Source organism: Kocuria sp. CNJ-770 (assembly GCF_001942375.1).
GTDB classification, from domain to species: domain Bacteria; phylum Actinomycetota; class Actinomycetes; order Actinomycetales; family Micrococcaceae; genus Kocuria; species Kocuria oceani.
On sequence record NZ_MKJW01000079.1, the window covers coordinates 1 to 57,671 of the forward strand.

45 protein-coding genes, 5 tRNA genes and 4 pseudogenes (1 of these 54 running past the window's edge) are annotated in these 57,671 nt (G+C 73.3%); 34 read left to right on the forward strand and 20 right to left on the reverse strand.

Translation table 11 applies throughout. From position 1 onward, the window contains the following. The first annotated feature begins 100 nt into the window (after positions 1-100). Positions 101-286 carry a hypothetical protein gene (locus tag BJF77_RS05415; protein WP_255396151.1) on the forward strand — a complete coding sequence of 62 codons (186 nt, stop codon included), beginning with the start codon at positions 101-103 and terminating at the stop codon, positions 284-286. Here BJF77_RS05415 and BJF77_RS05420 read toward each other — a convergent pair. The 3 genes and pseudogenes from BJF77_RS05420 to BJF77_RS05430 all read right to left on the reverse strand — a co-directional run bounded on the left by BJF77_RS05420 (position 243) and on the right by BJF77_RS05430 (position 4,808). Next, positions 243-2,760 (reverse strand): annotated as a pseudogene (locus BJF77_RS05420) (molybdopterin oxidoreductase family protein). The gene BJF77_RS05415 and the pseudogene BJF77_RS05420 sit on opposite strands and share 44 nt — an antisense overlap. 197 nt (positions 2,761-2,957) lie before the next feature. Further along, the gene (locus BJF77_RS05425; RefSeq protein WP_075871548.1) at positions 2,958-3,518 is read right to left on the reverse strand and encodes a DUF421 domain-containing protein; all 561 of its coding nucleotides are present in this window, start codon (positions 3,516-3,518) and stop codon (positions 2,958-2,960) included. Between the two features lie 45 nt (positions 3,519-3,563). Further along, complete coding sequence (locus tag BJF77_RS05430) at positions 3,564-4,808, reverse strand: sodium:proton antiporter (protein ID WP_075871522.1); 1,245 nt, start codon at positions 4,806-4,808, stop codon at positions 3,564-3,566. A gap of 269 nt (positions 4,809-5,077) precedes the next feature. On the opposite strand from BJF77_RS05430, the gene BJF77_RS05435 reads away from it, so the two are divergent. Genes BJF77_RS05435 through BJF77_RS05450 form a run of 4 tightly spaced genes read left to right on the forward strand, consistent with a single transcriptional unit; the run spans position 5,078 to position 10,418 of the window. Continuing rightward, positions 5,078-5,953: a potassium channel family protein gene (locus tag BJF77_RS05435; RefSeq protein WP_053004694.1), complete on the forward strand. Its 876-nt coding sequence runs from the start codon at positions 5,078-5,080 to the stop codon at positions 5,951-5,953. A 45-nt stretch (positions 5,954-5,998) separates the two neighbouring features. Continuing rightward, entirely contained in the window at positions 5,999-6,919 is a 921-nt protein-coding gene (locus BJF77_RS05440) for an NADP-dependent oxidoreductase (protein ID WP_075871523.1), read from the forward strand. A gap of 50 nt (positions 6,920-6,969) precedes the next feature. Then, entirely contained in the window at positions 6,970-8,733 is a 1,764-nt protein-coding gene (locus BJF77_RS05445) for a dynamin family protein (RefSeq protein WP_075871524.1), read from the forward strand. Beyond that, positions 8,730-10,418, forward strand: coding sequence for a GTPase (locus BJF77_RS05450; protein WP_075871525.1), 1,689 nt, complete (start codon positions 8,730-8,732; stop codon positions 10,416-10,418). The genes BJF77_RS05445 and BJF77_RS05450 overlap by 4 nt, the downstream gene beginning before the upstream one ends. A 118-nt stretch (positions 10,419-10,536) precedes the next feature. On the opposite strand, the gene BJF77_RS05455 is transcribed toward BJF77_RS05450, so the two are convergent. From BJF77_RS05455 to BJF77_RS05465, 3 genes are all read right to left on the reverse strand, one after another. Continuing rightward, entirely contained in the window at positions 10,537-11,388 is an 852-nt protein-coding gene (locus BJF77_RS05455; RefSeq protein ID WP_075871526.1) for a hypothetical protein, read from the reverse strand. After that, positions 11,372-13,282 carry an FAD-dependent oxidoreductase gene (locus tag BJF77_RS05460; RefSeq protein WP_083664984.1) on the reverse strand — a complete coding sequence of 637 codons (1,911 nt, stop codon included), beginning with the start codon at positions 13,280-13,282 and terminating at the stop codon, positions 11,372-11,374. Before BJF77_RS05460 ends, BJF77_RS05455 begins: the two co-directional genes overlap by 17 nt. A gap of 242 nt (positions 13,283-13,524) precedes the next feature. Continuing rightward, positions 13,525-14,337, reverse strand: a complete 813-nt coding sequence (locus tag BJF77_RS05465) for an IclR family transcriptional regulator (RefSeq protein ID WP_255396145.1) — start codon at positions 14,335-14,337, stop codon at positions 13,525-13,527. Between the two features lie 143 nt (positions 14,338-14,480). Between BJF77_RS05465 and leuC the strand changes: the two genes are divergently transcribed. From leuC to BJF77_RS05495, 6 genes are all read left to right on the forward strand, one after another. Continuing rightward, positions 14,481-15,983, forward strand: a complete 1,503-nt coding sequence (gene leuC, locus BJF77_RS05470; protein ID WP_255396146.1) for a 3-isopropylmalate dehydratase large subunit — start codon at positions 14,481-14,483, stop codon at positions 15,981-15,983. Between the two features lie 32 nt (positions 15,984-16,015). Then, complete coding sequence (gene leuD / locus BJF77_RS05475; RefSeq protein WP_075871527.1) at positions 16,016-16,615, forward strand: 3-isopropylmalate dehydratase small subunit; 600 nt, start codon at positions 16,016-16,018, stop codon at positions 16,613-16,615. Between the two features lie 167 nt (positions 16,616-16,782). Continuing rightward, positions 16,783-18,099 (forward strand): UDP-N-acetylglucosamine 1-carboxyvinyltransferase, encoded by a 1,317-nt coding sequence (murA, locus tag BJF77_RS05480; RefSeq protein ID WP_047801838.1) that lies wholly within the window; start codon positions 16,783-16,785, stop codon positions 18,097-18,099. A 13-nt stretch (positions 18,100-18,112) separates the two neighbouring features. Beyond that, complete coding sequence (locus BJF77_RS05485) at positions 18,113-18,862, forward strand: 1-acyl-sn-glycerol-3-phosphate acyltransferase (RefSeq protein WP_075871528.1); 750 nt, start codon at positions 18,113-18,115, stop codon at positions 18,860-18,862. A gap of 50 nt (positions 18,863-18,912) precedes the next feature. Beyond that, entirely contained in the window at positions 18,913-20,001 is a 1,089-nt protein-coding gene (locus BJF77_RS05490; protein ID WP_083664991.1) for an NAD(P)H-dependent glycerol-3-phosphate dehydrogenase, read from the forward strand. Next, positions 19,998-21,116: a D-alanine--D-alanine ligase family protein gene (locus BJF77_RS05495; protein WP_075871529.1), complete on the forward strand. Its 1,119-nt coding sequence runs from the start codon at positions 19,998-20,000 to the stop codon at positions 21,114-21,116. Before BJF77_RS05490 ends, BJF77_RS05495 begins: the two co-directional genes overlap by 4 nt. A gap of 52 nt (positions 21,117-21,168) precedes the next feature. Here BJF77_RS05495 and BJF77_RS05500 read toward each other — a convergent pair whose 3' ends face one another. The 3 genes and pseudogenes from BJF77_RS05500 to BJF77_RS05510 form a co-directional block, all read right to left on the reverse strand. Beyond that, positions 21,169-21,777 carry a class F sortase gene (locus BJF77_RS05500; protein WP_083664985.1) on the reverse strand — a complete coding sequence of 203 codons (609 nt, stop codon included), beginning with the start codon at positions 21,775-21,777 and terminating at the stop codon, positions 21,169-21,171. Between the two features lie 132 nt (positions 21,778-21,909). After that, a pseudogene (locus BJF77_RS05505) lies at positions 21,910-22,218 on the reverse strand (alcohol dehydrogenase catalytic domain-containing protein); the annotation flags it as partial. Positions 22,219-22,410: 192 nt separating this feature from the next. Next, a complete protein-coding gene (locus BJF77_RS05510; RefSeq protein WP_075871530.1) occupies positions 22,411-23,538 on the reverse strand; it encodes a YihY/virulence factor BrkB family protein in 1,128 nt (375 codons plus the stop codon). A 173-nt stretch (positions 23,539-23,711) separates the two neighbouring features. On the opposite strand from BJF77_RS05510, the gene BJF77_RS05515 reads away from it, so the two are divergent. Then, on the forward strand, positions 23,712-24,542 hold the full coding sequence (locus BJF77_RS05515; RefSeq protein ID WP_158041190.1) for a transglutaminase family protein: 831 nt from the start codon (positions 23,712-23,714) through the stop codon (positions 24,540-24,542). Positions 24,543-24,555: 13 nt separating this feature from the next. On the opposite strand, the gene BJF77_RS05520 is transcribed toward BJF77_RS05515, so the two are convergent. From BJF77_RS05520 to bcp, 6 genes and pseudogenes are all read right to left on the reverse strand, one after another. After that, a complete protein-coding gene (locus BJF77_RS05520) occupies positions 24,556-24,936 on the reverse strand; it encodes a MarR family winged helix-turn-helix transcriptional regulator (protein ID WP_238986095.1) in 381 nt (126 codons plus the stop codon). 295 nt (positions 24,937-25,231) lie between these two features. After that, a pseudogene (locus tag BJF77_RS05525) lies at positions 25,232-28,392 on the reverse strand (efflux RND transporter permease subunit). Between the two features lie 182 nt (positions 28,393-28,574). Next, on the reverse strand, positions 28,575-30,059 hold the full coding sequence (locus tag BJF77_RS05535; RefSeq protein WP_075871532.1) for a malate:quinone oxidoreductase: 1,485 nt from the start codon (positions 30,057-30,059) through the stop codon (positions 28,575-28,577). Between the two features lie 116 nt (positions 30,060-30,175). After that, positions 30,176-31,774 (reverse strand): ABC transporter substrate-binding protein, encoded by a 1,599-nt coding sequence (locus tag BJF77_RS05540; RefSeq protein WP_047804516.1) that lies wholly within the window; start codon positions 31,772-31,774, stop codon positions 30,176-30,178. Positions 31,775-31,885: 111 nt separating this feature from the next. Continuing rightward, positions 31,886-31,969: transfer RNA gene (locus tag BJF77_RS05545), tRNA-Leu, on the reverse strand. 35 nt (positions 31,970-32,004) lie between these two features. Then, positions 32,005-32,478: a thioredoxin-dependent thiol peroxidase gene (bcp, locus tag BJF77_RS05550; RefSeq protein ID WP_047804517.1), complete on the reverse strand. Its 474-nt coding sequence runs from the start codon at positions 32,476-32,478 to the stop codon at positions 32,005-32,007. A gap of 218 nt (positions 32,479-32,696) precedes the next feature. On the opposite strand from bcp, the gene BJF77_RS05555 reads away from it, so the two are divergent. Then, positions 32,697-33,248 carry a MarR family winged helix-turn-helix transcriptional regulator gene (locus BJF77_RS05555; RefSeq protein ID WP_075871533.1) on the forward strand — a complete coding sequence of 184 codons (552 nt, stop codon included), beginning with the start codon at positions 32,697-32,699 and terminating at the stop codon, positions 33,246-33,248. Positions 33,249-33,506: 258 nt separating this feature from the next. Here BJF77_RS05555 and BJF77_RS05560 read toward each other — a convergent pair. Continuing rightward, positions 33,507-33,582: transfer RNA gene (locus tag BJF77_RS05560), tRNA-Lys, on the reverse strand. A 572-nt stretch (positions 33,583-34,154) separates the two neighbouring features. Between BJF77_RS05560 and BJF77_RS05565 the strand changes: the two genes are divergently transcribed. The 4 genes from BJF77_RS05565 (at position 34,155) to BJF77_RS05580 (ending at position 38,700) form a co-directional block, all read left to right on the forward strand. Next, positions 34,155-36,047, forward strand: coding sequence for an acetolactate synthase large subunit (locus tag BJF77_RS05565; RefSeq protein WP_047804518.1), 1,893 nt, complete (start codon positions 34,155-34,157; stop codon positions 36,045-36,047). Positions 36,048-36,049: 2 nt separating this feature from the next. Further along, positions 36,050-36,559 (forward strand): acetolactate synthase small subunit, encoded by a 510-nt coding sequence (ilvN, locus tag BJF77_RS05570; protein WP_047804519.1) that lies wholly within the window; start codon positions 36,050-36,052, stop codon positions 36,557-36,559. Positions 36,560-36,659: 100 nt separating this feature from the next. Further along, the gene (gene ilvC / locus BJF77_RS05575; protein WP_075871534.1) at positions 36,660-37,685 is read left to right on the forward strand and encodes a ketol-acid reductoisomerase; all 1,026 of its coding nucleotides are present in this window, start codon (positions 36,660-36,662) and stop codon (positions 37,683-37,685) included. Positions 37,686-37,845: 160 nt separating this feature from the next. Beyond that, positions 37,846-38,700 (forward strand): CPBP family intramembrane glutamic endopeptidase, encoded by an 855-nt coding sequence (locus tag BJF77_RS05580; protein WP_083664992.1) that lies wholly within the window; start codon positions 37,846-37,848, stop codon positions 38,698-38,700. On the opposite strand, the gene BJF77_RS05585 is transcribed toward BJF77_RS05580, so the two are convergent. Further along, positions 38,654-39,322, reverse strand: coding sequence for an AIM24 family protein (locus BJF77_RS05585; RefSeq protein ID WP_047804521.1), 669 nt, complete (start codon positions 39,320-39,322; stop codon positions 38,654-38,656). The genes BJF77_RS05580 and BJF77_RS05585 overlap by 47 nt on opposite strands. A gap of 95 nt (positions 39,323-39,417) precedes the next feature. Between BJF77_RS05585 and metG the strand changes: the two genes are divergently transcribed. From metG to BJF77_RS05635, 10 genes are all read left to right on the forward strand, one after another. Further along, positions 39,418-40,980 carry a methionine--tRNA ligase gene (gene metG, locus BJF77_RS05590; RefSeq protein WP_075871535.1) on the forward strand — a complete coding sequence of 521 codons (1,563 nt, stop codon included), beginning with the start codon at positions 39,418-39,420 and terminating at the stop codon, positions 40,978-40,980. Between the two features lie 78 nt (positions 40,981-41,058). Then, positions 41,059-42,135 (forward strand): 3-isopropylmalate dehydrogenase, encoded by a 1,077-nt coding sequence (locus BJF77_RS05595; protein WP_075871536.1) that lies wholly within the window; start codon positions 41,059-41,061, stop codon positions 42,133-42,135. Positions 42,136-42,233: 98 nt separating this feature from the next. Then, entirely contained in the window at positions 42,234-43,343 is a 1,110-nt protein-coding gene (locus BJF77_RS05600; RefSeq protein WP_075871537.1) for a branched-chain amino acid aminotransferase, read from the forward strand. Positions 43,344-43,416: 73 nt separating this feature from the next. Beyond that, entirely contained in the window at positions 43,417-44,253 is an 837-nt protein-coding gene (locus BJF77_RS05605) for a fumarylacetoacetate hydrolase family protein (protein WP_255396148.1), read from the forward strand. Further along, positions 44,250-45,761: a glutamate--tRNA ligase gene (gltX, locus tag BJF77_RS05610; protein ID WP_075871538.1), complete on the forward strand. Its 1,512-nt coding sequence runs from the start codon at positions 44,250-44,252 to the stop codon at positions 45,759-45,761. Before BJF77_RS05605 ends, gltX begins: the two co-directional genes overlap by 4 nt. 279 nt (positions 45,762-46,040) lie before the next feature. Further along, positions 46,041-46,463, forward strand: a complete 423-nt coding sequence (locus BJF77_RS19915; protein WP_075871539.1) for a hypothetical protein — start codon at positions 46,041-46,043, stop codon at positions 46,461-46,463. An 89-nt stretch (positions 46,464-46,552) separates the two neighbouring features. Next, positions 46,553-46,624: transfer RNA gene (locus BJF77_RS05620), tRNA-Gln, on the forward strand. A 21-nt stretch (positions 46,625-46,645) separates the two neighbouring features. Continuing rightward, positions 46,646-46,718 (forward strand) — tRNA-Glu (locus BJF77_RS05625). Positions 46,719-46,880: 162 nt separating this feature from the next. After that, a tRNA-Glu gene (locus tag BJF77_RS05630) sits at positions 46,881-46,956 on the forward strand. Between the two features lie 184 nt (positions 46,957-47,140). Continuing rightward, positions 47,141-47,479, forward strand: coding sequence for a hypothetical protein (locus BJF77_RS05635; RefSeq protein WP_075871540.1), 339 nt, complete (start codon positions 47,141-47,143; stop codon positions 47,477-47,479). A 206-nt stretch (positions 47,480-47,685) separates the two neighbouring features. Here BJF77_RS05635 and BJF77_RS05640 read toward each other — a convergent pair whose 3' ends face one another. The 3 genes from BJF77_RS05640 to BJF77_RS05650 form a co-directional block, all read right to left on the reverse strand. Then, the gene (locus tag BJF77_RS05640) at positions 47,686-48,117 is read right to left on the reverse strand and encodes an OsmC family peroxiredoxin (RefSeq protein WP_075871541.1); all 432 of its coding nucleotides are present in this window, start codon (positions 48,115-48,117) and stop codon (positions 47,686-47,688) included. Between the two features lie 162 nt (positions 48,118-48,279). Next, the gene (locus BJF77_RS05645; RefSeq protein ID WP_075871542.1) at positions 48,280-49,536 is read right to left on the reverse strand and encodes a heparan-alpha-glucosaminide N-acetyltransferase domain-containing protein; all 1,257 of its coding nucleotides are present in this window, start codon (positions 49,534-49,536) and stop codon (positions 48,280-48,282) included. Between the two features lie 137 nt (positions 49,537-49,673). Beyond that, a complete protein-coding gene (locus BJF77_RS05650; protein ID WP_075871543.1) occupies positions 49,674-50,066 on the reverse strand; it encodes a hypothetical protein in 393 nt (130 codons plus the stop codon). Positions 50,067-50,292: 226 nt separating this feature from the next. Here BJF77_RS05650 and BJF77_RS05655 point away from each other — a divergent pair, with 226 nt between their 5' ends. From BJF77_RS05655 to BJF77_RS05685, 7 genes and pseudogenes are all read left to right on the forward strand, one after another. Beyond that, positions 50,293-51,015: a response regulator transcription factor gene (locus tag BJF77_RS05655; RefSeq protein WP_047803536.1), complete on the forward strand. Its 723-nt coding sequence runs from the start codon at positions 50,293-50,295 to the stop codon at positions 51,013-51,015. Beyond that, positions 51,012-52,277, forward strand: coding sequence for a cell wall metabolism sensor histidine kinase WalK (locus BJF77_RS05660; protein ID WP_075871544.1), 1,266 nt, complete (start codon positions 51,012-51,014; stop codon positions 52,275-52,277). The genes BJF77_RS05655 and BJF77_RS05660 overlap by 4 nt, the downstream gene beginning before the upstream one ends. After that, positions 52,274-54,464 (forward strand): annotated as a pseudogene (locus BJF77_RS05665) (heavy metal translocating P-type ATPase). The gene BJF77_RS05660 and the pseudogene BJF77_RS05665 overlap by 4 nt, the downstream one beginning before the upstream one ends. A gap of 38 nt (positions 54,465-54,502) precedes the next feature. Then, complete coding sequence (locus BJF77_RS05670; protein WP_047803534.1) at positions 54,503-55,186, forward strand: DUF305 domain-containing protein; 684 nt, start codon at positions 54,503-54,505, stop codon at positions 55,184-55,186. After that, positions 55,183-55,455, forward strand: a complete 273-nt coding sequence (locus BJF77_RS05675; protein WP_047803533.1) for an SHOCT domain-containing protein — start codon at positions 55,183-55,185, stop codon at positions 55,453-55,455. Before BJF77_RS05670 ends, BJF77_RS05675 begins: the two co-directional genes overlap by 4 nt. Next, complete coding sequence (locus tag BJF77_RS05680) at positions 55,452-56,981, forward strand: multicopper oxidase family protein (RefSeq protein ID WP_075871545.1); 1,530 nt, start codon at positions 55,452-55,454, stop codon at positions 56,979-56,981. Before BJF77_RS05675 ends, BJF77_RS05680 begins: the two co-directional genes overlap by 4 nt. A 14-nt stretch (positions 56,982-56,995) precedes the next feature. After that, positions 56,996-57,671, forward strand: partial view of an APC family permease gene (locus BJF77_RS05685; protein WP_255396149.1) — the beginning only. It continues 719 nt past the right edge of the window; the window shows 676 of its 1,395 coding nt (coding positions 1-676); its start codon is at positions 56,996-56,998; its stop codon lies beyond the right edge, outside the window.

The following is a 57,671-nucleotide window of genomic DNA, read 5'->3' on the forward strand; positions in this document are numbered from 1 at the left end:
TCCTCTACGGCCTCGGTCTGCAGGACGACCCGCCCGTCCCGTCCGACGGGCTCACCCCGGCCTACCTGCTGGCCGGGCCCTTTCGGTCGCGCTGACCACGCTGGTCCTCACCGCGGTCAGGAACCCGCACCCACCGGCCGGGGCCACCACGTTGATCGTCAGCCTCGGCATCCTCTCCGAGCCCGTGGAACTGGTCTCGATGGCCGCGGCGATCGTGCTGATCACCGCCATGGGGTGGGGCCTCAACATCCTGCTGGGCACCCGCCCGGGCGAGGGGGAGGAGTAGGCACCGCACGGCCGGGGCGGGCCCCGCCCGGTCCGGCGCTCGGTCCGCCACCAGCAGGGCCTGCGGGGCCGCCTGCTTCATCCGTGCGGTCGCCCCGGGCGCGGCGCGCGGCGGTGGTGGTGGGAGCCGGTACCGGTCCCGTGGCGTCGGCGACCTTGGTGACAGGCACGGCCGCGGTCTTGAACACCGGCTGCTTCGAGACGGGGTCCCACTCCGTGAGGGTCAGCTCGTTGGCCGCGCGGTGGCGCTGCCCCGTGTCCCGGCCGGTGGGGTCCTCCTGGTCCCAGGACCCGTAGTGGAAGGGCGCGAACACCGTCCCGGAGCGCACGTCGCCGACCCGCACCGGGGCGGTCAGGTGGCCACGGGGGGACTCCACCCGCACCACGTCGCCCTGGGTCAGTCCCAGGGCCGCGACGTCGGAGACGGACATCTCCACCCACGCGTCGGGCGCCGCACCCTGCAGCTGCGGGGCCCGGCCGGTCTTGGTGCGGGTGTGGAAGTGGTAGACGGTCCGGCCCGTGGTGTAGCGGAAGGGGTACTCCTGCCGCGGGGGCTCGTGGGGCCCTGTAGGGGGCGGTCTTGAAGACCGCCCTCCCGCCCGGGAGCATCGCCCGGTAGGCCTGCGGTCCCACGGTGGCGCCGGTGGTCAGGTCGTGCCCGTAGGTCTCGCTGTCGTCGGGACCCGTGGGGAAGACGCCGTCCTCGTAGAGGCGAACGGTGCCGTCGGGCTGCTCCTCGGTGACCGGCCAGGGGATCCCGCTGCCGCCGCGCAGCGTCGCGTAGCTGAGCCCCGTGTACTCGCAGGGCCGGCCCCGGGAGCACTCGCGCCAGGCGTCGAACCCGTCCTCCGGGCCGGACCAGTCCAGCAGCGGGCGGCCCGAGCGGGTGCGGAAGCCCATGCGCCGGGAGTAGTCCAGGAAGATCTCCAGGTCGCTGCGGGCCTCCCCCGGTGGGGACACGGCTTGTTCGGACAGGTGCACGGTGCGGTTGACGTTGGTGAAGGTGCCGGTCTTCTCACCCCAGGCCGCGGCCGGGAGCACCACGTCGGCGTAGCGGGCGGTCTCGGTGAGGTACAGGTCCTGGACCACGAGGAAAAGGCCCTCCCGCTCGAGGACCTCGCGGATGCGCGGCAGCTGGGGCATGGACACGGCCGGGTTGGTCGCCGAGACCCACAGGAACTCGATGGAGCCCTGCTCGACGTAGCGGAAGATCTGGGCCGCGTGCGTGGGCGGGGCCCAGTGGGGGATCACGACGTCGTCCACGTCCCACAGCTCCGCCAGCTGCCGGACGTGCTCGGGGTTCTCCCAGTTGCGGAACCCGGGCAGATCGCCGTCGGCCCCGCACTCGCGGGTGTCCTGGGCGGTGGGCTGGCCGTTCATCTGCAGGATCCCGCAGCCCGGTCTCCCGAGCAGGCCCCGGAGCAGGTGGAGGTTGTTGACCTGGCAGGCCGAGGCGGTGGCCTGGACCGACTGGCAGAAGCCCTGCAGCACGGTGGACAGGACGCGCTCGGACGTGCCGAAGATCCGGGCGGCCTCGACGACGTCGGCCGCGGCCACCCCGCACTCCTCGGCCACGGCCTCGGGGGTCCAGGGCTCGATCTGCTCGGCCAGGTCGTCGAAGCGCAGCGTGTGGGCGGCGACCCAGTCCTCGTCGATCCATCCCTGGGCGATGACCTCGCGGATCAGTCCGTGCCTCAGCGCCAGGTTGGTGCCCGGTCGCACGGCCAGGTGCACGTCGGCGTGCCGGGCCACCTCCGTCTCGCGCGGGTCCACACAGACCACCTGCGGCCGGTCCGGGCCGGCCAGTCGGTCCAGCACCCGCGCCCACAGCACCGTCTGGGTCTCGGCCATGTTGTGGCCGAACAGGAAGACCGCGTCGCACTCGTCGATGTCCACGTAGCTGCCCGGCTGGCCGTCGGAGCCGAAGGACTCCTTCATGGCCGCCGCCGTGGCCGTGCACAGCCGGGTGTTGCCGTCCATGTGCGGGGTGCCGATCCCGGCCTTGCCCAGGATCGCGAGGGCGTAGTACTCCTCCAGGAACAGCTGCCCGGAGGTGTAGAAGCCGTGGCTGAGCGGTCCCTGCTCCGCGAGCAGGGCCCTGCTGCGGGTGACGATCCGGTCCATGGCCGTCTCCCAGTCGGTCTCCACGAGCTCCCCGTTCTCGCGCACCAGCGGACGGGTCAGGCGGTCCCGGTGGCTCACGCCCTGTCAGGAGGCGAACAGGCCCTTCGGGCCCAGCCGGCCGTGGTTGACGATGTCCACCGCCCGCCCCCGGACCCCGACCATGGTGTCGTCCTTGACCGCGATGTCGACGGCGCAGCCGTTGCTGCACAGCACGCACGCCGACTGCACCCACCGCTCCACGTCCGCCTCGGCCGGTCCCTCGGCCAGGACCTGGTCGACCCGCACGGGCCACCGCTGTCCTCGGGCGAAGGGCGTGCGCGTCCCCCAGATCTGCGCGATGCGATCGACCATGCTGACCCCGTGCCCCGGTGCCGGGGCTGTGCCGTGCGGGCGAGGCGGCCCCACAGCCTGTCCGTCCGACGGTAACCCTGCCGGCGACGGCAGGGAACCCCGGCGCCCGCTGTTCCTGGGTGGCCGTTACTCCTGAAGGGCCGTGCCCACCCGGCCCTTGGTCCGGATCCTGGTGTCCCCGGACACAGGGTTCGGGATCATGGCGCCCCCGGCCCCGATCCGTCCCGGCCACTGTCACCGCGCAGGGTCGCGAGGCCCCGGACGTCCTCGAGCGCGGACCCGTCGCCGTACTTGCTCGACGTGATGACGCTCAGCTTGCCGTTGGTCTCGAGCACGACGGCCTCGACCCGGGAGAGGTCGCCCGTGCCCTGCATCCGCACGGCCTGGCGCAGCTCGGACTCGGTGAGCCGGTTCTGCCGCAGCGCCTCGTGGCGGATCCGCCCCTCGGCGAGCAGCAGCGCCGGCTCGGCGGTGAAGACGCCGCGCACGCGCGGCCAGCGGGAGGAGATCCAGGCCACGAGCAGCTGCAGCCCGGCCAGGACGCCGAACGCGGTGACGCCCTCCGCCCAGGAGACGTCCGTGCTCAGGAAGATGGTCGCCAGCGTGGAGCCCAGGGCGACGGTCACGACGAAGTCGAAGACGTTGAGCTGGGCGAGCGTGCGCTTGCCGGAGACCCGGAGGCACACGACCAGCGAGGCGTAGGCCGCCGCGCCGACCACCACGATGCGCAGGAGCTGGGGCCAGCCGTCAAACCACATGTCGATCACACTTCTTTCGGGGGACGGGAACGGTGCGGGGCGTGGTCATGCGGAGTGCTCCTCCTCATTCAGTTGCGGCTCGTGGTGCTGCAGCCAGGCGCTCAGCGGCGCGGAGGTGAGTCCGTGCACCACGACGGAGGCGGTGATGGCCAGGGTGGTGTAGACGAAGACCTCGTGCTGGCCGGTGTGGCGCTCGGCCAGGGTGGCGTAGAACAGCGCGGAGACCCCCACCGGGGCGAACCAGCTCAGGAAGACCGTCTCGGACCGGTCGTGCAGGCTCGTGAACAGCGGCCGCAGCATCCACACGGTGACCAGCCGGCGCACCAGCACGGCCGCGAGCAGGATCACGGGCGGGCCCCAGCCCAGGGCGGCCCATTCGGCCAGGGGCAGGGCCATGCCCAGCAGCACGAAGATCGGCAGCAGGAAGAGACGGGAGACGGCGTCCTGGACGCGGTCCTCCTGCTCCTCCTCCCGCTGGGGGATGACCTGCCCGAACACGGCGACGCCCACGAAGACCACCAGGACGGCGTCGGTGCCCAGCAGCTTGCCGGCGCCGAGCAGCAGCAGGGCCAGGGGCACGACGAAGGCCAGATAGGAGCTCTCCTCCATCAGCCCCTTGTCCTGCACGAACACGAACAGCTTCCCCAGCAGGTACCCGGCCAGGACGCCGATGACGGCCGCCCCGAGCACCTCCCGCAGCAGGACCTTCGTGAGCAGCTCCTGCCACGCCGTGTCCGGTGCGGTCAGCAGCAGCACGGGCAGCATGACGAAGAAGTAGCCCAGTCCGTCGTTGAGCCCGCTCTCGGCGGAGATGTTGTGCCGCACCCGCTCGGTGACCTTCTCCTCGGCCATGGAGCCGGTGACGATCGGGGTGGTGACCACCGGGTCGGTCGGCGTGACGATCGCCCCGACGAGCAGGGCCACCAGGAAGGGGACTCCCAGTCCCCACCACAGCACCCCGGTGGCGACCACGAGCATCAGGGCCATGCCCAGGCCGATGATCACCGCGATCCAGCGGAGGTTCTTGCGCCAGTAGCCGTGCGGCAGGCGCAGCGCGACCCCGGCCAGGCCAACGGCCAGGGTGATCCGGGCCGCCTGCTCGAGCAGGGTCCCCTGGGGCACCCCGAAGTCCTCCATCCGCAGCAGGCCCAGAGCGTGGGGGCCGATCAGCACGCCGAAGGCGAGCGCCAGCAGGGGGCCGGGCAGGCTGAGTCGCTGGAACAGGGTGGAGAACGTGGACAGCACCAGGATCGCCCCGGCGAACAGGGTCAGCAGCAGATTGACGTCCATCGGTGTTCCTCCTCGGTGTTCGCCTCGGGTGTCCGCCTCCGGTGTCCGGGCGAGCCGCGGTGCCCGTCCGGACCGCGCCCCCCTACCGTAACCCTGCTGATGGTCGTCCGGGCAAGGCCGGGCAGGGCCGGGCAGGGCCGGGCAGGGCAAGGCTGGGCAGGGCAGGGCCGGGCAGGGCCGGGCGGGGCCGGCGAGGGACCCGCCCTCGCGGGCGGCGCCGGGTAGGGTCGGCGGGGAAGGATCCGCGCGAACAGGAACGGAGCGACGACGTGGGCGTGCTGCTGACGGTGCTGGGGATCACGATCGTCCTGGTCGGCCTCTGGGACATGTACCACAGCCTGCTGCACCCCAGTGGAACGGGCGCGATCGGTGGCCGGGTGCAGACGGTCGTCTGGCGGATCTCCCGGCTCACCGGGCACCGCTTCGGCTCGGCCGTGGGCCCGGGGTCGATGATCACGGTGGTCCTCCTCTGGGTGCTGATGCAGGGGGTCGGGTGGGCGCTGGTCTATCTGCCGCACGTCCCCCAGGGGTTCACGTACTCGCCCGGGGTGAACCCGGTCGACTACCCCGATGCCCTCGACGCGCTCTACATCTCCCTGGTGACGCTGGCGACGCTGGGGTTCGGCGACGTCGTGGCCACCGACCCCTGGGTCCGGCTGGCCACCCCGCTGGAGGCGCTGACCGGGTTCGCCCTGCTCACCGCGGCCCTGACGTGGTTCACGCAGATCTATCCGCCGCTGTCCCGCCGCCGTTCCCTGGCCCTGGAGCTGAAGGCCCTGTCCGACGTCGGCTACGCCGACGGGATCGCCCGGGAGGACCCCGTGACGGTGGCCCGGGTGCTGGACGGCCTCGCCGCGGAGGTGGCGAAGGCGCGGATCGACTTCACCCAGCACGGGGAGACCTACTACTTCCAGGAGGAGGACCCGGACCTCTCCCTGGCCCGGCAGCTGTCCTATGCGCTCGAGCTGCGCGACCGCGCCGCCGCGTCCCCCTCGCCGGAGGTGTGCACGAGCGCCCGCCGCCTCGGCCTGGCCCTCGAGCAGCTGGGGCAGAAGCTGCGGGAGGAGTTCGTCAGCACGGGGACGACCCCCGAGGAGGTCTTCGCCGCCTACGCCACGGACCACCGGCGGGAACCGGGCCGCTGACCGGCCCCCGGGAATAGGCCCCCGCGGCCCCCGGTTGCCCGGAGCATGAAGGCATTGACGTACGCCCGCTACGGCGGCCCCGAAGTCCTCGAGCTCACCGACCTCCCCGAGCCCAAGGTGCCCCCGGGCTGGGTGCTCGTGCGGGTGCGCAGCGCCGCGGTCAACCCGGTCGACTGGCAGATCATGGCCGGCAATCTCGACCCGCTCCTGGAGGTGCAGTTCCCGGTGGTGCCCGGTTGGGACGTGTCCGGGGTCGTGGAGTCGGCCGGCATCGACGTGCCCGAGTGGGCGCCCGGGGACGAGGTGATCTCCTATGCGCGCACGGACTGGGTGCACGGCGGCACGATGGCCGAGTACGTCGCCCTGCCGTCCCGGCTGCTCGCGCCGAAGCCCGCCTCGGTGGACTGGGACCGGGCGGCGTCGCTCCCGCTGGCCGGCCTGACGGCCTACCAGGTCCTGGGCCGCCTGGAGGTCGCCGCGGACCAGACCGTGCTGGTGCACAACGCCTCCGGCGGCGTGGGCGGCTATGCCGTGCAGCTCGCGGTGGCCCGGGGAGCCCGGGTCATCGGCACCGCCTCGGAGACCAACCACGACTACCTGCGAGGCCTGGGCGCGGAGCCGGTGGTCTACGGGGACGGGCTGCCCGAGCGGGTCCGGGAGCTCGCGCCGGAGGGCGTGGACGTCGTGGTCGACCTCGTCGGCGGGGTCGTCGAGCAGACGCTCGCGGTCCTGAAGGACGGCGGGCGGCACGCCTCCGTGGCCGACGACGCCGTGGAGGCCCACGGCGGGACGTGGATGTGGGTGCGGCCCTCCGCCGAGGACCTCACGGAGCTGAGCCGGCTCGTGGACCGGGGCGCGCTGCGCATCGAGCTCGCCCGCAGCATGCCCCTCGCCGAGGCCGCCGAGGCCTACCGGCTCAGCCAGGAGGGCCACGTCCGCGGCAAGATCGCCGTGCGCATGGGCTGAGCCGGGGAGGCCCCGTAGGTGCACAGCAGGCTGACTGGCACAATGAGCGGGTGACCGATCAGACAGAGACCCTCAGGGCCCTCGAGCACGCGCGGGACCTGCTCGCGGCCTCGAGCCTGCCGCTGTCCACCACGAACGTGCTGCGCGAGCGGGAGGACATCGACCGCGCCGTGGACCAGCTGGACGACTACGTCCTGCCGCGGGTGCGCTCCCTCGACGCCCCGCTGCTCGCGGTGGTCGGCGGGTCCACGGGCGCGGGGAAGTCCACCCTCGTCAACGCGGTGGTGGGTCACCCCGTCACGCGTGCGGGGGCGATCCGCCCGACCACCCGCCAACCGATCCTGGTCCACCACCCCCGCGACGCCGAGGCGTTCTCGACCCAGCGGGTGCTCCCGCACCTGAGCCGGATCCACGCCCGGAAGGTCACCCCGCCGGGCACCACCGCCGCGGACACCGCGTCCCCGTCCGCGCTGCCCGGCACCGCGGACGGCCAGGCACTCGTGCTGCTGGCCGAGCCCCGCATCCCCGAGGGCGTCGCCCTGCTCGACGCCCCCGACGTCGACTCGATCTCCGACGAGAACCGACGCCTCGCCGGCCAGCTGCTGGCCGCCGCCGATCTCTGGCTGTTCGTCACCACCGCCAACCGCTACGCGGACGCCGTCCCGTGGCGGCTGCTGGTGGAGGCCGCCGGGCGGGACATCACCGTGGCCGTGGTCCTCGACCGCGTCCCGCTCGGGCTCGAGGCCGAGATCGAGGAGGACCTCCGGCGGATGCTCAGCGACCGGGGGCTCGGCGACGCCCCGGTCTTCACGGTCCCGGAGTTCCCGCTCAACGAGACCGGCATGCTCCCGCCCCACGTCGTCGCCCCCGTCGTGGACTTCCTCGCCGAGCTCGGCCGGGACGCGGCCACGCGCTCGGAGATCGCCCGGCGCACCCTCGGCGGGGCGGTGCGCTCCATCGCCGAGCGCACCGACGCCGCCGGGAACGCCGTGCTCTCCCAGCAGCGGGCCGGGGCGCAGCTGCGCCACGACGTGGACCGCGCCTTCGACGAGGCGCTGGCCTCCGTGATCGACTCGACCCGGGACGGCACCCTGCTCCGCGGCGAGGTCCTCGCCCGCTGGCAGGACTTCGTGGGCACCGGGGAGTTCTTCCGCAACCTGGAGGCAGGCATCGGCCGGGTCCGCGACCGGCTCACCGCCTTCTTCAGCGGCAAGCCGGCCCCGGAGGTGCAGGTCGAGGAGGCCATCGAGACCGGTCTGCAGACCGTCATCGTCGAGGAGGCCGCGCGCGCCTCCGAGACCGCCGAGCGCAGGTGGCAGGACGAGCCGGCCGGCCGCGTGCTGCTCGGCGGCTCCGACCTGGGCTCCCTGCCCCCCGACTTCCGGCAGCGCACGGCCGAGCAGGTCCGGGCCTGGCAGGGCGACCTCATGGAGCTGATCCAGCGGGAGGGCGCCGACAAGCGGACGAAGGCGCGGGCCATGTCGCTCGGGGTCAACGCGCTGACCGTGATCCTGATGATCGGGGTGTTCTCGATGACGGGCGGGCTCACCGGCCTGGAGGTCGGCATCGCCGGCGGCTCCGGGGTGGTCGGCACCAAGCTGCTCGAGGCCGTGTTCGGCGAGGACGCCGTGCGGCGGATGGCCGAGGACGCCCGCCGGAACCTCGAGGCGCGCATCTCCGCGCTGCTGGACGAGCAGGCGTCCGTGTTCCTGCGGCGCCTCGACGTCCTGGACGGACACCCCGGGGCGGACGAGCTGAAGGCCGCCGCCGAGCGGATCCGCGCCGCCGCCCGGACCCTGGGGGAGACCCCGTGAGCCCGGCCCGCCGGCCGGTCCCGACCCTCTCCGAGCGGCTGCCCGCCCTCGCCCGCGCCGCGGACCTCGCCGACGGACGGCTCGACGACGAGGCCGTCGCCGCGGCGCGCACCGTCCTGGCGCGCGCCGCGGAGCGCCGCTCGCTGTCCGCCGACCACACCGTGGTGGGCTTCTTCGGCGCCACCGGGTCCGGGAAGTCGACGCTGTTCAACGCCGTGGTGGGCCGGGAGATCGCCCGTGCCGCCGCCCGCCGCCCCACCACCTCGGAGCCGCTGGCCGCGGTGTGGGGCGAACCGGGCAGCCAGGCCCTGCTGGACTGGCTGGACGTCTCCCAGCGGCACCACGTGGACACCCCGCTGCCCGCGGGCGCGGAGGACGCCGGGCGGTGGACGCGCGTGCGGGAACGGCTCACCGGGGGATCCGCTCCGGAGGGACCCGGCGGGCTCATCCTGCTGGACCTCCCGGACTTCGACTCGGTGAGCCTGCACCACCGCACGATCGTGCAGCGGCTGGTCGGGATGGTCGACGTGGTGGTGTGGGTCGTGGACCCGCAGAAGTACGCGGACGCGATCATCCACCAGGAGTTCATCGCCCCGCTGGCCCGCCACGGAGCCGTGACCATGGTCGTCATGAACCAGGTGGACCGCCTGCCCGCCGCCGAGGTCCCCGCCGTGATGGCCTCGCTCGCGGAGCTCGTGGCCCAGGACGGGCTGCCCACCACCGGGCTCTCGAAGCCCGTGGCCGTCTCCGCCCTGACGGGGGAGGGCGTCGAGTCCCTGCGCTCCCGGATCCGCCAGGTCGCGGACACGAAGGCCGCCGCCGGGGCCCGGCTCGACGCCGACGTCACCGACGCCGCCGAGCGGCTCGCGCTGGCCTCCGGCGAGGGGGAGCCCGCCGGGATCACGCCGGAGTCGGAGGACCGGCTCACCGACGGCCTCGCCCAGGCCGCCAACGTCCCGGGCATCGCGCGGGCGGCCGGGAGGTCCTACGCCCTGCACGCCGCCGGGCACACCGGGTGGATCGCCACCCGGTGGCTGCTGAAGTTCCGCAAGGACCCCATGCGCCGGCTCAACCTGGACCGGGGGGACGCGGTGAACCCCGAGGTCAACCGGACCTCGCTGCCGCCGATGGGCGCCGCCCAGCGGGCGGCCGCCGACTCCGCCGTGCGCGGCTTCGCCCACGACGCCGCGGCCGGGGCCGCCGAGCCGTGGACCCGGTCGGTGCGCCAGGCCGCCCGCACCCACGAGGACCGGCTGCCCGACGCCCTCGACCAGGCCATCGCCGGCACCGACTTCCGGTCCCGGAGAGGAGTCTGGTGGTGGTTCCTCTTCGACGTGCTGCAGTGGCTCGCGATGCTCGCCGTGGTGGCCGGCCTCGTGTGGCTGCTGGGGCTGTTCCTCCTGGAGTACTTCCAGATCCCCGTGCCCCCGCCCCCCACCGTCGAGGGCTTCCCGCTGCCGGTGCCCACCCTGCTCGTGCTCGCCGGGGTCGTGACCGGGCTGTTCCTGGCGCTGACCGGGCGCATCCTCGCCGGCTTCGGCGCCCGGCTGCGCGAGCGCACGGTCCGGCGGAAGCTGCGGGCCTCGGTGGCCGGGGCGGGCCGGCGCACCGTCGTCGAACCGGTGCGGGCGGAGCTGCAGGCCCACACGGCCTTCCGTGAGGCCCTCGCCGCGCTGCGCGGCTGATCCCGGCGGCACGCCCCGCGGGGTCCGCACCGTCCGCGGGGTCGGTCCCCGCCGGTTGACCCCGTGGCCGGGCGCGGCGGACCGGGAACCCGGAGCGCCGCCCGCCCCGGGGCGGCCCTCAGCGGCGAGCGGCCGCCGGGCGCAGCGCGAGGATCCATCCGCCCGCGGCGCCGATGGTGAGCAGGACGGTGACGAAGCCGATCGCGGGCGCGCCGGCCCACGTCAGGGCGTCGCCGTACCTCAGCAGGGCGATCGTCTGCAGGAGGGCGAACGCCAGGGCGCCCACGCCGAGGGGGCGGACGGTCAGGGCGTCGCCGCGGCGCAGGGCGTAGGCCGCGGCCCAGCCGAGCCCGACCAGCCACGCCCCGACCGCTCTCGCCGTGAGCGGGGTCAGCGGCCACGGCCACAGCGCCGCCGCCGCCGCGGGCAGCACCAGCAGCGCGACGCCCACGCCCAGCAGCACGGCGGCGACGGCGGCAAGGAGCACCCGCAGCCCGCGCGGCAGCCGGGTGCCGGCCGCCGCGGGACGGGCGGCAGGTGCCCGGGAGCGGAGCTGGAGCCGGCCGATGACGAGCATGGCCACGGGCACGGCGGCGTAGATCGCCAGCCACGCCCAGGTGGCGAAGCGGGCCAGGGGCGGGTGCTCCGACGACAGGTGGAAGCGGTCCAGGTGGAGCAGGGTCACCCCCAGGGTCAGCGTCGTGAAGACGAACACGGGCCAGACGGCCAGCCTGGCCCGGTCCCAGCCGGCGGAGCGGGCCCCCGCCACCTCGAGGAGCGCGCTGGACCAGTACGCCGCGCCGAGGAACACGGCGGTCATCGGCGGCTCGATCGTCCAGGCGAACCAGTCGGCCGTGCGCAGCGGGAAGACGAACAGCACCAGCCCGGCGAGGAACACGAGAAAGGCGGCGACGTAGAGCAACCGACGCATCGCCGGGATCAGCGGCGCGGTCTCAGTCGCGGAGCGCATCGCCGACCGGTTCCTCGCGGCCGGCCGCCGAGGCCGGGCGCGGGGTCGGGGGAGCGACCGGGGGAGACGCCGGGGGAGACGCCGGGGGAGACGCCGGGGCGTTCGGCGGATGCCCGGACAGGTAGCCGTGCAGGAGCGAGACCACGGTGGCGCCGTCCCCGACGGCGGTCGCCACGCGCTTGACCGAGCCGGCCCGGACGTCCCCGATCGCGAAGACGCCCGGAAGACTGGTCTCCAGGGGCAGCGGCGCCCTGGCCGGTGCGCCGTCCCCGGGACCTGCGAGACCTCCCGTGCCGCCCGTGCGCAGGAACCCGGCGCGGTCGCGCTGCACCGAGCCGGGCAGCCACGACGTCCGCGGCACGGAGCCGATCAGCACGAACAGCGCGGACGCCGCGATCTCCTCCGGGCCCTCCACCGGGCCTTCCACCGGGCCTTCCACCGGGCCTTCCACCGGGGGATCCTCCGGGGCCGTCGCCGCGCCCACCTCCGCGCCCGCCTCCGCACGGACGGCGCCGGGACCGCCGGTGGGCGTGACCACGACGGCGGTGAGGCACCCGTCCTGCTCGCGGGCGCCCACCACCGAGGTCCCGTAGCGGACCGTCACGTTGCGGGTCGCCTCGAGCTGGGTGATGAGATAACTGGACATGCTGGCCGCGAGCGAGGGACCCCGGACCAGCAGCGTCACGTGCTCCGCGTACTTCGCCACGTGCAGGGCCGCCTGCCCCGCCGAGTTGCCGCCCCCCACCACGCAGGCGCGCTGCCCGGCCAGCGACGGCGCCTCGGAGACGGCGGCCCCGTAGAAGACGCCCCGGCCCACCAGGGCCTCGAGCTGCGGCACGCCGAGGCGCCGGTAGTCCACGCCGGTGGCCACCACCACCGTGCGCCCGCGCACCACGCCGCCGTCGGACGTGGTCACCGTGCGCACGGCCCCGTCGGCCTCGAGGCTCTCGACCCGCCGCATGAACAGGAAGTCCGTGCCGAAGACCCAGGCCTGCTGGAAGGAGCGGAAGGCCAGGTGGGCGCCGCTCACCCCGCGGGAGAAGCCCGGGTAGTTGCGGATCAGCGAACTGGTGCCTGCCTGGCCGCCCACGGCCTGCTGCTCCACGACCATGGTGGAGAGGCCCTCGGAGGAGGCGTAGACCGCCGCGGCGAGCCCGGCGGGACCGGCGCCGACGACGACGACGTCGAAGACCTTGTCCGTCGGCGGCGGCCGGTTCAGCCCGAACGCCTCCACGATCTCCGGGTCGCTGGGATCCTCCAGGACCGTCGGCGGCGAGGTGAACTGCAGCACCAGGACCGGCAGGGCCGGGTCGTGCAGCCCCAGGCTCTCCAGCATCCGCTGCGCGGCCGGGGACCCGACCGGGTGGAAGCCCACCGGGATGTGGTTGCGCACCAGGGTGTCGCGCAGCGAGTGGGCCCGTTCGTCGCGCTGGTCCCCGATCATCCGGACCGCCTCGAACCCACCGCCCTGGGCCAGGTGCCAGTCGTCGAGGGCGTCGGTGATCGCGCCGTGGAACTCCTCGTCGCGCGGGCGCTCGGGGCGCAGGACGAGCAGGTCGGCGTGGCCCTGGGCGATGGCCCGGAACACGGTGGGGCCGCTGGCGAAGTCGCCCCACGTCACCGCGACGGCCCGCTTGGCGGCGGGGTGCTCGGCGTAGGCGCGCCGCAGGAGGTCCAGCCCGTCGCGGTCCGCCGGGCCGTAGCACCCCACGATGAGGGCCACCGCGCGGCCCCAGCGCCGCAGTCCTCGGAGGATCGCCCGGGCGTGGGCGTGGTCGGCGCAGACCACGACCTCGTAGTCGGCGCCGTAGCGCCGGCGCAACTGGTCTCCCAGGATGCCCCGGGAGACCGGGTCGCTGGTCGCGAGCAGCAGGACCGGGACCGGGTCGTCCATGGCCGCCACCTCCTGGTGGGTCCCCTGGCCGGATGGCGCTCAGGCTACTCCCGCCGGCATCCGCGGGCAAGGGATCCGGCGCCGGACCGGTCGGGTCGGCCGCAGGGCGCCCGGGAGGGCTCCGCGGCGGGGACGGAACGCCTGCACCCGCGGGTGCGGGCACCACCCGACGGCACCGGGCGCGCTCCTGCGCGCCGCCGGGCGCAGCACTCGGGCCGGGCCCGCTGCGGCGTCCGGCGGGTCTAGTGCGCGGCGGCCCGCACCGCCTCGGTGAGCTGGCGGGCGGCCTGCACCACGACCTCCGCGTGCAGGCGTCCGGGCTGGCGGGTGAGCCGCTCGATCGGCCCGGAGATCGACACCGCCGCGATCACGCGGCCGGAGGGCCCCCGCACGGGCGCGGACACGGAGGCGATGCCCGGCTCGCGCTCGCCCAGCGACTGGGCCCAGCCCCGGCGGCGCACCCCGGCGAGCACCGTGGCGGAGAACCGTGCGTGGCGCAGGCCCTCGAGCAGCCGGTCGTGGTCCTCCCACGCGACGAGCACCTGCGCGGCCGACCCCGCCTTCATCGACAGCTGCGTGCCCACGGGGATCGTGTCCCGCAGCCCGATCGGCCGCTCGGCCGAGGCCACGCACACGCGCCAGTCGCCCTGCCGGCGGAAGATCTGCGCGGACTCCCCGGTCGCGTCGCGCAGGTTGACGAGCACGGGGCCGGCGGCGGCGATCAGCCGGTCCTCGCCGGCGGCGGAGGCCAGCTCCACGAGCCGGGACCCGAGCACGAAGCGGCCCTGCATGTCCCGGCCCACGAACCGGTGGTGGGCCAGGGCCACGGCGAGCCGGTGCACGGTGGGCCGCGCCAGACCGGTGGCGCTCACCAGCTGGGCCAGGGTCGCCGGTCCCGCCTCCAGGGCGTCGAGGATCATGGACGCCTTGTCCACGACGCCCACGCCGCTGGGGGCGGCGGCCGAGCTGAGCAGCAGGGCCTCGCCCGTGCCCTGCCCGCCCAGCGGGCTGCCCAAGGGCGCGCCGGACGGGTCCAGATGTCCAGATGTGTCCATGCTCTGATACTGCCGTCTCAAAATGTGAGAAGCAAGCCGGAAAGCTGGCCACTCCGCGAGGCCGCCCGCGACCATGGAGTCACGACCCCGCACAGTCAGCCACACACAGGCGGCCACGCACAGGCAGCACGGAAGGATCCGCCATGCCGGACTACCAGTCCTCCACCCCCTCCACGACCTCCGCTCCGGCCTCCGGGCGCGCGGGCGGGCGCACCCTGGCCGAGAAGGTCTGGGCGGACCACCTCGTGCGCCAGGGCGAGGACGGCCGGCCGGACCTGCTCTACATCGACCTGCACCTGCTGCACGAGGTGACCTCCCCGCAGGCCTTCGAGGGGCTGCGGCTGGCCGGCCGGCCGCTGCGCCGCCCGGACCTGACGATCGCCACCGAGGACCACAACACGCCCACGCAGGACATCTTCTCCCGCATCGCCGACGACACCTCCCGCAAGCAGATCGAGACGCTGCGCGCCAACTGCGCCGAGTTCGGCGTGCGGCTGCACCCGCTCGGCGACGCGGAGCAGGGGATCGTGCACGTGGTGGGGCCCCAGCTGGGGCTCACCCAGCCCGGGACGACCGTGGTCTGCGGCGACTCCCACACCTCCACCCACGGCGCGTTCGGCGCGCTGGCCTTCGGCATCGGCACCTCCGAGGTCGAGCACGTCATGGCGACCCAGACCCTGCCCCTGGCGCCGTTCCGGACGATGGCGATCACGGTCGAGGGCACCCTGCGCCCCGGGGTCTCGGCCAAGGACATCATCCTGGCCGTCATCGCCCGGATCGGCACCGGCGGCGGGCAGGGCTACGTCCTGGAGTACCGCGGCTCCGCGATCCGCGCCCTGTCCATGGAGGCGCGGATGACGATCTGCAACATGTCCATCGAGGCCGGGGCGCGGGCCGGCATGATCGCCCCGGACGAGACGACCTTCGACTACGTCCAGGGCCGCCCGCACGCCCCCGAGGGGGCCGACTGGGACGCCGCCGTGGAGTACTGGCGGACCCTGCGCACCGACGAGGACGCCGTCTTCGACGCCGAGGTGTTCCTCGACGCGGACGAGCTCGAGCCCTTCGTCACCTGGGGCACCAACCCCGGGCAGGGCGTCCCGCTCTCGGCGGCCGTGCCCGACCCCGAGGACGTCGGGGACGAGAACGACAAGGCCAACGCGCGCCGGGCCCTGGAGTACATGGGCCTGACCGCCGGCACGCCCATGAAGGAGATCCCGGTGGACACCGTGTTCCTGGGCTCCTGCACGAACTCCCGGATCGAGGACCTGCGGGCCGCCGCGGAGATCGTCAAGGGCCGGACCAAGGCCGGGAACGTGCGGATGATGGTGGTGCCCGGCTCCGCGAAGGTGCGGCTGCAGGCCGAGGCCGAGGGCCTGGACCAGGTGTTCAAGCAGTTCGGGGCGGACTGGCGCTTCGCCGGCTGCTCGATGTGCCTGGGCATGAACCCGGACCAGCTGGCCCCGGGCGAGCGGTGCGCCTCGACGTCGAACCGCAACTTCGAGGGCCGCCAGGGCAAGGGCGGGCGCACCCACCTCGTCTCACCCGTCGTGGCCGCGGCCACCGCGGTGCGCGGCACCCTCTCCTCCCCGTCCGACCTCGAGCCCGCCGCCGCCCCGACCGACCTCGCGTCGGCCGGCGCGTGAGCCCCCGACCCGCAGCCCAGGAAGGCCCTCCCATGGAGAAGTTCAGCACGCACCGGGGCGTCGGCGTCCCGCTGAAGCAGTCCAACGTGGACACCGACCAGATCATCCCCGCCGTCTACCTCAAGCGGATCACCAAGACCGGCTTCGAGGACGCCCTGTTCGCCGCCTGGCGCAAGAACGAGGACTTCGTGCTCAACCGGGAGCCCTACCGGCACGGCTCCGTGCTGGTGGCCGGCCCGGACTTCGGCACCGGCTCCTCGCGCGAGCACGCCGTGTGGGCGCTGCGCGACTACGGATTCCGGGTGGTGATCTCCTCGCGCTTCGCCGACATCTTCCGCGGCAACTCCGGCAAGCAGGGACTGCTCGCCGCCCAGGTCGACCAGTCCGACGTCGAGCTGCTGTGGAAGCTGATCGAGGAGCACCCCGGCACCCCGGTCGAGGTCGACCTCGAGGCGCGCACCGTGAGCTGCGACACCGTGACCGTGCCCTTCGTCATCGACGACTACACCCGCTGGCGGCTCATGGAGGGCCTGGACGACATCGGGCTGACCCTCCAGGACGAGGACGCCATCACCGCCTACGAGGCCCGCCGGCCCGCGTTCAAGCCCACCACGCTGCCCGCCCGCACCTGAGCCGGCGCCCCCTGCCCGGCCCGGCGGAGCCTCCACGGCCCCGCCGGGCCGCGCGCTGTCCCGGACACGCACGACCCCGCCTGTGCGAGGCCGCTCTCCGGGGAACCTACACTGTACGGGTGCCGCTCCCGCTCGGGAGTGGCCCGGCAACAGCAGATCGGAAGTTCATGAGCAGCGCACTGCACATCACGGGCGGAGTTCCCCTGTCCGGCCAGGTCACCGTGCGAGGTGCCAAGAATCTCGTCCCCAAGGCCATGGTGGCCGCCCTCCTGGGGTCCACGCCGTCCGTCCTGGCGAACGTGCCGGAGATCAAGGACGTCCAGGTCGTCACCAACCTGCTGTCCCTGCACGGGGTGGAGGTGGGGCGCGAGGACGGCCGGCTCTCCCTCGACCCGTCCAACGTGACCACGGCCCGGCACGCGGACATCGACGCGCACGCGGGGGACTCCCGCATCCCGATCCTGCTGTGCGGCCCCCTCCTGCACGCGATCGGCGAGGCGTTCATCCCCGACCTCGGCGGGTGCAAGATCGGCGACCGGCCCATCAACTACCACCTCGACGTGCTGCGCCACTTCGGGGCCCGGGTCGAGAAGCTCGAGTCGGGGATCCGGATGAGCGCCCCGCACGGGCTGCACGGCGCCAAGGTCGAGCTGCCCTACCCCTCGGTCGGCGCCACCGAGCAGGTGCTGCTCACCGCCACCCGCGCCGACGGCCACACCGAGCTGCGGGGCGCGGCGACCGAGCCCGAGATCATGGACCTGATCGCGATCCTGCAGAAGATGGGCGCCATCATCACGGTGCAGACGGACCGGGTGATCCGGATCGAGGGCGTCCCCGAGCTCACCGGCTACCGTCACCGGGCCATGCCCGACCGGATCGAGGCCGCCTCCTGGGGCTCGGCCGCACTCGCCACGGGCGGCGACATCTTCGTGGCCGGAGCCCGGCAGTCCGACATGATGACCTTCCTCAACACCTTCCGGAAGATCGGCGGCGGCCTCGACATCACCGAGGACGGGATCCGCTTCTACCACCCCGGCGGGGACCTCAACCCGCTCATCGTGGAGACCGACGTCCACCCCGGCTTCATGACCGACTGGCAGCAGCCGCTCGTGGTCGCCCTCACCCAGGCCAAGGGGGTGTCCATCGTGCACGAGACCGTCTACGAGAACCGTTTCGGCTTCACCGGCGCCCTGAACCGGATGGGGGCCACCATTCAGCTGCACCGCGAGTGCCTGGGGTCCGTCCCGTGCCGGTTCGGGCAGCGCAACTTCGTCCACTCGGCCGTGATCTCCGGGCCCACCCCGCTGCGGGCCGCCCAGATCAACATCCCCGACCTGCGCGGAGGCTTCTCCCACCTGATCGCGGCGATGGCCGCCGACGGGGTCTCCCACGTGACGGGCGTCGAGCTCATCAAGCGCGGCTACGAGCACTTCACCGACAAGCTGACGGGGCTCGGGGCGTCGTTCGAGCTCGACGGCGAGTGAGCCGGGCCCGTCGATGAGCCGCACGTCGAACCGCCGCCTGTTCCGAGTGCTGGCGGGGGTCGTCAAGCCGGCCTACCGGCTGGTAGCGCGGCTGCGCTGGACCGGGGCGGAGCACCTGCCCGCCGAGGGCGGGTTCATCGTGGTGCCCAACCACCTCACCGAGCTCGACCCGCTGACGGTGGCGATCACGCTCTACGACAACGGCATCATGCCCCGGTTCCTCGCCAAGGAGTCGTTGTTCCGCGCCCCCGTGGTCGGCGCCGTGCTGCGGGCCACCGGGCAGGTCCCCGTCCTGCGCGGCACCCCCGACGCCGCGGCCGCGCTCACCGCCGCCCGCGCGGAGCTGGCCTCCGGCGGGGCGGTCGTGATCTATCCCGAGGGCACCCTCACCCGCGACCCCGACCAGTGGCCGATGACCGGGCACACGGGCGCCGCCCGGCTCGCCCTGGCCACCGGCGTCCCGCTGATCCCGCTGGCGCACTGGGGCGACCAGGAGGTCCTCGGCCGAGCACCGTCCACCGGCCGGCAGACCGTCAGCCTGTTCCCGCGCAAGCCCGTGCGCGTGCGGATCGGCCCGCCCGTCGACCTCACCCCGTGGCGCGACGACGTCCCGGACCTGACGCACCCCGTGGGGCGCCACGCCGCCCGGCTGGAGGACGCCACCGACGCGATCATGCGGGCCGTGACCGGCGAGCTCGCGGCGCTGCGCGGGGTCGACGCCCCGCCCGCCCTCTGGGACCGCCGCCGAGGAGGCCGCCTGTGAGCTCGCCCTCCGGCCCCGCCCGGCCCCTGCCCGTCCCGCTCCCGCCCGTCCTGTCCGGCACCGCCGAGGGCCCCCGGAAGATCGCCGTGCTGGGCGCCGGGTCCTGGGGCACCACCTTCGCCAAGGTCCTGGCCGACAGCGCCCGGGCCGCCGCGCACGCCCGGCACGAGCCGCCGGCCCGCACCGTCGTGCTCTGGGGGCGCGACGCGGAGGCCATGGGCCACGTGGCCCGCACCCACGTCAACGACCGCTACGTGCCCGGCATCCGGCTGCCCGGGCTCCTGCAGGCCACCGGCGACCTCGCCGCCGCCCTGCACGGGGCCGACCTCGTGGTCCTCGCGGTGCCCGCCCAGGCGCTGCGCGCGCAGCTGGCCGCAGCGGCCCCGCACCTCGACCCGGAGGCGGTGCTGCTCTCCCTCGCGAAGGGGCTCGAGCGGGACACCGGGCTGCGGATGAGCGAGGTGGTCGCCGAGGAGCTCGGCCGGGACACGGACCGGGACGCCGAGCACTGGCGGGAGCGCACCTGCGTGCTCTCCGGGCCGAACCTGGCCATGGAGATCGCCGAGGAGCAGCCCACCGCCTCCGTCGTCGCGGCCTCCACCACGGAGCTGGCCACCTGGGTGGCGCACGCCTGCCGGACCCGCTACTTCCGCCCGTACACGAACACCGACGTGGTGGGCACCGAGATCGGCGGGGTGGTCAAGAACGTCATCGCCCTGTCCGTGGGGATCGCCGACGGGCGCCACTTCGGGGAGAACTCGAAGGCCTCCATCATCACCCGCGGGCTGGCCGAGACCACCCGCCTCGCCCTCGCCCTCGGCGGCCGGCTCGAGACGCTCTCCGGCCTGGCCGGGATGGGCGACCTCGTGGCGACCTGCTCGTCGCCGCTGTCCCGCAACCGCACGGCGGGCCGGCTCCTGGGGCTCGGCGCGAGCCTCGCCGAGGTGCAGGAGGAGATGACCCAGACGGCCGAGGGGATCAAGTCCGCACCTGCCGTGCTGGCCCTGGCCCGCCGGCACGGCGTCGACATGCCCATCACCGAGGCCGTCGTGGCCATCCTGCGCGAGGACCTCACCGTCGACGACCTGGCCCCGCTGCTGCTGGGCCGCGAGATCAAATCCGAAGGGACCACCCCATGACCCCCCGCCCCTGCGTCGCCGTGCTCTTCGGCGGACGCTCCAGCGAGCACTCCATCTCCCTCATCACGGCCCGCGGCGTGCTGCGGGCCATCGACCGGGAGAAGTGGGACGTGGTGACGGTCGGCATCTCCACCTCCGGCGAGTGGTTCCTCTGCCCCCAGGAGGAGCTGGAACGGCTGCTGGACGAGAACCCCATCGCCGAGCTGCCGGTGGGGGAGGACCTCGTGAGCCTGCCCCTGAAGGTCGGGGAGAACGAGCTGATCGTCCGGCAGGCCGGCTCCTGCGGGGAGACCGTGACCCGCGACCGCCACATCGACGTGGTCCTGCCCCTGCTGCACGGGCCCTTCGGCGAGGACGGCACCCTGCAGGGGCTCCTCGAACTCGCGGACCTGCGCTACGTCGGCTGCGGGGTGACCGCCTCCGCGGTGGGCATGGACAAGCACTTCATGAAACTGGCCTTCGAGGCGGCCGGGATGGAGGTGGGCCCCTACACCGTGGTCACCGACCGCCAGTGGGCGCTCGACCCGGCCGGCGTGCGCGAGCGGGTCGCCGCGCTGGGCTTCCCCGTGTTCGTCAAGCCGGCCCGGGCGGGCTCCTCCTTCGGGATCACCAAGGTGGACCGGCCCGAGGAGCTGGACGCGGCGATCGAGACCGCCCGCGAGCACGACCGCAAGCTCGTGGTCGAGGCCGGCATCGTGGGCCGGGAGATCGAGTGCGCCGTGCTCCAGGGCCGCGGCACGGACCCGGCCCGCACCTCGATGCCCGGGGAGATCGAGATCGTCGACGAGCACGCCTTCTACGACTTCGAGGCCAAGTACGTCTCCCAGGCGTCCGCGAGGCTCAGCTGCCCCGCGGACCTGCCGCAGGAGGCGACCGACGCCATCCGCGCCGGAGCCGTGACCGCATTCGAGGCGCTCGACGGCGAGGGCCTGTGCCGTGCCGACTTCTTCTACACCCCGGACGGCCGGGTCGTCATCAACGAGGTCAACACCATGCCCGGCTTCACCCCGATCTCCATGTACCCGCGGATGTGGGCGGCGTCCGGGCTGGCCTACGCGCGGCTGATCGACGAGCTGCTCGGCCTGGCCATGGAGCGCCCGGTCGGCCTGCGCTGACTCCCCGCGAGTGCCGGCTTCCCGGCGACCACCGGCTCCCCCGCGACCGGGCCTAGGTCTCCGGGGCGGGGGAGGCGGTGACCACGACGTTCTTGCCGACCGCGTCGCTCGTGTAGCAGCTGATCAGCACGATGCGGTGGGGCACGACCCGCCAGATCTCGCTGTCCTTGAGCGTGTCCTTCTCGTAGGTCGTGACGGAGTCGACCACGTAGTCGAGCGTCCCGTCGACCGTCTCCACCTCGAGCCGTTTCCCGACCAGGGCCGGATCGCTGAGCTTGTTGAACGGCAGGTCGATCCGGTCGTAGCTGTGCCCGGCGATGTAGGTGGTGTTCTCCGAGCCCGCGCCGGGCATCCCGTAGGGGGTGAGCCAGTAGCCGCTGTAGGTCTGCGGGGGCACCAGGGAGGCCTCCGCGAGCTGGTCCTCCGTGGGGTTGTAGGGCAGGACGTCCGCCTCGAAGCCCACGGCGTCGATGTCCAGGCGCAGCGGCGACGCCGCGCGCGGGGTGTGGCCGAAGAGCTCCTGGGCGAGGAACCACTGGTTCATCAGCGCCACCCAGAGCACGGCGGCGCAGATCGTCACCACGGCCGCCCACCGCGCCCGCGGGTCCGTGCGGGACGTCGTGCCCGGGCGCGGCGGCGCCGGCAGGGTGTTGGTGCCCATGCTGTCCTGTTCTCCGTGGTCCCGGCCGCGGCGCCGGGACCGGTCGTCCCTGTGCGCGGTCCCGGCCGCCGCACCGGCGCCGCGGCGAGCGGCGCCGGTGCCGCGGACGGCTCAGCCGCGCGTGCGCCCGAGCGGCTCGCCCCGCCGGCAGGCCCGGCACTGCCCGCACACCGCCCGCCAGTTCAGGATCACGTGGTCGCCCACGGCGACCTCCGTCACCCCCTCACCGACCGCCGAGACGATGCCCGAGGACTCGTGGCCCAGCAGGTAGGGGAAGTCCTCGCCCACCGCCCCGACCTTGTAGTGCAGGTCGGTCTGGCACACCCCGCAGGTGAGCACGTCCACCAGGGCCTCGCCCGGTCCCGGGTCCGGGACCAGGATGGTCTCCAGGGTGGCCGGCTCGTTCTTCGCCTTGACGACGACTCCTCTGACCTCGTGCATGGGGAATGGTCCTTTCTGCGGACGACGTGGCGGTTCCGGTCCGGAACCCTGCTCCCCAGTCTAGGGAAGGGCGCACCGGGGCGGCGGTGCGGTCCCGGGAACGCCGCAGCGGCGACCCCGTGGGGCTGGGCCACGGTGTCGCCGCTGCGGTGCCCGCCGAGCTCTCGGAGCTGCGCGGTGCGGTGCTCGGGATCAGGAGGCCGAGCTGCTGCCCTGCCGGGAGGTCCCGGAGTCGTCGTCGGAGTCGCCGGAGGAGTAGTCGAGGTGCTCGTGCTCCAGGCGCAGCTTGCGGCCGCGGTCGATGAGCTTCTCCTCCTTCTTCTCCTGCTTGTCGATCTGGCGGGTGTCCCGCGGCGGGAGCTGGATGGTCTCCTCGGCCTTGATCCCGCCCTGGAGCTCGCGGCCGCGCTCCACCTCGGCGTCGATCTCCGCGCCCAGCAGCAGCACGTTGTTGATGATCCACAGACCGAGCAGGAGGATGATGACGGAGCCGATGATCCCGTAGGTGGCGTTGTAGGACGCGAAGTTGACCACGTACCAGGTGAAGGCGGCCGCGGCCAGGGCCGCCACGATCAGGGCGACGATCGAGCCCATGCTGATCCAGCGGAACTTCGGCTGCTCCACGTTGGGGGTGAAGTAGTAGAGGATCGCGATGAGCACGATCGCCAGGGCGACGACGACCGGCCACTTGGCGATGTTCCAGACGGTCACCGCGGTCGTGCCGAGGCCGATGAGGTCGCCCACCCACTGGGCGATGCCACCGGAGATCAGGAGCATCAGCATGATCAGCACCACGACGAGCACCAGGACCAGGGTCACGAGGATGTTCATCGGCCGCAGCTTCCAGATCGGCCGGCCCTCCTCGACCTCGTAGATCCGGTTCATGGCCCGGCCGAACGCCCCTGTGTACCCGGAGGCGGTCCACAGGGCGCCGAGCAGACCGGTGAACAGGGCGAGCCCGGCGCCGGTGCTGGTGGTGAGGTTGTTGATGGGCCCCTCGAGCAGCGTGACGAGCTCCGGCGGCGCGTAGTCGCTGAGGAAGTTCGTGATGGCCTGGGTGGTGGCCTGTCCCTGCCCGAACACGCCGAGCAGGGAGACGATGGCCAGCAGCGCGGGGAAGAGGGAGAGCACCGCGAAGTACGTCAGCGACGCGGCGAGGTCGGTGCAGTCGTCTTTGGAGAACTCGGAGAGCGAGCGCTTGAAGATGTAGCCCCACGCGGGCTTGCTGAGCTCGGTGGGGCTGTCCGGCTTGCGGTTGTCCTCGGGGTCCGGGGCGGTCCGCTCCTTGGACCGGCTGTCCTGGGTCGTGTCCTGTGCCATCGTGCACGTCCTTCGGTCGTGGCCGCCGGATCCGGTGCGTGGGCTCCGGCCGGCGGCGGGGGCGTGTGGGGGAGGTCTCCTGCATCAGTGTACTGATGATCGATCGGGTGGGCGACAATGGTGCTGGCGGGCCGCGGGCCCGGCCGACATCCCGTCTGATCAGGAGGCCCCTCGTGCCCACCACCCGGCGCACCGTCTCCGCGGAGGTCGACTTCGCGTCCGAGACCGACCACCTGGCGGTGTTCTCGCTCGCCGCCGCCCGTCTGGGCGGCGGTCCGCACCCCGGGGAGCGGCTGCGCCTGCGGGTGGACGGCGAGCCGCTGCCGCTGGAGCCGGCCGAGGACCTGCACGGCACCCGGCTGCACCTGGCCCGCGTGCCGGGCGGGACGCAGTGCACCGTCTCCTACGAGCTGGTCCTGGACGGCGCTGGGGGCCCGCCGCCGGCGGCGGCGTCCGTGGACGTGGTCCGCTACACGCGCCCGAGCCGCTTCTGCCCCTCCGACGAGATGACCGGCACCGCCGACGCCCTGTTCCCGGGAGCCCGCGGCGGTGGCTACGCGACCCTGCAGCGGGTGCGGGACTGGGTGCACGAGAACCTGGACTACGTGGCGGGCTCGTCGACGGCCACGGACACCGCCGTGCACACGTACCTGACCCGCCAGGGCGTCTGCCGCGACTACGCCCACCTGCTCATCACCCTGCTGCGGTCCCTGGGCGTGCCGGCGCGGCTGGTGTCCGTCTACGCCCCCGGGCTGTCCCCCATGGACTTCCACGCCGTGGTCGAGGCGTGGCACGACGGCGGATGGTACATCCTCGACGCCACGGGACTGGCCCCCCGCTCGGAGTTCGTGCGGATCGCCACCGGCGCCGACGCCTCGGAGACGGCGTTCCTGACCACCCTGCAGGGGCGGATCACGCTGGGGGAGATGCGGATCGCGGCGGAGTCCACCGCGGGCACGTCCGAGGATCCCGGGGCGCGGGTCGTCCTTCCGCTGCCCGGCTGAGCGGACGGGCCGGTCAGAGGGAGTTGACGGCCTCCCGCAGGCGGTCCGCCAGCCGGGTGAGGATGCGCAGCTCCTCCGGGTCGAGCCCGGCGGACATCAGCTCGTGCACGTGCACCCGGAACTGCTCGGCGATCTGCGCCTGCATGGCCCGGCCCGCATCGGTCAGCCGGATCCGCAGGCCCCGCAGGTCCTGGGGGTCCTGCCAGCGGTGCACCAGCCCCTTGAGCTCCAGGCGTTCGAGCATCCGGCTGAGGCTGGACTGGGTGAGCAGCACGTACTCGTTGAGCTCGTTGAGCCGCATCCCCGACTCGTCGGAGCGCGACAGGTTGAACAGGACGTCGTACTCGCGGGCCGAGAGCTCCGCGAACTCGGGTTGGCGCTGGAGGCGCCGCATGACCGTCACCTGGGCCCTGAAAAGGGCCTCCCAGGCGTCGGCGCTGTTCTGCACACGGTCTGTTTCTCTGCGGGGCACACGTTAATGCTACGACCGGGTTACATGGCCGGACCGGGCGCGAGTGTCCCCCTTTCGGGGGTCCCCCCACCGGGGCCGGGTGGGGCCCATCCGGGCAGTACCCCGACACCCCGTTCTGACCAGGCCGGATGAGGCCGGGGCCTCCCCGGCCGACCGCGCAGGCTCTGTGTGGACACCAGCATTCCCTAACGCAAATGTCCACGAAAGAGCGCAGGTGTCACGCGTCGGCCAGCGCCGCGATCCGCTCCTCCCGGCGGCGGTGGCGCTCCTCCCTGCGGGCCTCCACGAGCCGGTAGAGCACCGGGACCAGCACCAGGGTCAGCAGGGTCGAGGAGATGAGCCCGCCGATGACCACCACGGCCAGGGGCTGGGAGATGAAGCTGCCCTGCCCCGTGACCCCGAGCGCCATGGGCGTCATCGCCAGGATGGTGGCCAGTGCGGTCATCACGATGGGCCGCAGGCGGCGGGTCGCGCCGCGCTCGATGGCGTCCTCCAGCGCCATGCCGTGCTCCCGCCCCCGGTACTGGTTGATGAGGTCGATCAGCACGACCGCGTTGGTCACCACGATCCCCACCAGCATGAGCACGCCCACGAGGGAGGCCAGGCCCAGGGGCACCGCGGAGACGAGCAGCGCGAGCACCGCGCCCGTGGCCGCGAACGGGATCGAGACCAGCAGGATCAGCGGCTGGACCAGGGACTTGAACGTCGCCACCAGGACCACGTAGACGATGGCGATGGCCGCGAGCACCGCGAGGCCCAGCTGGCGGAAGGTCGTCTGCTGCTCCGTCGCGGCACCGCCGAGCTCGGCGGCCGCGCCCTGCGGGAGGTCGAGTCCGGCGAGGGCCTCCTGCACCGCGGCGCTCGTGGCGCCGAGGTCGTCGCCCGCCGGGGTGACGGCCACGGTCGCGGTGCGCTGGTCGCGGCTCGAGGTGATGGTCTCGACGGTGAGCGTCTCCTCGACCTCGGCCAGGTCGTCCAGGCGGGCCACTCCGCCGGCCGTGGGCACCGGGAGGGCGCGCAGGGCCTCGACGTCCTCCACGGCGCGGCCCTCGCCGATGGTCACGGCCACGGAGTCGGCGTCCAGGTCGATGGACCCGGCCGGGAGGGGGTTGACCGTTCCGGCCAGCGCCCCGGTGACCTGCTCCTCGGTCAGCCCGCGCTCGGCCGCGGCGGCCCGGTCGACGGTCACGACCACGGTGGGCTGGGTCGCGGCCAGGTTGCTCGTCACCTGCCCGGCGGAGTCGAGCCCGCGCATGGCCTCCACGACGGCGCCGTCCGCCGTGACCAGCGTGTCCTGGTCCGGGGCGCTGACGGTGATCTCCACGTCGCTGCTGGTGAACCCCTGGGCGCCCTGCACGGAGAAGTCGCCGGCGCCGTCCAGGGCGTCCAGCTGCTCGCCCACGCTCCGGCGCAGCTGCTGCTGGTCGACCTCGGCGTCCGTCGTCACGGAGAAGGTGGCGCTGTTGCTGCCGCTGCCGGGCATGAACGCGGAGAAGCCGCCGCCGGTGCCCATGGTGACCTGGACGTCCTCGATACCCTCGGTCGAGGCGAGCACCTCCTCGGCGCGGGACGCCTGCTCGGAGGTCACGGCCAGGGCGGTCCCGGCCGGGAGGTCCTGCTCGATCGTCATCGTGTTCTGTCCCGTGTCCCCCAGCAGGTTCGTGGGCAGCACCGGCAGCAGGGCGGCCGTGCCCGCGAGGACCAGCACGCTCACCCCTACCGTCGCCCACGGGTGCCGCTGGGTGCCGCGCAGCACCGGGAGGTAGCCGCGGGCCAGACGGGTGGGCGCCTCGGCGCCGGTGGAGGACCAGGGCGCCGTCCGGGCGGAGGCCGTGCTGGAGCGGCGCCGGGCCAGGCGCGGATCGCGCAGGAACCAGTACGCCAGGACCGGCACGATCGTCAGGGACACCACCAGGGAGGACAGCAGGGCGATGGTCGTGGTGAGCGCGAACGGCCGGAACAGCTCACCGGTCACGTCGCCCACGAAGGCGATCGGCACGAACACCGCCACGGTGATCAGCGTCGAGGCGGTGATCGCCCCGGAGACCTCGCGCACCGCGGTGAGGATGGCCCGGCGCTTCGCGTTGGCGGGGTCCGTGCGCAGGTCCACCGTCCCGTAGTGGCGCTTGATGTTCTCGATCACCACGATGGAGTCGTCCACCACACGTCCCACGGACAGCGTGATCGCGGCGAGCGTCAGGAGGTTGAGCGAGTAGCCCAGGGCGCTGATGCCGATGAACGTGGCCAGCAGGGACAGCGGGATGGAGATCGCCGTGACCAGGGTCGAGCGCAGGGACGCCAGGAACACCAGGATGACGAGGACGGCGAAGGCCAGGCCCAGGAGGCCCTCCACGGTGAGGTCCTCGATGGACTGCTCGATGTAGGGCGCCTGGTCGAAGACGGTCGTGATCCGGGCGCCGTTGCCCAGGTCCTCCTCGAGCCGAGGGACCATCTCCTCGACGGCCCGGGAGATCCCCACGGTGTCCCCGTCCGGGGTCTTCGTGACGGACACGGCGAGGGTCGGCTCACCGTTGGTGCGCGTGATCGAGGTCTGCTCCTGGTCGGCGAGCTGCACGGTGGCCACCTCGCCGATGGTGGTCGTCCCGGCGGCAGCGGGGGTGTCCTCGGGGGTGTCCTCGGAGCGGGGGAGGGGGACGTTGCGCACGGCCTCGAGGGAGTCCAGCGGGGAGCCGGCCTGGACGGGGACGCTCGTGGCACCGTCCTCGACCGTGCCCACCGGCACGAGCCCGCCGCTCTCCTCCAGCGCGGTGCGGAGGTCGGCGGGAGTGGCCCCGGCGCGGGCGAGCTGCGCCTGGTCCGGCAGGATCGACACGACCTGCTCCGGGGCGCCGCTGACCTCGGCCGAGCGCACGCCGTCGATCTTCTGCAGGTCCGGGACCGTGAGCGCTCCAGGTCCGCGGCCAGGGGGCTGAGCGCCTCGTCGGAGGACACGGCGAGGAAGACGATGGGGAAGTCCGCGACGGACCCGGCGAAGGCGGTGGGCTCGACGTCCTCCGGCAGCTGCGTCTCGACGTTGGACACGGCCCGCTCCACCTGGTTGCGGGCCCGGTCCAGGTCGGTGCCGTACTCGAAGCCGAGCTGGATCTCGGACAGCCCGCTGCGCGAGGTGGACGTGGAGCTCTCCAGGCCCTCCACGATGTTCAGGGCGCGCTCCAGCGGCCGGCCCACCTGCTCGTCGACCACCTCGGCCGAGGACCCCGGCATCACCGAGACCACGCTGATCACGGGGATCTCCAGGGAGGGGATGAGCTCCTGCTTCATGGAGCGCATGCTGAGCACGCCGAAGACGGCCACGAAGACCGTGATGAGCACGATCAGGGCGCGGTTGGCCATTGAGGCGCGGGCGAGGAGAAACACGCGTGCTCCTAGGGGAGGGACGGTCGAGGGCGCCCCGGGGAGGCCGGGAGCGGGCGCTCCTCAGCGTACCGCCGGAATCCGACAGGGGGCCGGGACCGTCCGTGCCGGCACCGGGCGGGGGCGGGCACGCCGCGAGCCCCGGACCGGCGGGTCCGGGGCTCGCGTGCCGGGCCGGCGCGGGGTCAGCCGATGCCGAGCACCTGGGCGGTGCGGCCCATGACCTCGTCCGCGAGCTGCGGGTGGTCGTTGAGGGTGACGCCGTAGGAGGGGATGAGCTCCTTCAGGCGGCCCTCCCACCCGGAGATCCGCCCCGGGAAGGACTTGGCCAGCAGGTTGAGCATGATGGGCACGGCCGTGGAGGCACCCGGGGACGCCCCCAGCAGGCCGGCGATGGAGCCGTCGGCGGCGGTGATGAGCTCGGTGCCGAACTGCAGCACGCCGCCCTTCTCCTTGTCCCGCTTCATCACCTGCACCCGCTGGCCGGCCTCGACGAGCTCCCACTGGGAGCCGTCGGCGGTCGGGTAGAACTGCTGGAGGGCCTCGACGCGCTGCCCCTTGGTCTTGGCCAGCTCGCTCAGCAGGTACTTCACGAGGTCCAGGTTCGCCAGGCCGGCGCGGGTCATGGGGTAGAGGTTGTGCGGGCGCACGGACAGCGGCAGGTCGAGGAACGAGCCCTGCTTGAGGAAGTTGGGCTTGAAGCCGCCGTAGGGGCCGAAGAGCAGGGCGCGCCGGCCGTGCTCGTACCGGGTGTCCAGGTGCGGCACGGACATGGGGGGAGCCCCCACGGAGGCCTGGCCGTAGACCTTGGCGTTGTGCTGGGAGGCCACGTTCTCGTCGGTGTTGCGCAGCCACAGGCCCGAGACCGGGAACCCGCCGTAGCCCTTGGCCTCGCGGATGCCGGACTTCTGCAGCAGCGGCAGGGCGCCGCCGCCGGCGCCCACGAAGACGAACTTGGCCCGGATCAGGCGGTGGCCCTCGGCGTTGAGCCGGTTCTTGACCTCGGCCACCCACGTGCCGTCGCTCTGCCGGTCGAGGTCCACGACCTGCTGGCCGTAGCGGACCTCGCCGCCCCGGGCCTGCAGGTGGGCGACCTGCTGCCGCGTCAGCTCGCCGAAGTCGACGTCGGTGCCCTCCGGGGACCAGGAGGCGGCCACCCGCCCGGCGCCCCGGCCGTGCATGGTCAGGGGCGCCCAGCCGGCGATCCTGTCCCGGTCCTCGGTGTACTCCATGCGCTCGAAGAGCTTGTTCGGCTTCAGCGCCTCGTAGCGGCGCCGCAGGTAGTCGCTGTGGGCGTCGCCGAAGACCAGGGACATGTGCGGCACGGGGTTGATGAAGGTTCGCGGGTCCTGCAGCTTGCCCTCGGACACGAGGGAGGCCCAGAACTGGCGGGAGAGCTGGAACTGCTCGTTGATGCTCAGCGACTTGGCCGGGTTCACCGAGCCGTCGGCGGCCTGCGGGGCGTAGTTGAGCTCGCACAGCGCGGAGTGGCCCGTGCCGGCGTTGTTCCAGACGTTGGAGCTCTCCGCGCCCACCTGGTCCAGGCGCTCCAGCAGCGTGATGTCCCACTGCGGCTCGAGCTCCTTGAGGAACACGCCGAGGGTGGCGCTCATGACGCCGCCCCCGATCAGGAGGACGTCGGTCGATTCCGTTGCCTGAGGTGATGTCACAGTCGATGCTCCCGTAGAACGCCCGGCGCTGACGCTGCGCCGGTGAGTGGTCGGGACTCAGACTAACGCCACGCCCGGACGATTCCCGAATGGCACCGGGCGCTCGGCGGCCGGACTCAGCGCGCGGGGTCGAGGCGGACCCGGTTGAACTCCTCGTAGCCGGTGGAGGTCAGCGGGAACGAGGTGACGGAGTCGTCGACGGCCACGGCCGAGATCGGGTGGGCCAGCGGGACGGCCGGCAGCAGACGGGAGAGTCGGTCGTTGATCGACGCGTAGGCGCGGGTGCGCTCCTCGCCGTCGGGCAGGGCCGCCGCGCGGTCGACCGCCCGGAACAGCGAGGCGTTGTCGATCCCGAACTCGCCGCCGGGCCCGCCGAAGAGCGCCCCCATGAAGTAGTCCGGATCCCGGTAGCCGCCGTTCCAGCCCAGCAGGTGCAGGGCGTGGTCGCCGTCCGGGTCCTGGACCTGCTGGACGTACCCGTCCGTCCAGTCCACCGGCACGGGCTCGATCACGAAGCCCGCCCGGACCAGCTGGGCCGCGATGTCGGCGTAGACCTTCTCGGGCTCCTGCATGTACGTGCGGGAGGTGTGGCGCGGGTAGTAGAAGCGCAGCGGCTCCCCGTCGTAGGAGGACTGTGCGAGCAGCTCCCGCGCCCGCTGCGGGTTGTAGGAGGGCACCTGCAGGTCCGTCCCGTCCATCGCGAAGCGGGCCGGGAGGAACTGGTCGGCGACCCGGGTGCCGTCGGGATAGTGCTCGCGCACGATGGCGCCCCGGTCCACCGCGGCGGCGATCGCCTCCCGCACGTCCGGGTCGTCGAGCGGGGGCACGTTCTGGTTGATGCCGAGGTAGGAGACCGAGTACGGGTCCCGCTGGAAGACCTGGACGCCCTCCCGGGCCAGCGGGGCGAAGGAGTCCAGGCCCACCTGGTCGTAGCCGTCCACCTGGCCCAGGCGCAGCGCGACGTAGCGCAGCTCGGGCTCGGCGACGGTGCGGAACTCGAGGGTGCCGATGTCCCCGAGCTCACCCCAGTAGCCGGGATCGGCCCGGAGCACCACGCGGGTGCCGTCCCCGGACTCGTAGCGGAACGGGCCGGTTCCCACGGGGTGGGTCCCCTGCGTGCCGGCCGCCAGGGCCTCCGGGGAGGCGATGCCGAAGGCCGGCTGCGTCAGCGCCCGCAGCACGGGCGTGCGGGCGGAGGTCAGGGACAGCTCCAGGGATGAGGGCGACTCCACGGTGCAACCCTCGTACAGGGTCCCGCCGTCGGCGGCGCGGAAGACCGTGGCGAAGGAGGTCCGCTGCCCGGCAGCGGCCAGGGACTCCCAGCGCTCGAAGTTCGCGCAGACCGCGTCCGCGTCCAGGACGGTGCCGTCGTGGAAGCGCACCCCGTCGCGCAGCTCGAAGGTGTAGGTCAGCCCGTCCGCCGAGCGCTGCCAGGACGTGGCGAGCGCCGGCACGGGCTCGCCCGTCGACGGGTCAGCCCGCACCAGGCCCTCCAGCATCTGGGCCGCGATCCGTGAGGTCTCCACGGTGCTGACCACCGCCGGGTCCAGGGTGGGCGCCGCCGCCGCGTTGGCGAAGACGAACGTGGCCTGCGGTACCGAGCGGGAGGCCGTGGGAGCGGGCGAGCCGTCGCCGGGCGCGCACGCGCTCACGGCGAGCAGCCCCGCGCAGAGCGCGAGGGCGGCCGCGGTGCGGGGAACTCGCCTGGGCGCCATGGGTCCTTCGTGGCCGGCCGGACCGGCCGGCGGGGTGGTCGTCGTCGTGGAGGCCGCCGTGCTGATCGCCGTCGGCCGGGTCGTGCTCAGGCCCCGTGCGGGGCCGTGGGGTGCGCGAGGCGGGACTCGAACCCGCACGCCGGTCAGGGCACAGGAACCTAAATCCTGCGTGTCTGCCAGTTCCACCACTCGCGCCGAGGGGCCCGTCCGGGCCCCCGCTCATCCTAGCCTCAGGCGTCGAGCCCGAGGTCCCGGCGCAGCTTCGCCACGTGTCCCGTCGCACGGACGTTGTACTGCGCGAGCTCCACGTCCCCCTCCGGGCCGACCACCACGGTCGAGCGCACGAGGCCCTCGTAGGTCTTGCCGTAGTTCTTCTTCTCGCCCCAGGCCCCGTACGCCTCGGCGACCCGGTGGTCGGCGTCGGAGAGCAGGGGGAAGGTCAGGGCCTCGGCGTCGGCGAACCGGGCCAGCGCCTCCGGGCCGTCGGGGGAGATGCCGACGACGGCGAAGCCGTCCGCGGCGAAGCGCTCCAGGCTGTCGCGGAAGTCGCACGCCTGCGTGGTGCAGCCGGGCGTGGAGGCCTTGGGGTAGAAGTAGACGACCACGCGGCGCCCGCGGTGGTCGGCGAGCGAGACGGGCCGGCCCTGCGCGTCGGGCAGGGTGAAGTCGGGGGCCTTCCGGCCGGGTTCGAGACGTGCCGCCATGAACGGTTCCTCCATGCTGTCGTGCTGTGCTGTGCTGTGCTGTGCTGTGCTGTGCGGGCGGTGCCCGGACCACGAAGACTACCGGCGGTTCCCGGGGGGCCGCTGGACGGGTCAGCGGGCGGCACCTCGGGACCCCGGTGTCCACGCGCGGCGAAATGCTCATAAGTTTGCTTAGCATGATGCTGTAATCGGCGTTCCGGGTCGGTAGACTGCTTTTCATGCCTTTCACCACTCAATGGCCCACCAACAGACTGCTCTCCACGGCGGCGCGTCTCGTGGAGCACGCCTGGAACGAGCGCCTGGCCACGCTCGGCGTCACCCATGCGGGCGTCATGGCCCTCGACGTGCTGCAGACCGCGGGGAGCATGACGCAGGCCCAGCTGGCGCACCGCGTCCGGGTGCAGGCGCAGACCATGGGCAAGACGCTGCACCGGCTCGAGCTGCACGGGCACGTCACCCGCTCGAAGAACGTGCGGGACCGCCGCAGCCACCTCGTGTCGATCACCCCGGAGGGGCAGCGCATCCTCGAGGCCGCCACGCAGCTCGAGGACGACCTGGTGGGGGACGGCCTGCTCACCGACGAGAGCCTGCGCCGCACCCTGGCCGACATCATCACCACCCTCGGCGGCGCCCGCTGGAAGCTGCGGGTGGAGCCCGACGGAACCGTCACCGACGCCGGTTCCGCCGGCGCGTCCCCGGCCGCCCAGGAGATCGAGGTGGACGACGCAGTGGAGCGCGAGACCGTGGCCCAGGGCGACACCACTCCCTGAGCCGGTCCGCGCCGCCCGCGGCCCCGGCCGGGAGGCGGCGCGACGCGGTCTCCGCACCGCCGCGCGCGGGACCACGAGGGCAGGGCCCCGCCGAGGACGCCCGGGGCACAGCCGTGACCCCGGGCACTGTCGTGCCCGGGCCGGCGCGGGGAGGCCGACGACGACGGGAGGCGTCCCAAGGCCGGAGTGGTGCGCTGCAATCGGTCCCGGAAACGACGAGAGGCCCTGCCGCGTGCTGATGCGGCAGGGCCTCTGCTGTGGTGCGCCCCCTCGGACTCGAACCGAGAACCCATTGATTAAGAGTCAATTGCTCTGCCAATTGAGCTAGGGGCGCGGGTGCTGCGGCAGAAACAGTAGCACGACCCGGCCCGGGGGCCGAATCGGGCCGGCCGGCTTGCGCCGTGCTCCGCCTCGCAACGAGAAAGTACTCTACCACCTCACGGCGGCTTGTCCATTTCGCCCGGACCGCCTCGGGGCCGCCCCGGATCCGCCGCACCGCGCGTGCGGCCGGCGCCCGGTCCGGCCGGACGTGCCGTGCGGACCCCGGGCTGGTTCGCCGCACGGAGCCGGCCGCTGCCGCGGCGGCAGGAGGGCGGCCCCACAAAGGCTGTCGCGGGCGCGCGGCGACGGCCCCGGCGTGCGCTGTCTCACATGGTGGGACGGGCCGTCCGAAGATTGACACGCCCGGGCGGGCGGCAGAGCATGGAGCCATGCAACTCAGCCACGGTGTCGTCCAGCTCACGGTACGCGTCCTCGTCGGACGCGGGGCCTGAGCCGACGACCGGTCGAGCGCACGGGCCCTGTCGCACCACCCGGTGCAGCGAGGGCCCTTTTTCTTGCCCGGCGCCATCGGGGACGCGACCGCAGGGGCCGGAACAGAACCACCGACACCAGAAGGACAGTGACATGAGCAAGGGACAGCCGATCAGCCCGGCGCTGATGGCCACCAAGCGGGTGGACACCGCCGCCGACCACCGGCCTCCGGGCGCCCGCGAGCACGTCGTCCCGGCAGCCCCGGCCGTCCACGGGCCCGGCAACACCGTGCCGCCCATGCAGATGACCGGCTCCCAGGCCGTCATCCGGTCCCTGGAGGAGCTCGGGGTGACCGACGTGTTCGGCCTGCCCGGCGGCGCCATCCTGCCGACCTACGACCCGCTGATGGACACCGACAGGATCAACCACATCCTGGTCCGGCACGAGCAGGGCGCCGGCCACGCCGCCGAGGGCTACGCCCTGGCCTCCGGGCGGGTGGGCGTGTGCATCGCGACCTCCGGCCCCGGGGCCACGAACCTCGTCACTGCGATCGCGGACGCGCACATGGACTCCATCCCCATGGTCGCCATCACCGGGCAGGTGTCCTCGAAGGTCATCGGCTCCGACGCCTTTCAGGAGGCCGACATCGTGGGAATGACGATGCCGATCACCAAGCACTCCTACCTGGTGACGCAGGCCGAGGAGATCCCGCGGGTGCTCGCCGAGGCCTTCCACCTCGCCTCGACCGGCCGGCCCGGTCCCGTGCTCGTGGACATCGCCAAAGACGCCCAGCAGGACACCATGACGTTCTCCTGGCCGCCGCGGATGGACCTGCCCGGCTACCGCCCCGTCACCCGCGGGCACGCCAAGCAGGTGCGGGAGGCCGCCAAGCTCGTCGCGGCCGCCCAGCGCCCGGTGCTCTACGTGGGCGGCGGGACGATGCGCGCCGACGCGGCGGCCGAGCTCGCCGAGCTGGCGGAGCTCACCGGCGCCCCGGTGGTGACCACGCTGACCGCGCGCGGAGTGTTCCCGGACTCCCACGAGCAGAACCTCGGCATGCCCGGGATGCACGGCACCGTCCCGGCCGTGTACGCGATGCAGCAGGCCGACCTGCTGGTGACGCTGGGCGCGCGCTTCGACGACCGGGTCACCGGCCACCTGGAGACCTTCGCCCCCACCGCCCGGATCATCCACGCCGACATCGACCCGGCCGAGATCTCCAAGAACCGCACCGCCGACGTCCCGATCGTGGGCGACGTCAAGGAGATCATCCCGGACCTGGTCGCCGCCGTGCGCCAGGAGTTCGAGCGCGGCGGCGCGCCGGACCTCTCCGCGTGGTGGACCACGCTCAGCGGCCTGCAGGCCACCTATCCGCTCGGCTACCCGAAGCCCGCCGACGGGCTGGGCTCCCCGCAGCACGTCATCGAGCGGATCTCCGCCCTGACCGGCCCCGAGGCCGTCTACGCGTCGGGCGTGGGCCAGCACCAGATGTGGAGCTCCCACTTCGTGCGCTACGAGCGGCCCCGCCAGTGGCTGAACTCCGCCGGCCTGGGCACCATGGGCTTCGCCGTGCCCGCCGCGATGGGCGCGAAGGTCTCCCAGCCGGACCGCGTGGTGTGGGCGATCGACGGCGACGGCTGCTTCCAGATGACCAACCAGGAGCTCGCCACCTGCACGATCAACAACATCCCGATCAAGGTGGCCGTGATCAACAACTCCTCGCTGGGCATGGTGCGCCAGTGGCAGACCCTGTTCTACGACGGCCGGTACTCCAACACCGACCTGAACACCGGCCACGACAGCATCATGGTGCCCGACTTCGTCAAGCTCGCCGAGGCCTACGGGTGCGCCGCGCTGCGCTGCACCCGGGACGAGGACGTGGACGACGTCATCCGCCAGGCCCTCGAGATCAACGACCGCCCCGTGGTGATCGACTTCGTGGTCTCCGCCGACGCGATGGTGTGGCCGATGGTGCCCGCCGGCGTGTCCAACGACCAGATCCAGATCGCCCGCAACATGACTCCCGACTGGGACGAGGAGGACTGACCATGAGCCGACACACCCTCTCCGTGCTGGTCGAGGACAAACCCGGCGTGCTCACCCGCGTGGCCGGGCTGTTCGCCCGCCGCGCCTTCAACATCGACTCGCTCGCCGTGGGACCCACGGAGCTCGACGGCGTCTCCCGCATCACCGTGGTGGTGGACGCCGAGGGCGAGCTGCTCGAGCAGGTGACGAAGCAGCTGAACAAGCTGATCAACGTCATCAAGATCGTCGAGCTCACCACCGAGTCGTCGGTGCAGCGTGACCACATCATGGTCAAGGTGCGCGCCGACGCCGCGACCCGTCTGCAGGTCACCCAAGCCGCAGACCTGTTCCGGGCCACCGTTGTCGACGTCTCCACCGAGTCGCTCGTCATCGAGGCCACCGGCGCCCCGGACAAGCTCCGGGCGCTGCTCGACATCCTGGAGCCGTTCGGCGTCCGGGAGATCGTCCGGGCCGGTACGCTGGCCCTCGGACGTGGTCCCAAGTCGATGAGCGACCGCGCCCTGCGCCACTGACGCCCCCGGGCGGCGGTGCCCCGGGCGCCGGCCCACAGACACCCCAACCACCTCGCGGCGGGTTCCGCCGCGCCCATCCATGCTTCAAGGAGACACCCCCATGGCAGAGATCTTCTACGACGACGACGCCGACCTGTCGATCATCCAGGACCGCTCCGTCGCCGTCATCGGCTACGGCTCCCAGGGCCACGCCCACGCGCTGAACCTGCGCGACTCCGGCGTGGACGTCCGGATCGGCCTCGCCGAGGGCTCGAAGTCCCGCGCGAAGGCCGAGGCCGAGGGGCTGCGCGTCCTCACCGTCGCGGACGCCGTCGAGGAAGCCGACGTCATCATGATCCTCACCCCGGACCAGGTCCAGCGCCACGTCTACGCCGAGTCGATCGCCCCGAACCTGAAGGACGGCGACGCCCTGTTCTTCGCCCACGGCTTCAACATCCGCTACGGCTACATCGAGGCCCCCGAGGGCGTCGACGTCGTCATGGTGGCGCCGAAGGGGCCGGGCCACACCGTGCGCCGCGAGTTCGAGGCCGGCCGCGCCGTGCCCGCCCTCGTGGCCGTCGAGAAGGACGCCTCCGGCGCGGCCCTCGAGCTGGGCCTGTCCTACGCCAAGGCCATCGGCGGCACCCGCGCCGGCGTGATCAGGACCACCTTCACCGAGGAGACCGAGTCCGACCTCTTCGGCGAGCAGGCCGTGCTGTGCGGCGGCATGTCCCACCTCGTCCAGTACGGGTTCGAGACCCTCACCGAGGCCGGCTACCAGCCGGAGATCGCCTACTTCGAGGTCCTGCACGAGCTCAAGCTCATCGTGGACCTCATGGTCGAGGGCGGCATCGCCAAGCAGCGCTGGTCCATCTCCGACACCGCCGAGTACGGCGACTACGTCTCCGGCCCCCGCGTGATCAACCCCGCGGTCAAGGAGAACATGAAGGCCGTGCTCGCCGACATCCAGGACGGCACCTTCGCCAAGCGCTTCATCGAGGACCAGGACCAGGGCGGCCCCGAGTTCAAGAAGCTGCGCGAGAAGGAGGAGACCCACCAGATCGAGGTCACCGGCCGCGAGCTGCGCAAGCTCTTCGCCTGGACCTCGCCGGACGCCGACTACGTGGAGGGCACCGCGGCCCGCTGATCCGCACCCGCCCCGCCGCCCACGACGGCGGCGGGGGCACCGGCCGAGGGGCCGCGTCCGCACGTCATGCGCCGAGCATTCCGTGCGGACGCGGCCCCTCGCCGTGTCCGGAGCCGTACCCTGACGGCGGAGGCAGCCGCCACGATCGGGGGTGGTCCGCATGGCGGACGTCGGGGCACGCGAGCGGTCGCCCGGCGGGGGCGTGCGGAGCTGGGCCGGGCGCCACCAGCTCGTGGTCTACTTCGCGCTGGCCTACGCCTGGTCCTGGACGTGCTGGGCACCCCTGCTGCTCGGGGCCGGCGGCACGGTCCTGCTCCTGCTCGGCGGCTTCGGCCCGTTGCTGGCGGCGGCCGCGGCCACCCGGCTGGCGGGGGAGCCGCTGCGGACCTGGGCCCGGGCGATCGTGCGGTGGCGGGTCCCCGTCCGCTGGTGGGCCTGGGCGCTGGGGCTGCCCGCGCTGCTGTACGCCGTCGTCAACCTGGTGCTCGTGGCGCTGGGCCGGGAGGTCGACTGGTCCCTGGCCCTCGCCCGGGCCCCCGCCTACCTGGCGAGCTTCGCCTTCGTTGCCGTCCTCGGGGGCGGCCTCGAGGAGCCGGGGTGGCGCGGGTTCGCGCTGCCGCGGCTGCAGGCCCGGCTGGGGCCGCTGCGCGCCACGGCGCTGCTGGGCCTGCTGTGGGGGGTGTGGCACGTGCCGCTCTACGGACCGCTGGGCTTCGCGGTGCCCTTCGTCCTGGCGTTCTTCTACACGCCGCTCTACAACCGCACCCGCAGCGTGCTGCTCTGCGTCCTGCTGCACGCGAGCTTCACCCCGGCCCAGGACCACCTCGTGCTGCTCGCCGCGGACCCGGTGCACACCGGGCTGCTGGACGTGGTGGACCTCGTGCTGTTCGGCACCTACGCCGGGGCCGCGCTGGTCGTCGTCGGCCTCACCCGGGGGCGGCTGGGCGACCCCGGCTCCCGGCGGCGGCTCAGCCCTGCCGCACCACCGGGACGCCCTCCGAGGGCTGGACGATGACGAAGCCGGGGCCCGAGAAGGCCAGCTGGAAGGACTCGCCCGAGCCGCCGCGGAGCAGGGAGCCCATCGACAGGTCGTTCTGGATCCCCGGGACCAGGTTGGCCGACCACGCCACGGCCGCCTGCGGGTCCACGTACGTGGGCTGGCTCGCGCAGTCCAGGATCATCGGCGCCCCGTCGGAGCACAGGGCGAGCACCCCGTGGCCGGAGAGCTCCAGGTTGAACAGCCCGCCCGCCATCATCCCGGCCCCGCCCACACGCCGGATGTCCCAGGACAGGGTGTCGTCGAAGGCCAGCAGGGAGGAGCTGCTGACCGTCATCCCCTCGCCCTCCAGCAGCACCGTGAACACGGTGCGCGCCTGCCGGGCGAAGAACACCTCGCCCTCGCCAGAGACGCGCATCATGGGCGCGTCCTCGCTGGTCAGCACCTTCTTCATCAGCTTGCCGATCGAGCCCGAGCCCTCGTGCCGGAAGCCCATCCGCCCCTGGTAGGCGACCATGGCGCCCTTCGTGGCGACGACGTCCGGGCCCAGGCCCACCCGGAGCATCCGGGAGGACTGCAGGGTCCAGCGCTCCTGGCTCTGGCGTTCGAAGTTGTCCTGGGCGAAGAGCTCGCTGCGCACGGTGGCCTCCTGAGGGATCGGTGCCGGCTGTCCCGCCCATCGTGGCACCCGCGGGCGGGCGCCGCAGCCCCGGCGCGGTCGGTAGAGTGGAAACCGTGACTTCCTCCGACCGCACCCCGTACTACATCACCACGGCCATCGCGTACCCCAACGGCACCCCGCACATCGGGCACGCCTACGAGGTGATCGCGACCGACGTCATGGCCCGGTTCAAGCGGCTGGACGGTTTCGACGTCCGCTTCCTGACCGGCACCGACGAGCACGGGCAGAAGATGCAGCAGACCGCGGAGAAGGAGGGGCTGACCGCCCGGGAGCTCGCCGACCGCAACGCGGAGCGCTTCCGGGCGATGGACGACGCCCTGAACATCTCCTACGACCGCTTCATCCGCACCACGGACCCCGACCACTACGCGGCCTCGGCGGCCATCTGGCGGCGCATGGAGGAGGCCGGGGACGTCTACCTCGGCAAGTACGCCGGCTGGTACTCGGTGCGCGACGAGGCGTTCTACGCCGAGGACGAGACCGAGCTGCGCGAGGACGGGCTGCGCTACTCGCTCGGCACCGGCACGGAGGTCACCTGGACGGAGGAGGAGTCCTACTTCTTCCGGCTCTCCGCCTACCAGGACCGGCTCCTGGCCCTCTACGAGCAGCAGGGCTTCGTGTTCCCGGAGACCCGCCGCAACGAGGTCGTCTCCTTCGTCCGCTCGGGCCTGGAGGACCTCTCGATCTCCCGCACCACCTTCGACTGGGGCGTGCCCGTGCCCGGCGACCCGGACCACGTGATGTACGTGTGGGTGGACGCACTGACCAACTACCTCACCGGGGTCGGCTTCCCGGACACCGACTCGGAGCTCTTCCGGCGCTACTGGCCGGCCGACGCGCACGTGATCGGCAAGGACATCGCCCGCTTCCACGCGGTGTATTGGCCGGCGTTCCTGATGTCGGCCGGGCTGCCCCTGCCCGAGCGGGTCTTCGCCCACGGGTTCCTGTTCAACCAGGGCGAGAAGATGTCCAAGTCCGTGGGCAACGTGATCGACCCGCACGCCCTGGTCGCCGAGTACGGGCTGGACCAGCTGCGCTTCTTCCTGCTGCGCGAGGTGCCCTTCGGCCAGGACGGCAGCTACTCGCACGACGCCATCCGCAACCGCATCAACTCCGACCTCGCCAACGACCTCGGCAACCTGGCCCAGCGCTCGCTGTCGATGGTCGCGAAGAACTGCGAGGGCCGGGTCCCGGCCCCGGGGGAGCTCACGGCCGAGGACCGGGCGATGCTCGACGCCGCGGCCGGCCTCTACGAGCCGGTGCGCGCGGAGTTCGACGAGCAGCAGTTCCACCGGGCCCTGGAGCTCGTCTGGCGGGTCGTCGCCGAGACCAACCGCTACTTCACCGCCCGGGAGCCGTGGAAGCTGCGCAAGACCGACCCGCAGCGGATGGCCACGGTGCTGTGGGTGACCCTCGAGGTCGTGCGCACGGTGGGGCTGCTCGTGCAGCCGGTGATGCCGGAGGCGGCCGGCCGGCTGCTCGACGTGCTCGGCCAGGCCGAGGGCGACGCCCGGCTCTTCACCGCCCTGGGCACGCCGCTGGTCCCCGGCACCCCGCTGCCCGCCCCGGCGCCGGTGTTCCCCCGCTACGAGGAGCCGGCGGCCCTGCAGGCCTGAACCCTCGGGGCCGTCCGGCATGTGAGACGTCCGTCCGGAGCGTGGATGCTCGCGCCACGGCGCTCCTATCCTGAGGGCATGAGCGAGCCGACTCCCGCAGCAGCCCCCGCCCACCTGAGCATCGCCGTCGTCCCCGGCGACGGCATCGGCCCGGAGGTGGTGGCCGAGGCGGAGAGGGTCCTCGACGCCGTGACCTCCGCCGCCGGCGTCCGCGTGGACAAGCGCCGGTTCGGTCTCGGCGCCCAGCACTGGCTGGAGACGGGGGAGACCCTCACCGAGCAGACGCTGGAGGAGCTGCGCGGCCACGACGCCATCCTCTTCGGCGCGGTGGGCGCCGCCCCCGGCGACCGCCGGGTGCCCTCCGGGGTCATCGAGCGGGACGTGCTGCTGCGGATGCGCTTCGCCCTGGACCACTACGTGAACCTGCGCCCCTCCCGGCTCTACCCGGGCACCACCAGCCCGCTCGCCCGGCCCGGGGACATCGACTTCGTGGTGGTCCGCGAGGGCACCGAGGGCCCCTACGCCGGCAACGGCGGGGTGCTGCGCCCCGGCACCGACGCCGAGATCGCCACCGAGGTCTCGCTCAACACCGCCCACGGCGTGCGCCGGCTGGTGCGCTACGCGTTCGAGCTGGCCGCCCGGCGCGAGCGCAAGAAGCTCACCCTGGTGCACAAGCACAACGTCCTGGTCAACGCGGGGCGGCTCTACTCCCGGCTGGTCGAGGAGATCGGCGCCGGGTTCCCGGAGGTCGCGGTCGACTACCTGCACGTGGACGCGGCGACCATCTTCCTCACCACCGACCCGGCGCGCTTCGACGTGATCGTCACCGACAACCTCTTCGGCGACATCCTCACCGACCTGGCCGGCGCGGTCACCGGCGGCATCGGCCTGGCCCCGGCGGGCAACATCAACGCGGACCGCACCGCGCCGTCGATGTTCGAGCCGGTGCACGGCTCCGCGCCGGACATCGCCGGGCGGCAGCTGGCGAACCCGGTCGCGGCGATCCTGGCGACCGCCATGATGCTCGAGCACCTCGGCCTCCCGGAGCAGGCCGCCCGGATCGAGGCCGCCGTGCAGCAGGACCTCGCCGCGCACGGGACCGAGACGCGCAGCACCGCCCAGGTGGGCGACGGCGTGCTCGCCGCGCTGGCCTGAGCCGCCCCGCCCGCGTGCTCCGGGGATAGGCTGGGGCACGAACCATCCGCCCGCCCCGCGTGCCGGTCGCCACGGGGTCGACCCCGCAGGGAGACGCAGTGACCACTCAGCCCACCACCTTCGCCCACCACCTGACCCAGGACCCGGTCCCGGAGGAGGTGCGCGCGGCCATCCTCGCCGACCCGGGCTTCGGCACGAACTTCTCGGACCACATGGTGAAGATCGACTGGTTCGGCGACGTCGTCGCGGGCACGGGGAGCTGGAGCGACCCGCGGATCGAGCCGTACGGGCCGCTGGTGCTCGACCCCGCCGCCGCGGTGCTCCACTACGGCCAGGAGATCTTCGAGGGGCTGAAGGCCTACCGGCACGCGGACGGCTCCGTGTGGACGTTCCGGCCCGAGGCCAACGCGGCCCGGCTCAACCGCTCGGCCCGCCGGCTGGCGCTGCCGGAGCTGCCCGAGGAGATGTTCCTGGACTCCCTGCGCGAGCTCGTCGCCGTGGACGAGCAGTGGGTGCCGGACGGGGAGGGCGAGTCCCTGTACCTGCGCCCGTTCATGATCGCCACCGAGGCGTTCCTGGGCGTGCGCCCGTCCCGGCAGGTGCTGTACTCGGTGATCGCCTCCCCGGCCGGCAACTACTTCGGCGGGCCCGTGAAGCCGGTCGACATCTGGCTCTCCCGCGACTACGCCCGCGCCGGGCGCGGCGGCACCGGGGCGGCCAAGTGCGGCGGCAACTACGCGGCCTCGCTGGTCGCCCAGATCGAGGGCGAGTCCCACGGCTGCCAGCAGGTGATGTTCCTGGACCGGGACCGCGGGGACGCCGTCGAGGAGCTGGGCGGGATGAACGTGTTCTTCGTCCTCGGGGAGGACACGCTGGTCACCCCCGAGCTCACCGGCACCATCCTGGAGGGCGTCACCCGCACCTCGATCATCCAGCTCGCGCGCGACCGCGGGATGACCGTCGAGGAGCGCCGCTTCACCCTCGAGGAGTGGCGGGAGGGCTGGCGGTCGGGCGAGGTCACCGAAGCCTTCGCCTGCGGGACCGCGGCCGTGATCACGCCCATCGGCCGGCTCCTCTCCGCGGAGGGGACCATCGGCGAGGAGGGCGCCCGCCCCGGGGCCGTCACCATGGACATCCGCAAGCAGCTGCTGGACATCCAGACCGGCCGCGCGGAGGATCCCCACGGCTGGCTCACCCGCCTGGTCTGAGTCCCCCGGCCCCCTCGGTGACCGGCCGAGGGGGCCGCGCGCCGCCCCGCGGGCCGTGGGATAGCCTGGGGCCATGCGAATTGCCAGGTTCACCGTCGACAACGAGATCCACTTCGGCGCGGTCCAGGGCGCGCCCGGCGCCGAGACGGTCACCGTCCTCGCGGGCGACCCGTTCTACACCGGGGTCCACCCCACGGAGCAGCGCCACGAGCTCGCCGACGTCCGCCTCCTGGCCCCGGTGATCCCGCGCTCCAAGATCGTGTGCGTCGGGCGCAACTACGCCGACCACGCCGCGGAGCTGAGCAACGAGCTGCCCACCTCGCCGATGCTGTTCTTCAAGCCCAACACCTCCGTGGCCGGCCCCGGCGACCCGGTGACCCTGCCCCCGTGGACCGAGGAGGTCTCCTACGAGGCGGAGCTCGCCGTGGTGATCGGGCGGATGTGCAAGGACGTGCCCGTGGAGCGCGTGCGCGAGGTGGTCTTCGGCTACACCGCCGCCAACGACCTCACCGGCCGCGACGTGCAGCGCACCGACAACCAGTGGGCCCGCGCCAAGGGCTTCGACGGCGCCTGCCCGCTGGGACCTTGGATCGAGACCGACCTCGACACCTCCGCACTGGCCGTGCGCAGCCGCGTCAACGGGGAGACCAAGCAGGACGGCAGCACCCGGGACATGGTCTTCGACGTCCCGTTCCTCGTCTCCTACGTCTCCCAGGCGTTCACCCTGCTGCCCGGCGACGTGATCCTCACGGGCACGCCCGCCGGCGTCGGGATCGTCGACGAGGGCGACCGCATCGAGGTCGAGGTCGAGGGCATCGGCGTCCTGCCCACCGTCCTGCGCCGCTGCGCCCGCGGCCGCACGCCCCGCCCACCCATCCACGCACCCACCGACGTCCCGAAAGAGCCATGACCGAAAAGCCCGCCACCCCGGCCACCGCCTCCACCTCCTCGCCCGTGCGGGTGCGCTTCTGCCCGTCCCCGACCGGCACCCCGCACGTGGGACTGATCCGCACCGCGCTGTTCAACTGGGCCCACGCCCGCCACACCGGCGGGACCATGGTGTTCCGCGTCGAGGACACCGACACCCAGCGGGACTCCGAGGAGAGCTACCAGCAGCTGCTCGAGGCGCTGGCCTGGCTCGGCATCGACTGGGACGAGGGTGTGGAGACCGGTGGTCCGCACGCCCCCTACCGGCAGTCCCAGCGCCTGGACATCTACCGCGACGTCGCCGCGAAGCTGCTGGCGCACGGGGCCGTCTACGAGGCCTACTCGACCCCGGAGGAGGTCGAGGCCCGCCACCGCGCCGCCGGCCGCGACCCCAAGCTGGGCTACGACAACTACGACCGGGACCTCACCGAGGAGCAGATCGCGGCCCACCGGGCCGAGGGCCGGGAGCCGGTGCTGCGGCTGCGGATGCCGGACGAGGACATCGTGGTCCACGACATGATCCGCGGCGAGATCGTCTTCCGGGCCGGGTCCATCCCGGACTACGTCGTGGTGCGCGCCAACGGCCAGCCGCTGTACACCCTCACCAACCCGGTGGACGACGCCCTGATGGAGATCACCCACGTGCTCCGCGGGGAGGACCTGCTCTCCTCGACGCCGCGCCAGATCGCCCTCTTCCGCGTGCTGGTGGAGATCGGCGTCGCGCAGTACGTGCCCGAGTACGGGCACCTGCCCTACGTCATGGGGGAGGGCAACAAGAAGCTCTCCAAGCGCGACCCCGAGTCCAGCCTGTTCCACCTCAGGGACAGCGGCTTCGTCCCCGAGGGCCTGCTCAACTACCTGGCCCTGCTCGGCTGGTCCCTGTCCGCGGACGAGGACGTGTTCACCGTGGAGCAGCTGGTGGCCCACTTCGACGTCCACGACGTCCTGGCCAACCCGGCCCGCTTCGACCTCAAGAAGGCCACGGCCATCAACGGCACGCACGTGCGCCTGCTCGAGCCCGCCGACTTCCGCGACCGCCTTGTCCCTTACCTGCAGGCGGCGGGAGTGCTGGGGGAGACCCTGACCGAACGAGAGGCCGCGGTCCTCGACCAGGCCGCCCCGCTGGTGCAGGAGCGGATGAACCTGCTGGGGGAGGCCCCCGAGCTGCTGTCGTTCCTGTTCGCCGCCGACGACGAGATCGAGCTCGCCGACGACGCCCGCAAGCAGCTCAAGGACTCCGCCGGCGACGTCCTCCGGGCCGCCCTCGAGGCCCTGGAGCCCCTTGAGGACTGGCGCGCCCCGGCGCTGGAGACCGCCCTGCGCGAGGCGATCGTCGACGGGCTGGGCATCAAGCCCCGCCTCGCGTTCGGCCCCGTCCGCACCGCCGTGTCCGGGCGGCGGATCTCGCCGCCGCTGTTCGAGTCCCTGGAGATCCTCGGCAAGGACTCCTCCCTCGCCCGGATCCGCGCGCTCGCCGGACAGCTCGGCTGAGCCCCGCACCACGACGACGCCGGCCCCGGCCACCGCACACGGTGGGCGGGGCCGGCGTCGTCGTGCGGCCCGGGCGCGCGCGGGAGCGCGCGGCGGCGTAGCCTGGACCCAGGGGGCGATGGCCATGGACCGGACCGACGACGAGATCACCCGGATGCGCACCGGCCGCCCGCAGCACCGCAATCCGGTGCAGCGGGACACCATCACCTGGCTGCGCACCGGTGCCGAGACAGGCGGCGAGCACGCCCTGCTCCACGTCGAGGTGGAGCCCGGAGGGAGGTGCTCGCCCACTACCACCGCCGGATCGGGATGCACCTGCGGGTCCTGGAGGGGACCCTGCGCGTCCAGGTGGGGCACGTGGTGCGGGACCTCGGTCCCGGCCGCGAGGTGGAGATCCCGGAGGAGCACCTGTTCCGGTGGAAGAACCCGAGCGCCGCGTCGGCCCGGTTCGTCGTCGAGCTGCGTCCGGCCCCGGCCTGCCTCGAGAAGGGCCTGGCCGCCCTGTACGGCCTCGCTCGTGACGGGCGCACCCGCCGCGACGGCAGGCCGAGGAGCCTGCTCCGCACGGCGCTGCTGATGCAGTGGACCGACATCGGCCTGCCGGGGATCTACCGGTGGCTGGGGCCCGTGCTGCGGGGGCTCGCCGCAGCGGCCTGCCGGCGGGGGATCGACCGGGAGCTGGAGGAGCGCTACTGCCCGTGACCCCGATTTGCCGCCCCGGCCGAAGGCCGGTATAGTTTTCTTGCGTTGCGCCGGTCGGTGCGGGAAACCGCAGGGGCCGGGAACGACAGTGGGATATGGTGTAATTGGCAACACTACGGTTTCTGGTACCGTCATTCTAGGTTCGAGTCCTGGTATCCCAGCGCTGATCGCTCGATCAGTAGGGCCCCATCGTATAGCGGCCTAGTACGCCGCCCTCTCACGGCGGTAACGCGGGTTCGAATCCCGCTGGGGTCACCTCGAGAAGAACCCCCGGACTGGACGGTCCGGGGGTTCTTCCGCGTCCGGGTTCGGTGGAGCCGGCGCCGCGCGGTCCCGCACCGGGCGGTTCGGCGCCCCTCCCGGAACCTGGTACAGTGTACGAGTCCGGTGGCGGGAGGCCGCCGACCGGACAGCCGCGGCCCCATCGTATAGCGGCCTAGTACGCCGCCCTCTCACGGCGGTAACGCGGGTTCGAATCCCGCTGGGGTCACCAGCAGAAGCCCCCCGGACCGGACGGTTCCGGGGGGCTTCTCCGTGTCCGGGGGAGACGCGCTCCGCCGACCATCCGGCACCTGGACCACTAAGCACGCTGACAGTCCGGGCTCCGACTGCTACCGTGGCAGGACATCGCAGGACCCGGCGCCGGGTCTCCGGCGCCCACCGCCGAAGGAGCAGACGTGAACGACATCCCTCAGCACGACGACCTCCCGCTGCCCGACTACGATCACATGCCTGTCGGGGTGCTCGGCTCGAAGATCGCCGGTCTCGACGAGTCGGGCCTGCAGCAGCTGCTCGCCTACGAGCGCGCGCACGGGGACCGGCTGCCGGTCGTCCAGGTCCTCGAACGCCGGCTCGAGGCGCTGCGCCAGGGCGCCGAACCCAGTGGGCCGGTCCCCACCGAGGCCCCCGAGGTCTCCTCGTCCAGCCAGGGGTCCCCGGTCTCTCCGGAGACCTCCGGCCCGCCGATCAATCCGCCGTCCCAGGGCACGCCGTTCAATCCCGCCCAGCCGCGCTGACGGCTCCACCGCCGCACGGCTCGCGGCCCGGCGGTACGCCCGCTGCGGGCTCACACGTGCGCGGTGACGCCGGGGATCCGCATGCCCGGATCCGTCCGCCCGCCGCCGTCCGCACGGATGCCCGGAGCGATCACCCCGGTGCTGCTCTCGTGCGGCGCCGGGGGTGAGGACCCGCCGGGCCGGTCGCGGCCCGGCGGGTCCTGCGCTCAGGCCAGGGAGGCGTCCAGGGTGATGTCCACGGACAGGGCCTGGGAGACGGGGCAGTTCGCCTTGGCCTCGTCGGCCAGGCGCGCGAAGTCCTCGGCCGAGAGGTCCTCGACCTGCGCCTGCACGGTGAGCACGATGCCCGTGATGCCCTCACCGGCGACGAACGTCACCTCCGCGCTGGTGTCCAGGCGGGTGGGCGGGGTGTCGTTCTGCGCCAGCCCGTTGGACAGGGCCATGGCGAAGCAGGTGGCGTGGGCGGAGGCGATGAGCTCCTCGGGGCTCGTCCGCGGCCCCGCACCCTCCTCCGCGCGGGCCTTCCAGTCCACGTCGAACGGGCCCAGACCCGATCCGGACATGCGGGTGCTCCCCGAGCCGCTGAAGAGATCGCCGTTCCAGACAGTGCTGGCCTTGCTGACGACGGGTTTCGGCATGGTTCCTCCTGAGGTCCACGGCACGCGGGCGATCCGCCTGCCGGCGCCGGGCGGCGCTGCTGTCACGGTAACGGATCGGGCCGGCGGGTGAGAGCCCGGTGCCACCGGTTCCGCGCCCGGCGTGACGCCCGGCAGCGCAGGGGCCGGCGGGCGCGTCGGCCGCTAGCCGAGGGGCGTGCGCGGCGGCCCGGGATCGCGAGGCTTGGCCCGGTCCGCGACGGCGCGGGCGGTGGCGTGCGCGGCACCGGATACGACCCGCTCCAGCGGGCCTCGGCCGAAGGCGTGCCGCCAGGCCAGGGCCACGAGGGCGGAGACCACCAGGCAGGCGAGGAACCACAGCAGGGGGCTGCTGTAGTGCACCTCGGTGGAGAGCAGGACCAGCTGGGCGGCGTACAGGGTGAGGGCCATGGCGCCCATGGCGGTCAGCGGCAGCAGCCACGTGGCGAACTGCCGCTCCAGGAGCAGGAGGGCGGCGAGCGCCGCCAGGCTCACCCCCAGGCTCCACGCGACGGACAGCGGCGTGTTGACGTGCGGGGCGGCGATCACCTGCCACCACAGGGTGTTCGTGGGCAGCTCGCCCTCGGCCCCGAAGACGAGGATGTGCTCGAGGTCCGCCCGGGTCAGGGACTCGATGCTGTACAGGAGCACGTTGTAGCCGTCCGCGGCGTAGAGGAGCAGCCAGGAGAGGAGCTTCGAGAAGGCCGCGAGACCGAGCCCGGCCGCCAGGAGCCGGAGCTGGACGTGCAGGTTCTTGAGGTTGAGCCGGCCCACGGCCAGACCCGCCAGCAGATAGGCCAGGTAGGTCACCGCCGGGTACGCGCCCGTGACGAGCAGCTGCCAGAAGACCGCCACGGGCTCCGTGAACAGGCTCGCGAACGTCGGGTTCGCGTCCGTGTGCTCCGGCACCCGGTCGACGAGCCAGTGGATGAGCAGCGGCCCCAGCACCAGGAGGGCGCCGGAGCACGCCAGCAGGGTCCGTGCCCGCAGGCCCAGGAACGGCAGGGCGAGCAGGAAGAAGGCGCCGTAGTAGACGAGGATGCCGACGGCCGGAGGCTCCGGGGGCATCAGGTACCCGATCGTCAGGCCGACCAGCATGATGAGCAGGGCCCGCACGGCCGTCCCGGCCCGCACCGCCGCGAGATCCCTGCCCCGGCGCGGCCGGCGTCCTCCGGAGGCGAGGGCGAGCGCCACGCCGGCGAGCAGGGCGAAGAGCGCCGCGGAGTCCCCGGCGAAGAGCAGCCACGACAGCGTCGGCCTGTCGTTGTCCGGGTAGGCGTCCGGCAGGAAGTGGACGGCGGTCATGCCCACGAGCGCCAGGCCGCGGGCTGCGTCGACGGCGACCACCCGTCCGGCCGACCGGCGTGGATCTAGCCCGCCGGCGGCCTCCGTGGCCCGGTCCCGCGTGGAGTGGTCGTTCATGCGTCCCGCCGTTCTGTCTCTCGTCCCCCGGTGCGGCAGCGCTCAGGATCGTGCGTGCGCTGCCGCCAATCTTTGCACCCCCGGTCGTGGGCGCGGCAACGTTGCGCTCGGCGACCCGGCCGCGGCGGCCGGGTCCGTCAGGAGGCCGCGCTCAGCGCGGGCTCGGGCAGGGGGACGGGAAGCTCACCGGCACGGCGCTGCAGGATCCCGTGCCGCAGCCGGCGCCGGGCGTCCAGGGCGGTGGCCGCGTCGCCGGACGGGGGCTGCTCCGGGGTGACGATCTCCACGGCGTCGCCGAGGCCAGGATCCTGCGCCACCGCCTCGCGGAGCAGGTCGAGGGCGTGCGGGTCCAGATCGCGCACGCAGCTGAGGTCCAGGCGCACGGTGGCCGCGGGGAGCATCGTGCGGGCCCGTCGCAGCACGGGGTGCAGCCCCTGCTGGTTGACCGGGGTCACGGCACCGGTCACGTCGACGCGGACGTACCGGCCGTCGAGGTCCACCTCGACGAGGACGGAGATCTTGCGCTGCACAGGTGCACTCCTTCACGGGACGACCGGTCGTGCACCCCCGGCAACTGGTCAGCCTGCTGTCCGTCAGGGTGCCCTGGAATGCTAAGCCGACTGTCGGTCGTGGTGCAAGCCCGGGCTCCTCCGGGAGCGGGTGCGGTCCCGGGGCAATGCTGAAGAAATGACGAAGATCCGCGCGCAGGGCCCGCTCCGGCGGGACCGGCGACCCGCCCGGGAGGACACTGGACGCATGGGAACTGCTGTCGAGAACGCCGCCCGCCCGGCCGGACGGGTGCTGGTGGTGGACGACGAGAAGGCGCTCGCGGGAATGGTCGCGTCCTACCTGGTGCGGGCCGGGTACGACGTCGCCCAGGCGCACACCGGTCCGGCCGCCCTGGAGGCGGCGGGCGTCGGCGCGCCCGACGTCGTGATCCTGGACCTCGGCCTGCCCGGGCTGGACGGGGTCGAGGTGTGCCGGAGGATCCGTGCCTCCTCGGAGTGCTACGTCCTGATGCTGACCGCCCGCGGGGACGAGGAGGACCGGCTCGCCGGGCTGGCCACGGGTGCCGACGACTACATCACCAAGCCGTTCAGCGTCCGCGAGCTCGTCGCCCGCGTGCAGGCGGTCATGCGGCGCCCGCGCACCGTCGCCCGGCCGGACGGCGCCGTCGCGCCGCACGTGGTGGGGGACCTGGAGGTCGACGTCCCGGGCCGGCAGGTGCGGGTGGCGGGGGAGCGGGTGACCCTGACCCGCACCGAGTTCGACCTGCTGGCGGCCCTCGCCCAGCGGCCCCGGGAGGCGATGTCCCGCCGCCGGCTCATCGACGTGGTGTGGGACCCGGCCTGGGTGGGGGACGAGCACCTCGTGGACGTCCACATCGGCCACCTGCGGCGCAAGATCGGGGACGACCCGGCCGCGCCGCGCTACGTGGAGACCGTCCGCGGGATCGGCTACCGGATGGTGGCACCGTGACGGCGCGGCGCGAGCGCGGCCTGGCGGCGCGCTTCCTGCTCGCCCAGCTGCTGGTGGTGGCGGCGAGCGTGCTCGCCGCGGCGGTCGTGGCCTCCCTCGCCGGTCCGCCGCTGTTCCACGAGCATCTGGTGCGCGCCGGCGCCGGGCCGGACCCGGCCCAGCTGATGCACGTCGAGCGGGCCTATCGGGACGCCGGCCTGTGGACGCTCGGCGTGGCCCTGGTCACGGCGCTGGCCTGCGCGCTGGCCGTCAGTGCCTCCCTGGCCCGCCGGCTGCGCGGTCCGCTCGCCGCCCTCACCCGGGCCGCGCAGGACCTGGCCCGGGGCCGCTGGGGCGCCCGGGTCCCGGCGATGGGTGCCGGCAGCGAGGTCGACGCCCTGGCGGCCGCCTTCAACGTGATGGCCGCCGAGCTCGAGGCCACCGAGGGCGTCCGGCGCCGGATGCTCTCCGACCTCGCGCACGAGATGCGCACCCCCCTGTCCGTGCTCGGCGTCTACCTCGAGGGGCTCGAGGACGGCGTCACCGAGTTCGACGTGAGCACCGGCGCCGTCCTGGCCGAACAGCTCTCCCGGCTCACACGGCTGGTGGAGGACATCGACGACGTCTCCCGCGCCGAGGAGGGGCGCATGGTCCTGGAGCGCTCACCCGTGGCCGTGGCGCAGCTGCTGGGCGCCGCCGCGGACGCGGCCCGGGAGGCCGGTGCCGCCAAGGGGGTGGCGCTGCGGGTCGAGGACGACGCACCCGGTGCGGTCCTGCCAGTCGACCCGCAGCGGATGGGGCAGGTGCTGGGCAACCTGCTCTCCAACGCCCTGCGCCACACCCCGTCCGGCGGGGAGGTGGTCCTCGGCGCCGCCCGGGCCGGCACCACGGCGGTGGTGCTGCGGGTCGACGACACGGGGGAGGGCATCGCGGCGGAGCACCTGCCGCACGTCTTCGAGCGCTTCTACCGCGGGGACACCGCCCGGGACCGGGAGCACGGCGGCTCCGGCATCGGGCTCACCATCTCCAGGGCCCTCGTGGAGGCCCACGGCGGTGCGCTCGAGGCGAGCTCGGCCGGCCCCGGGCGGGGCGCCGAGTTCCGGGTGGTGCTGCCCGTCCGGTGCGCGGTGCCCTCCGACCACGCGGTGCCGGCGGCCGACCCCTTGAGTTATACCCCAGGGGGGTATACTCTCGGGGGCACGGACGGGCCCCGGGCGGCACGCGGCGCGGTCGCACCGGAGCCGCCGCCCATGTCGCGCAGCCGCGGAAGGAGCTCGTCATGAACGCCCCGGACACCCACCCGGACCAGCACGGGGACGGCCTCGGACGCCACCCCGGCGACGCCGAGACACACGGGCAGGCCATGCCGCACGGTCCCGCCCACTCGGCCGTGGACGAGGAGCACACGGTCCACACCCACGGCGAGCACGCCGGCCACTCCACGGCGATGTTCAAGAACCGGTTCTGGCTCTGCCTCGCGCTGGCGGTCCCGGTGGTGGTCCTCAGCCCGATGGTCGGCCACCTGCTGGGCTACCACGTTCCCGGGTTCCCGGGCTCGGCCTGGCTGCCGCCGGTGCTGGGAACGGTGATCTTCGGCTACGGCGGACTGCCCTCCTACGGGGAGGGCTCACCGAGCTGAGGTCCCGGCAGCCCGGGATGATGCTGCTGATCGCCATGGCGATCTCGGTCGCGTTCGTCGCCTCGTGGGTCACCACGCTCGGCATCGGCGGCTTCGAGCTGGACTTCTGGTGGGAGCTGGCCCTGCTCGTGGTGATCATGCTGCTGGGCCACTGGATGGAGATGCGCGCCCTGGGTGCGGCCTCGAGCGCCCTGGACGCCCTGGCGGCCCTGCTGCCCGACGAGGCGGAGAAGGTCGTGGCGGACGGGACCGTGACCGTGCGGATCGGCGAGCTCTCCGCGGGCGACGTGGTGCTGGTCCGCTCCGGGGCCCGCGTGCCGGCCGACGGGGTGGTCCTCGACGGGACGGCGGAGTTCGACGAGTCCATGATCACGGGCGAGTCCCGGACCGTCTCCCGGTCGCCCGGCGACACGGTCGTGGCGGGGACGGTCGCCACCGACAGCACCGTGCGGGTGCGGGTCGAGGCCGTGGGGGCCGACACCGCCCTGGCCGGCATCCAGCGGATGGTCGCCGACGCCCAGGAGTCCTCGTCCCGCGCCCAGGCCCTGGCCGACCGCGCCGCCGCGCTGCTGTTCTGGTTCGCCCTGGCGGCCGGCATCCTCACCGCCGTCGCCTGGACGCTCCTGGGCAGCCCCGACGACGCGGTGGTCCGGACGGTCACCGTGCTGGTCATCGCCTGCCCCCACGCCCTGGGGCTGGCCATCCCCCTGGTCATCGCCATCTCCACCGAGCGCGCCGCCCGCGCCGGGGTGCTGATCAAGGATCGTCTGGCACTGGAGCGGATGCGCACCATCGACGTGGTCCTGTTCGACAAGACCGGCACCCTCACCGAGGCGCCCACGCCGTCACCGGCGCCGCCCCCGTGCCCGGCACCTCCGAGGGCGAGCTCCTCGCCCTGGCCGCCGCGGCCGAGGCCGACAGCGAGCACCCGGTGGGCCGGGCCATCGTCACCGCCGCCGCGCACGACGCCGCCGCGCGGCGGCTCGACCTGCGCGGCACCGACTTTCGAGCGGCCACCGGCCGGGGCGTGAGCGCCACCGTCGAGGGCGCCCGGATCACGGTCGGCGGGCCCAACCTGCTGCGCGAGCTCCGCCTCGAGACCCCCGCCGCCCTGGGGCCGACGGTCCGCGAGTGGACCGCCCGCGGCGCCGGCGTGCTCCACGTGCTGCGCGACGGGCAGGTCCTCGGCGCCCTGGCCCTGGAGGACACGGTCCGCGCGGAGTCCCGCGCCGCGGTGGCCGCCCTGCAGGACCGCGGGGTGAAGGTCGCCATGATCACCGGCGACGCCCGCCAGGTCGCCGACGCCGTGGGCGCCGAGCTGGGCATCGACGAGGTCTTCGCCGAGGTCCTCCCGCAGGACAAGGACAGCAAGGTCGTCGAGCTGCAGGACCGCGGCATGACCGTGGCGATGGTCGGCGACGGCGTCAACGACGCCCCGGCCCTGGCCCGCGCCGAGGTGGGCATCGCGATCGGGGCCGGCACCGACGTGGCCATGGAGTCCGCCGGGGTGGTCCTGGCGGGCAACGACCCCCGCTCGGTGCTGTCGATGATCGACCTCTCCCGGGCCAGCTACACCAAGATGATCCAGAACCTGGTGTGGGCGGCCGGCTACAACGTCGTCGCCGTTCCCCTGGCCGCCGGTGTCCTCGCGTCCGCCGGGATCGTGCTGTCCCCGGCCGTCGGCGCGGTCCTGATGTCGGTCTCCACCATCGTCGTCGCCCTCAACGCCCAGCTGCTGCGCCGGCTCGACCTGTCCCCGGCCCACCTGGCCGCCACCGGCGCCGAGTCCGGCCGCGCGGAGGCGCGGCCCCCCTCCGTCCCGGCCCGCTGACCGACCACCCCGCAGACACCGAACGAAGGACTGACACCATGACCCGCACCACCACGCTCCCCGCCCTCGCGCTCGCCGCCGTGCTCGCACTCGCCGGCTGCGGGAACGGCCAGGAGGCGGAGACGCCGGCCACCGGCGGCGCGAGCCCCGCCGCGGACGCCACACCGACCGGGAGCACCCCGACCGCGAACACGTCGACCGGGTCCGCGCCGGCCTCCGAAGCCGCCGCGGAGATCTCCGGCGAGCACAACGACGCCGACGTCATGTTCGCGCAGATGATGATCCCCCACCACGAGCAGGCGGTGCAGATGAGCGAGATCCTCCTGGGCAAGGACGGTGTCCCCCAGGACGTCCGGGACCTCGCCGAGCGGGTGGCGCAGACGCAGGAGCCCGAGATCGAGCAGATGCAGGCGATGCTGACGGCCTGGGACGCTCCCGCGACCCCGGACGAGTCGGCCACGGCCCACGGCGGCCACGGCTCCGGCATGGTCGACGAGCAGGGCATGAACTGGCTGCGCGAGGCCGAGGAGGGGCCCGAGGCCGCCGGACTGTACCTGGAGCAGATGATCCGCCACCACGAGGGCGCCACCGAGATGGCCCGCGACCAGGTGGAGGAGGGATCCAACCCGGAGGCCGTCGAGCTCGCCGGAGAGATCGTCGAGGCCCAGGAGTCGGAGATCGAGGAGATGAGGACGATGCTGGAGGAGCTGGATCGGCCATGATGTGGGGCGACGGCATGGGCTGGGGCATGGGCTGGATGTGGATCTTCTGGCTCCTGCTGATCGTGGGCACGGTGCTCCTGGTGGTCGTGCTCGTGAAGCTGCTGACCGGCGGCGAGAGCGGCCGGAGCCGCCGCAACGGTCGCGCCTCGCCGTCCGGTCCGCGACCCCGCCGGTCCCTCGAGATCCTGGAGGAGCGCTACGCGCGCGGGGAGATCAGCACCGAGGAGTACCGCGAACGGCTGCGCACCCTGGAGGAGGGCGACCGGTGAGCCCGCTGACGCGCCGGCAGCTGCTGGCCCTGGGAGCCGCCGGGGCGGGCGCCGCGGCCGTGGGCGGGGCGGGGCTGTGGTGGACCGGCGGCGGCGAGGCCCTCGGCGGCGGCCGCGGACTGGTCCAGCCCGAGGTGCTGAGCGCCGCCGACGGACTGCTCGAGCTGGACCTGGCCGCCGCCCCCGCCACGGTCCGCGTCGGGGCGCGCACGGCGCACGTCCGGGCCTTCAACGGCTCCCTGCCCGGCCCCACCCTGCGGCTGCGGCCCGGGGACACGCTGCGGGTGGCGATGACCAACCGGCTGGAGGCCCCGACCAACCTGCACGTGCACGGCCTGCACATCTCCCCGGAGGGCCACGGGGACAACCCGTTCGTGAGCATCGCACCGGGGGAGTCCTTCGACTACGACTTCGCCCTGCCGGAGGACCACCCGTCGGGCACCTACTGGTACCACCCGCACCGGCACGGCCACGTGGCCGACCAGCTGGCGGCCGGCCTCTACGGTGCGATCGTCGTCGAGGGCCCCGACCCCGTCCCGGTGACGCGCGAGCGCGTCCTGGTCGTCTCGGACATCACCCTGGACGCCTCCGGCGAGCTCGCCGCGGTCTCCCCGCCGGAGCAGATGATGGGCCGGGAGGGCGAGACCGTGCTGGTCAACGGCCAGGTCCGTCCCGCGGCCACCGCCGCCCCCGGGGAGCGGGAGCTGTGGCGGGTCGTCAACGCCTGCCCGGCCCGGTTCCTGCGGCTGACCCTCGACGGCCAGACCCTGCGGCTGTCCGGACGCGACGTCGGCCGCCTGCCCGCACCGCGCGAGATCACCGAGGTGACCCTGGCCCCCGGCAATCGGGTGGAGCTGCTGGTGGACACCCGCGGGGGCACTTCCACGTTGACCGCCGCCCCGGTGGACCGCGGGAGCATGGACGGCATGATGGGCGGGCGGACGCCCGGGGACGGCCCGGGCAACGACGAGCCGATCGAGCTGCTCACCCTGGAGGTCACCGGGGCCCCGGCTGGGGCCGTGGGTCCGGTGCCGGCCGGGCCCGCGCCGCGGGACCTGCGCGGGGAGCCCGTGGCCGCCCGGCGGACCCTGGACTTCGCCATGGGCATGGACGGCGGCATGATGGGCGGCGGGATGATGGGCAGCACGCGCGGTCCCGGCTCGATGATGACCTTCACGATCAACGGGGAGCCGTTCGACGAGGACCGCACCGACCAGCGCGTCGCCCCGGGGACCGTGGAGGAGTGGACGCTGACCAACTCCAGTCCCATGGACCACCCGATGCACCTGCATGTCTGGCCGATGCAGGTCGTGGCGGACGGGGACGGGGACGTCGACACCCCTCTCTGGCTGGACGTGGTCAACATCCCGGCCTTCGGAGAGGTGGTGGTTCGGGTGGCCTTCGACGACTTCTCCGGCCGCACCGTCTACCACTGCCACATCCTCGACCACGAGGACCTCGGCATGATGGGCACCGTCAGGTCCGCTGACCGCACAGCCCACCGCACCGACGCACCCACCCACTGATCCGGAGGAGGACCGTGGAACGCCACGACACGCACGACGACACCCACGACGACACGCACGAGCACCGGACGATGCAGCAGGAGCAGACGCACGGAACGGACCGGGAGCAGGACCGGGACCAGAAGCTGTCCCTGACCGGGTCCGTCGCCCTGGGGACGGGGGTGATGATCGGCGCGGGCATCTTCGCCCTGGTGGGGCAGGTGGCCGAGCTGGCCGGCGGCTGGGTGCCGTGGGCGTTCCTCGCCGGGGCCGTGGTCGTCGCTTTCAGCTCCTACTCCTACATCCGTTACTCGACCGCCAACCCGTCCTCCGGCGGGATCGCCATGCTGCTCAAGGCCGCCTACGGCCCCGGGGTGGTGGCCGGGTCCTTCGCCCTGTTCATGTACGTCTCGATGATCCTCGCCCAGTCCCTGCTCGGGCGCACCTTCGGCACCTACCTGCTGCGCCCGTTCGGAATGCAGAACTCGGCCGTGTGGGTGCCGGTGCTGGCGGTGGTGGCGATCGTTGCCGCGGCGCTGGTGAACCTCGTGGGCAACCGCTGGGTGGAGCGCTCCGCCACGGTGACGGCCGCGCTCAAGATCGCCGGCATCGGGATCCTGGCCGTCGGCGGGATCCTCGCCGCCGGCGTCGACTCGCTGGGCCGGCTGGTCACCGTCGCCGACCGCACCCCGCCGGAGGCGGGGTGGCCGG

Coding starts and splice junctions, on each gene's coding strand:
- BJF77_RS05670 (WP_047803534.1), top strand. CDS start 54,503: ATGACCCGCACCACCACGCTCCCCGCCCTCGCGCTCGCCGCCGTGCTC.
- BJF77_RS05655 (WP_047803536.1), top strand. CDS start 50,293: ATGGGAACTGCTGTCGAGAACGCCGCCCGCCCGGCCGGACGGGTGCTG.
- BJF77_RS05430 (WP_075871522.1), bottom strand. CDS start 4,808: ATGGACGTCAATCTGCTGCTGACCCTGTTCGCCGGGGCGATCCTGGTG.
- BJF77_RS05460 (WP_083664984.1), bottom strand. CDS start 13,282: ATGGACGACCCGGTCCCGGTCCTGCTGCTCGCGACCAGCGACCCGGTC.
- BJF77_RS05520 (WP_238986095.1), bottom strand. CDS start 24,936: ATGCGGCGCCTCCAGCGCCAACCCGAGTTCGCGGAGCTCTCGGCCCGC.
- murA (WP_047801838.1), top strand. CDS start 16,783: ATGAGCAGCGCACTGCACATCACGGGCGGAGTTCCCCTGTCCGGCCAG.
- BJF77_RS05495 (WP_075871529.1), top strand. CDS start 19,998: ATGACCCCCCGCCCCTGCGTCGCCGTGCTCTTCGGCGGACGCTCCAGC.
- leuC (WP_255396146.1), top strand. CDS start 14,481: ATGCCGGACTACCAGTCCTCCACCCCCTCCACGACCTCCGCTCCGGCC.
- gltX (WP_075871538.1), top strand. CDS start 44,250: ATGACCGAAAAGCCCGCCACCCCGGCCACCGCCTCCACCTCCTCGCCC.
- BJF77_RS05555 (WP_075871533.1), top strand. CDS start 32,697: ATGCCTTTCACCACTCAATGGCCCACCAACAGACTGCTCTCCACGGCG.
- BJF77_RS05425 (WP_075871548.1), bottom strand. CDS start 3,518: ATGTGGTTTGACGGCTGGCCCCAGCTCCTGCGCATCGTGGTGGTCGGC.
- BJF77_RS05645 (WP_075871542.1), bottom strand. CDS start 49,536: ATGAACGACCACTCCACGCGGGACCGGGCCACGGAGGCCGCCGGCGGG.
- BJF77_RS05540 (WP_047804516.1), bottom strand. CDS start 31,774: ATGGCGCCCAGGCGAGTTCCCCGCACCGCGGCCGCCCTCGCGCTCTGC.
- BJF77_RS05605 (WP_255396148.1), top strand. CDS start 43,417: ATGCGAATTGCCAGGTTCACCGTCGACAACGAGATCCACTTCGGCGCG.
- leuD (WP_075871527.1), top strand. CDS start 16,016: ATGGAGAAGTTCAGCACGCACCGGGGCGTCGGCGTCCCGCTGAAGCAG.
- bcp (WP_047804517.1), bottom strand. CDS start 32,478: ATGGCGGCACGTCTCGAACCCGGCCGGAAGGCCCCCGACTTCACCCTG.
- BJF77_RS05675 (WP_047803533.1), top strand. CDS start 55,183: ATGATGTGGGGCGACGGCATGGGCTGGGGCATGGGCTGGATGTGGATC.
- BJF77_RS05595 (WP_075871536.1), top strand. CDS start 41,059: ATGAGCGAGCCGACTCCCGCAGCAGCCCCCGCCCACCTGAGCATCGCC.
- BJF77_RS05500 (WP_083664985.1), bottom strand. CDS start 21,777: ATGGGCACCAACACCCTGCCGGCGCCGCCGCGCCCGGGCACGACGTCC.
- ilvN (WP_047804519.1), top strand. CDS start 36,050: ATGAGCCGACACACCCTCTCCGTGCTGGTCGAGGACAAACCCGGCGTG.
- BJF77_RS05640 (WP_075871541.1), bottom strand. CDS start 48,117: ATGCCGAAACCCGTCGTCAGCAAGGCCAGCACTGTCTGGAACGGCGAT.
- BJF77_RS05565 (WP_047804518.1), top strand. CDS start 34,155: ATGAGCAAGGGACAGCCGATCAGCCCGGCGCTGATGGCCACCAAGCGG.
- BJF77_RS05485 (WP_075871528.1), top strand. CDS start 18,113: ATGAGCCGCACGTCGAACCGCCGCCTGTTCCGAGTGCTGGCGGGGGTC.
- BJF77_RS05440 (WP_075871523.1), top strand. CDS start 5,999: ATGAAGGCATTGACGTACGCCCGCTACGGCGGCCCCGAAGTCCTCGAG.
- BJF77_RS05510 (WP_075871530.1), bottom strand. CDS start 23,538: ATGGCACAGGACACGACCCAGGACAGCCGGTCCAAGGAGCGGACCGCC.
- BJF77_RS05580 (WP_083664992.1), top strand. CDS start 37,846: ATGGCGGACGTCGGGGCACGCGAGCGGTCGCCCGGCGGGGGCGTGCGG.
- BJF77_RS05455 (WP_075871526.1), bottom strand. CDS start 11,388: ATGCGCTCCGCGACTGAGACCGCGCCGCTGATCCCGGCGATGCGTCGG.
- BJF77_RS05465 (WP_255396145.1), bottom strand. CDS start 14,337: ATGGACACATCTGGACATCTGGACCCGTCCGGCGCGCCCTTGGGCAGC.
- ilvC (WP_075871534.1), top strand. CDS start 36,660: ATGGCAGAGATCTTCTACGACGACGACGCCGACCTGTCGATCATCCAG.